49 protein-coding genes and 2 rRNA genes (1 of these 51 only partly in view) are annotated in these 55,085 nt (G+C 62.4%); 31 read left to right on the top strand and 20 right to left on the bottom strand.

The window, feature by feature from the left end; genetic code table 11:
- From HU752_RS25955 to HU752_RS25930, 6 genes are all read left to right on the top strand, one after another.
- Positions 1 to 2,700 (top strand): 23S ribosomal RNA (locus HU752_RS25955); it begins 191 nt to the left of the window's first position.
- A 148-nt stretch (positions 2,701 to 2,848) separates the two neighbouring features.
- Positions 2,849 to 2,964, top strand: a 5S ribosomal RNA gene (gene rrf, locus HU752_RS25950).
- A 534-nt stretch (positions 2,965 to 3,498) separates the two neighbouring features.
- Entirely contained in the window at positions 3,499 to 5,103 is a 1,605-nt protein-coding gene (locus tag HU752_RS25945; RefSeq protein WP_186685081.1) for a tetratricopeptide repeat-containing response regulator, read from the top strand.
- Positions 5,100 to 5,792, top strand: coding sequence for a sensor histidine kinase (locus HU752_RS25940; protein WP_186685083.1), 693 nt, complete (start codon positions 5,100 to 5,102; stop codon positions 5,790 to 5,792). Before HU752_RS25945 ends, HU752_RS25940 begins: the two co-directional genes overlap by 4 nt.
- A 201-nt stretch (positions 5,793 to 5,993) precedes the next feature.
- Entirely contained in the window at positions 5,994 to 7,235 is a 1,242-nt protein-coding gene (locus HU752_RS25935) for a glutamine synthetase family protein (RefSeq protein WP_186685266.1), read from the top strand.
- 71 nt (positions 7,236 to 7,306) lie between these two features.
- Entirely contained in the window at positions 7,307 to 8,671 is a 1,365-nt protein-coding gene (locus HU752_RS25930) for an MFS transporter (RefSeq protein ID WP_186685085.1), read from the top strand.
- Positions 8,672 to 8,743: 72 nt separating this feature from the next.
- Here HU752_RS25930 and HU752_RS25925 read toward each other — a convergent pair whose 3' ends face one another.
- The 4 genes from HU752_RS25925 to flgA form a co-directional block, all read right to left on the bottom strand.
- The gene (locus HU752_RS25925; RefSeq protein WP_186685087.1) at positions 8,744 to 9,487 is read right to left on the bottom strand and encodes a flagellar brake protein; all 744 of its coding nucleotides are present in this window, start codon (positions 9,485 to 9,487) and stop codon (positions 8,744 to 8,746) included.
- A gap of 95 nt (positions 9,488 to 9,582) precedes the next feature.
- On the bottom strand, positions 9,583 to 10,050 hold the full coding sequence (locus HU752_RS25920; RefSeq protein WP_186685088.1) for a flagella synthesis protein FlgN: 468 nt from the start codon (positions 10,048 to 10,050) through the stop codon (positions 9,583 to 9,585).
- Between the two features lie 48 nt (positions 10,051 to 10,098).
- Positions 10,099 to 10,419: a flagellar biosynthesis anti-sigma factor FlgM gene (flgM, locus tag HU752_RS25915; RefSeq protein ID WP_186685096.1), complete on the bottom strand. Its 321-nt coding sequence runs from the start codon at positions 10,417 to 10,419 to the stop codon at positions 10,099 to 10,101.
- A 169-nt stretch (positions 10,420 to 10,588) separates the two neighbouring features.
- Complete coding sequence (gene flgA / locus HU752_RS25910; protein WP_186685098.1) at positions 10,589 to 11,350, bottom strand: flagellar basal body P-ring formation chaperone FlgA; 762 nt, start codon at positions 11,348 to 11,350, stop codon at positions 10,589 to 10,591.
- Between the two features lie 80 nt (positions 11,351 to 11,430).
- Between flgA and HU752_RS25905 the strand changes: the two genes are divergently transcribed.
- The 6 genes from HU752_RS25905 to flgE all read left to right on the top strand — a co-directional run bounded on the left by HU752_RS25905 (position 11,431) and on the right by flgE (position 16,444).
- Positions 11,431 to 12,357 (top strand): chemotaxis protein CheV, encoded by a 927-nt coding sequence (locus tag HU752_RS25905; protein ID WP_017903243.1) that lies wholly within the window; start codon positions 11,431 to 11,433, stop codon positions 12,355 to 12,357.
- A 53-nt stretch (positions 12,358 to 12,410) separates the two neighbouring features.
- Positions 12,411 to 13,238 (top strand): protein-glutamate O-methyltransferase CheR, encoded by an 828-nt coding sequence (gene cheR, locus HU752_RS25900; RefSeq protein WP_186685100.1) that lies wholly within the window; start codon positions 12,411 to 12,413, stop codon positions 13,236 to 13,238.
- A 237-nt stretch (positions 13,239 to 13,475) separates the two neighbouring features.
- Positions 13,476 to 13,886 (top strand): flagellar basal body rod protein FlgB, encoded by a 411-nt coding sequence (flgB, locus tag HU752_RS25895; protein WP_186685102.1) that lies wholly within the window; start codon positions 13,476 to 13,478, stop codon positions 13,884 to 13,886.
- A 3-nt stretch (positions 13,887 to 13,889) separates the two neighbouring features.
- On the top strand, positions 13,890 to 14,333 hold the full coding sequence (flgC, locus tag HU752_RS25890; protein WP_186685104.1) for a flagellar basal body rod protein FlgC: 444 nt from the start codon (positions 13,890 to 13,892) through the stop codon (positions 14,331 to 14,333).
- Positions 14,334 to 14,348: 15 nt separating this feature from the next.
- Positions 14,349 to 15,089 carry a flagellar hook assembly protein FlgD gene (locus HU752_RS25885; protein ID WP_054057122.1) on the top strand — a complete coding sequence of 247 codons (741 nt, stop codon included), beginning with the start codon at positions 14,349 to 14,351 and terminating at the stop codon, positions 15,087 to 15,089.
- A 32-nt stretch (positions 15,090 to 15,121) separates the two neighbouring features.
- Positions 15,122 to 16,444, top strand: a complete 1,323-nt coding sequence (gene flgE, locus HU752_RS25880; RefSeq protein ID WP_186685106.1) for a flagellar hook protein FlgE — start codon at positions 15,122 to 15,124, stop codon at positions 16,442 to 16,444.
- Positions 16,445 to 16,717: 273 nt separating this feature from the next.
- Here flgE and HU752_RS25875 read toward each other — a convergent pair whose 3' ends face one another.
- Positions 16,718 to 19,624, bottom strand: a complete 2,907-nt coding sequence (locus HU752_RS25875; protein WP_186685108.1) for a ribonucleoside-diphosphate reductase subunit alpha — start codon at positions 19,622 to 19,624, stop codon at positions 16,718 to 16,720.
- Positions 19,625 to 20,354: 730 nt separating this feature from the next.
- Here HU752_RS25875 and HU752_RS25870 point away from each other — a divergent pair.
- Together HU752_RS25870 and HU752_RS25865 are read left to right on the top strand one after the other, a co-directional pair.
- On the top strand, positions 20,355 to 21,077 hold the full coding sequence (locus HU752_RS25870; RefSeq protein ID WP_186685110.1) for a response regulator: 723 nt from the start codon (positions 20,355 to 20,357) through the stop codon (positions 21,075 to 21,077).
- Positions 21,074 to 22,684 carry an ATP-binding protein gene (locus HU752_RS25865; protein ID WP_186685112.1) on the top strand — a complete coding sequence of 537 codons (1,611 nt, stop codon included), beginning with the start codon at positions 21,074 to 21,076 and terminating at the stop codon, positions 22,682 to 22,684. Before HU752_RS25870 ends, HU752_RS25865 begins: the two co-directional genes overlap by 4 nt.
- Positions 22,685 to 22,716: 32 nt before the next feature.
- On the opposite strand, the gene HU752_RS25860 is transcribed toward HU752_RS25865, so the two are convergent.
- Positions 22,717 to 23,442, bottom strand: coding sequence for a 4'-phosphopantetheinyl transferase family protein (locus HU752_RS25860; protein ID WP_186685271.1), 726 nt, complete (start codon positions 23,440 to 23,442; stop codon positions 22,717 to 22,719).
- 212 nt (positions 23,443 to 23,654) lie between these two features.
- Between HU752_RS25860 and HU752_RS25855 the strand changes: the two genes are divergently transcribed.
- Complete coding sequence (locus tag HU752_RS25855; protein ID WP_186685114.1) at positions 23,655 to 24,332, top strand: response regulator; 678 nt, start codon at positions 23,655 to 23,657, stop codon at positions 24,330 to 24,332.
- Complete coding sequence (locus tag HU752_RS25850; RefSeq protein ID WP_186685116.1) at positions 24,329 to 25,678, top strand: ATP-binding protein; 1,350 nt, start codon at positions 24,329 to 24,331, stop codon at positions 25,676 to 25,678. The genes HU752_RS25855 and HU752_RS25850 overlap by 4 nt, the downstream gene beginning before the upstream one ends.
- Here the strand turns inward: HU752_RS25850 and HU752_RS25845 are convergent.
- Positions 25,675 to 26,673, bottom strand: a complete 999-nt coding sequence (locus HU752_RS25845) for an AraC family transcriptional regulator (protein ID WP_186685118.1) — start codon at positions 26,671 to 26,673, stop codon at positions 25,675 to 25,677. The genes HU752_RS25850 and HU752_RS25845 overlap by 4 nt on opposite strands.
- A 337-nt stretch (positions 26,674 to 27,010) precedes the next feature.
- On the opposite strand from HU752_RS25845, the gene HU752_RS25840 reads away from it, so the two are divergent.
- Positions 27,011 to 28,342, top strand: a complete 1,332-nt coding sequence (locus HU752_RS25840; RefSeq protein ID WP_186685120.1) for a dicarboxylate/amino acid:cation symporter — start codon at positions 27,011 to 27,013, stop codon at positions 28,340 to 28,342.
- Positions 28,343 to 28,495: 153 nt separating this feature from the next.
- Entirely contained in the window at positions 28,496 to 29,701 is a 1,206-nt protein-coding gene (locus tag HU752_RS25835; protein ID WP_225920070.1) for a CaiB/BaiF CoA transferase family protein, read from the top strand.
- Between the two features lie 159 nt (positions 29,702 to 29,860).
- Here the strand turns inward: HU752_RS25835 and HU752_RS25830 are convergent, their stop codons facing one another.
- Together HU752_RS25830 and HU752_RS25825 are read right to left on the bottom strand one after the other, a co-directional pair.
- Positions 29,861 to 30,355, bottom strand: a complete 495-nt coding sequence (locus tag HU752_RS25830; RefSeq protein ID WP_186685122.1) for a SprT family zinc-dependent metalloprotease — start codon at positions 30,353 to 30,355, stop codon at positions 29,861 to 29,863.
- Positions 30,356 to 30,485: 130 nt separating this feature from the next.
- Positions 30,486 to 31,088: a Yip1 family protein gene (locus tag HU752_RS25825; RefSeq protein ID WP_186685124.1), complete on the bottom strand. Its 603-nt coding sequence runs from the start codon at positions 31,086 to 31,088 to the stop codon at positions 30,486 to 30,488.
- Between the two features lie 307 nt (positions 31,089 to 31,395).
- Here HU752_RS25825 and ttcA point away from each other — a divergent pair, with 307 nt between their 5' ends.
- Complete coding sequence (ttcA, locus tag HU752_RS25820) at positions 31,396 to 32,220, top strand: tRNA 2-thiocytidine(32) synthetase TtcA (RefSeq protein WP_186685126.1); 825 nt, start codon at positions 31,396 to 31,398, stop codon at positions 32,218 to 32,220.
- Between the two features lie 9 nt (positions 32,221 to 32,229).
- A complete protein-coding gene (locus HU752_RS25815) occupies positions 32,230 to 32,901 on the top strand; it encodes a DNA-3-methyladenine glycosylase I (protein WP_186685128.1) in 672 nt (223 codons plus the stop codon).
- Between the two features lie 149 nt (positions 32,902 to 33,050).
- Here the strand turns inward: HU752_RS25815 and HU752_RS25810 are convergent, their stop codons facing one another.
- Genes HU752_RS25810 through arsC form a run of 3 tightly spaced genes read right to left on the bottom strand, consistent with a single transcriptional unit; the run spans position 33,051 to position 34,424 of the window.
- The gene (locus HU752_RS25810) at positions 33,051 to 33,476 is read right to left on the bottom strand and encodes a DUF2069 domain-containing protein (RefSeq protein ID WP_186685130.1); all 426 of its coding nucleotides are present in this window, start codon (positions 33,474 to 33,476) and stop codon (positions 33,051 to 33,053) included.
- Entirely contained in the window at positions 33,469 to 34,074 is a 606-nt protein-coding gene (wrbA, locus tag HU752_RS25805; protein WP_186685132.1) for an NAD(P)H:quinone oxidoreductase, read from the bottom strand. Before wrbA ends, HU752_RS25810 begins: the two co-directional genes overlap by 8 nt.
- Complete coding sequence (arsC, locus tag HU752_RS25800) at positions 34,071 to 34,424, bottom strand: arsenate reductase (glutaredoxin) (RefSeq protein ID WP_186685134.1); 354 nt, start codon at positions 34,422 to 34,424, stop codon at positions 34,071 to 34,073. The genes wrbA and arsC overlap by 4 nt, the downstream gene beginning before the upstream one ends.
- Positions 34,425 to 34,538: 114 nt before the next feature.
- Here arsC and HU752_RS25795 point away from each other — a divergent pair, with 114 nt between their 5' ends.
- Positions 34,539 to 35,000, top strand: a complete 462-nt coding sequence (locus HU752_RS25795) for a TlpA disulfide reductase family protein (RefSeq protein WP_186685136.1) — start codon at positions 34,539 to 34,541, stop codon at positions 34,998 to 35,000.
- 67 nt (positions 35,001 to 35,067) lie between these two features.
- Here the strand turns inward: HU752_RS25795 and HU752_RS25790 are convergent, their stop codons facing one another.
- The 4 genes from HU752_RS25790 to HU752_RS25775 all read right to left on the bottom strand — a co-directional run bounded on the left by HU752_RS25790 (position 35,068) and on the right by HU752_RS25775 (position 39,847).
- Positions 35,068 to 35,472, bottom strand: coding sequence for an META domain-containing protein (locus HU752_RS25790; protein ID WP_186685275.1), 405 nt, complete (start codon positions 35,470 to 35,472; stop codon positions 35,068 to 35,070).
- Positions 35,472 to 35,906, bottom strand: a complete 435-nt coding sequence (locus HU752_RS25785; RefSeq protein WP_186685138.1) for a hypothetical protein — start codon at positions 35,904 to 35,906, stop codon at positions 35,472 to 35,474. The genes HU752_RS25790 and HU752_RS25785 overlap by 1 nt, the downstream gene beginning before the upstream one ends.
- A gap of 98 nt (positions 35,907 to 36,004) precedes the next feature.
- On the bottom strand, positions 36,005 to 36,994 hold the full coding sequence (locus HU752_RS25780; protein ID WP_186685140.1) for a 2-hydroxyacid dehydrogenase: 990 nt from the start codon (positions 36,992 to 36,994) through the stop codon (positions 36,005 to 36,007).
- A gap of 117 nt (positions 36,995 to 37,111) precedes the next feature.
- Positions 37,112 to 39,847 carry a response regulator gene (locus HU752_RS25775; RefSeq protein WP_186685142.1) on the bottom strand — a complete coding sequence of 912 codons (2,736 nt, stop codon included), beginning with the start codon at positions 39,845 to 39,847 and terminating at the stop codon, positions 37,112 to 37,114.
- Between the two features lie 227 nt (positions 39,848 to 40,074).
- Between HU752_RS25775 and HU752_RS25770 the strand changes: the two genes are divergently transcribed.
- The 7 genes from HU752_RS25770 to HU752_RS25740 all read left to right on the top strand — a co-directional run bounded on the left by HU752_RS25770 (position 40,075) and on the right by HU752_RS25740 (position 48,485).
- The gene (locus HU752_RS25770) at positions 40,075 to 40,803 is read left to right on the top strand and encodes a response regulator transcription factor (RefSeq protein ID WP_186685144.1); all 729 of its coding nucleotides are present in this window, start codon (positions 40,075 to 40,077) and stop codon (positions 40,801 to 40,803) included.
- Complete coding sequence (locus HU752_RS25765; RefSeq protein ID WP_186685146.1) at positions 40,793 to 42,205, top strand: sensor histidine kinase; 1,413 nt, start codon at positions 40,793 to 40,795, stop codon at positions 42,203 to 42,205. The genes HU752_RS25770 and HU752_RS25765 overlap by 11 nt, the downstream gene beginning before the upstream one ends.
- An 81-nt stretch (positions 42,206 to 42,286) precedes the next feature.
- Entirely contained in the window at positions 42,287 to 43,189 is a 903-nt protein-coding gene (gene cysM, locus HU752_RS25760) for a cysteine synthase CysM (protein ID WP_186685277.1), read from the top strand.
- A complete protein-coding gene (rlmD, locus tag HU752_RS25755; RefSeq protein ID WP_186685155.1) occupies positions 43,189 to 44,559 on the top strand; it encodes a 23S rRNA (uracil(1939)-C(5))-methyltransferase RlmD in 1,371 nt (456 codons plus the stop codon). The genes cysM and rlmD overlap by 1 nt, the downstream gene beginning before the upstream one ends.
- A gap of 103 nt (positions 44,560 to 44,662) precedes the next feature.
- Positions 44,663 to 46,903 (top strand): GTP diphosphokinase, encoded by a 2,241-nt coding sequence (relA, locus tag HU752_RS25750; RefSeq protein ID WP_186685157.1) that lies wholly within the window; start codon positions 44,663 to 44,665, stop codon positions 46,901 to 46,903.
- A 175-nt stretch (positions 46,904 to 47,078) separates the two neighbouring features.
- Positions 47,079 to 47,912 (top strand): nucleoside triphosphate pyrophosphohydrolase, encoded by an 834-nt coding sequence (gene mazG, locus HU752_RS25745; RefSeq protein WP_186685159.1) that lies wholly within the window; start codon positions 47,079 to 47,081, stop codon positions 47,910 to 47,912.
- Positions 47,913 to 47,939: 27 nt separating this feature from the next.
- A complete protein-coding gene (locus HU752_RS25740) occupies positions 47,940 to 48,485 on the top strand; it encodes a DUF2058 domain-containing protein (RefSeq protein WP_186685161.1) in 546 nt (181 codons plus the stop codon).
- A gap of 87 nt (positions 48,486 to 48,572) precedes the next feature.
- On the opposite strand, the gene HU752_RS25735 is transcribed toward HU752_RS25740, so the two are convergent.
- The 4 genes from HU752_RS25735 to purM all read right to left on the bottom strand — a co-directional run bounded on the left by HU752_RS25735 (position 48,573) and on the right by purM (position 51,574).
- Entirely contained in the window at positions 48,573 to 48,761 is a 189-nt protein-coding gene (locus HU752_RS25735) for a hypothetical protein (RefSeq protein ID WP_186685163.1), read from the bottom strand.
- Positions 48,762 to 49,131: 370 nt separating this feature from the next.
- Positions 49,132 to 49,845: a DUF3108 domain-containing protein gene (locus tag HU752_RS25730; protein ID WP_186685165.1), complete on the bottom strand. Its 714-nt coding sequence runs from the start codon at positions 49,843 to 49,845 to the stop codon at positions 49,132 to 49,134.
- Positions 49,846 to 49,853: 8 nt separating this feature from the next.
- Positions 49,854 to 50,516 carry a phosphoribosylglycinamide formyltransferase gene (purN, locus tag HU752_RS25725; protein ID WP_189656720.1) on the bottom strand — a complete coding sequence of 221 codons (663 nt, stop codon included), beginning with the start codon at positions 50,514 to 50,516 and terminating at the stop codon, positions 49,854 to 49,856.
- Positions 50,516 to 51,574, bottom strand: coding sequence for a phosphoribosylformylglycinamidine cyclo-ligase (gene purM, locus HU752_RS25720; protein WP_186685167.1), 1,059 nt, complete (start codon positions 51,572 to 51,574; stop codon positions 50,516 to 50,518). The genes purN and purM overlap by 1 nt, the downstream gene beginning before the upstream one ends.
- Positions 51,575 to 51,948: 374 nt before the next feature.
- Between purM and HU752_RS25715 the strand changes: the two genes are divergently transcribed.
- From HU752_RS25715 to hda, 3 genes are all read left to right on the top strand, one after another.
- Positions 51,949 to 53,004: a DUF2066 domain-containing protein gene (locus HU752_RS25715; RefSeq protein ID WP_186685169.1), complete on the top strand. Its 1,056-nt coding sequence runs from the start codon at positions 51,949 to 51,951 to the stop codon at positions 53,002 to 53,004.
- A 37-nt stretch (positions 53,005 to 53,041) separates the two neighbouring features.
- A complete protein-coding gene (locus tag HU752_RS25710) occupies positions 53,042 to 54,115 on the top strand; it encodes an AI-2E family transporter (protein WP_186685171.1) in 1,074 nt (357 codons plus the stop codon).
- A 253-nt stretch (positions 54,116 to 54,368) separates the two neighbouring features.
- Positions 54,369 to 55,073, top strand: coding sequence for a DnaA regulatory inactivator Hda (hda, locus tag HU752_RS25705; RefSeq protein WP_017902163.1), 705 nt, complete (start codon positions 54,369 to 54,371; stop codon positions 55,071 to 55,073).
- Positions 55,074 to 55,085 lie beyond the last annotated feature (12 nt).

Genomic DNA, 55,085 nt, shown 5'->3' with positions numbered 1-55,085 from the left:
CTGAAACATCTAAGTACCCTGAGGAAAAGAAATCAACCGAGATTCCCTTAGTAGTGGCGAGCGAACGGGGACCAGCCCTTAAGTGGCTTTGAGATTAGCGGAACGCTCTGGAAAGTGCGGCCATAGTGGGTGATAGCCCTGTACGCGAAAGTCTCTTAGTCATGAAATCGAGTAGGACGGGGCACGAGAAACCTTGTCTGAATATGGGGGGACCATCCTCCAAGGCTAAATACTACTGACTGACCGATAGTGAACTAGTACCGTGAGGGAAAGGCGAAAAGAACCCCGGAGAGGGGAGTGAAATAGATCCTGAAACCGTATGCGTACAAGCAGTGGGAGCAGACTTTGTTCTGTGACTGCGTACCTTTTGTATAATGGGTCAGCGACTTATATTCAGTGGCGAGCTTAACCGAATAGGGGAGGCGTAGCGAAAGCGAGTCTTAATAGGGCGCTTAGTCGCTGGGTATAGACCCGAAACCGGGCGATCTATCCATGGGCAGGTTGAAGGTTAGGTAACACTGACTGGAGGACCGAACCGACTACCGTTGAAAAGTTAGCGGATGACCTGTGGATCGGAGTGAAAGGCTAATCAAGCTCGGAGATAGCTGGTTCTCCTCGAAAGCTATTTAGGTAGCGCCTCACGTATCACTCCAGGGGGTAGAGCACTGTTTCGGCTAGGGGGTCATCCCGACTTACCAAACCGATGCAAACTCCGAATACCTGGAAGTGCCGAGCGTGGGAGACACACGGCGGGTGCTAACGTCCGTCGTGAAAAGGGAAACAACCCAGACCGTCAGCTAAGGTCCCAAAGTCATGGTTAAGTGGGAAACGATGTGGGAAGGCTTAGACAGCTAGGAGGTTGGCTTAGAAGCAGCCACCCTTTAAAGAAAGCGTAATAGCTCACTAGTCGAGTCGGCCTGCGCGGAAGATGTAACGGGGCTCAAACCATGCACCGAAGCTACGGGTATCACGTAAGTGATGCGGTAGAGGAGCGTTCTGTAAGCCTGTGAAGGTGAGTTGAGAAGCTTGCTGGAGGTATCAGAAGTGCGAATGCTGACATGAGTAACGACAATGGGTGTGAAAAACACCCACGCCGAAAGACCAAGGTTTCCTGCGCAACGTTAATCGACGCAGGGTTAGTCGGTCCCTAAGGCGAGGCTGAAAAGCGTAGTCGATGGAAAACAGGTTAATATTCCTGTACTTCTGGTTATTGCGATGGAGGGACGGAGAAGGCTAGGCCAGCTTGGCGTTGGTTGTCCAAGTTTAAGGTGGTAGGCTGAGATCTTAGGTAAATCCGGGATCTTAAGGCCGAGAGCTGATGACGAGTGTCCTTTAGGACGCGAAGTGGTTGATGCCATGCTTCCAAGAAAAGCTTCTAAGCTTCAGATAACCAGGAACCGTACCCCAAACCGACACAGGTGGTTAGGTAGAGAATACCAAGGCGCTTGAGAGAACTCGGGTGAAGGAACTAGGCAAAATGGCACCGTAACTTCGGGAGAAGGTGCGCCGGTGAGGGTGAAGGACTTGCTCCGTAAGCCCATGCCGGTCGAAGATACCAGGCCGCTGCGACTGTTTATTAAAAACACAGCACTCTGCAAACACGAAAGTGGACGTATAGGGTGTGACGCCTGCCCGGTGCCGGAAGGTTAATTGATGGGGTTAGCGAAAGCGAAGCTCTTGATCGAAGCCCCGGTAAACGGCGGCCGTAACTATAACGGTCCTAAGGTAGCGAAATTCCTTGTCGGGTAAGTTCCGACCTGCACGAATGGCGTAACGATGGCGGCGCTGTCTCCACCCGAGACTCAGTGAAATTGAAATCGCTGTGAAGATGCAGTGTATCCGCGGCTAGACGGAAAGACCCCGTGAACCTTTACTATAGCTTTGCACTGGACTTTGAATTTGCTTGTGTAGGATAGGTGGGAGGCTTTGAAGCGTGAACGCCAGTTTGCGTGGAGCCATTCTTGAAATACCACCCTGGCAACTTTGAGGTTCTAACTCAGGTCCGTTATCCGGATCGAGGACAGTGTATGGTGGGTAGTTTGACTGGGGCGGTCTCCTCCTAAAGAGTAACGGAGGAGTACGAAGGTGCGCTCAGACCGGTCGGAAATCGGTCGCAGAGTATAAAGGCAAAAGCGCGCTTGACTGCGAGACAGACACGTCGAGCAGGTACGAAAGTAGGTCTTAGTGATCCGGTGGTTCTGTATGGAAGGGCCATCGCTCAACGGATAAAAGGTACTCCGGGGATAACAGGCTGATACCGCCCAAGAGTTCATATCGACGGCGGTGTTTGGCACCTCGATGTCGGCTCATCACATCCTGGGGCTGAAGCCGGTCCCAAGGGTATGGCTGTTCGCCATTTAAAGTGGTACGCGAGCTGGGTTTAGAACGTCGTGAGACAGTTCGGTCCCTATCTGCCGTGGACGTTTGAGATTTGAGAGGGGCTGCTCCTAGTACGAGAGGACCGGAGTGGACGAACCTCTGGTGTTCCGGTTGTCACGCCAGTGGCATTGCCGGGTAGCTATGTTCGGAAAAGATAACCGCTGAAAGCATCTAAGCGGGAAACTTGCCTCAAGATGAGATCTCACTGGAACCTTGAGTTCCCTGAAGGGCCGTCGAAGACTACGACGTTGATAGGTGGGGTGTGTAAGCGCTGTGAGGCGTTGAGCTAACCCATACTAATTGCCCGTGAGGCTTGACCATATAACACCCAAGCAATTTGCGAAACGAAGCAGATTGCGGTGTATGAAGACGAAGTGAACCGAAAGTTTGCCACGCACAAAGCACCGAAGACTGTCACATACCCGATTCGCTGGAGCGTTGTCCAAACAACGAGCCGGCTACAGAATTTCTTGACGACCATAGAGCATTGGAACCACCTGATCCCATCCCGAACTCAGAAGTGAAACGATGCATCGCCGATGGTAGTGTGGGGTTTCCCCATGTGAGAGTAGGTCATCGTCAAGATTAAATTCCGAAACCCCAATTGCGAAAGCAGTTGGGGTTTTGTCTTTTCTGGCGTTCGGAAGCGGACGCACAGCGTCCTGGGATGCATTCCCACGCAGAGCGTGGGAACGATCGGGGGCCGGGAGCCTGGGGATCTTCATTGATCGTTCCCACGCTCCGCGTGGGAATGCATCCCCCGACGCTCCGCGTCACCGCCCCCCCCCCAATCGGCATAAGCACTTAATTCCGCACATCGACCCTCAGGTTTGGCCAGCTGCGGGCGATACCCTGACTAGCGATCGTTGTGGTTGGCGCACGGCCCCTGTGCCTTGCGTTGATCCTGGAGCCTCTTAATAGAAGGCACCGCCTGCACATCAGCTACCCTTGGGTTGAATATCAGGCCTGGGCGACTCAACGAGATGACAGGTTGGTGTAAAATCGGTTAGTGGCAGTTTGCCCTTAGTTATTATCTGTTCGCGAGAGCGACAGTGAAGTTGGGTCCGTGCTGATAATGGCTTTCGGGCCCTTCTTCTATTTCCCATGACAGGAATCTCGATGCTGGCGTATCACCAAAAAAGCTTTCTGATCGTCGACGATTTCTCCGATTTTCGCAGTTCAGTCAGGTCCATGCTGCGGGAGTTGGGCGTCAAGGAAGTGGACACCGCCGACACCGGAGAACAGGCCCTGCGCATGTGCGCGCAGAAGCGCTACGACTTCATCCTGCACGATTACCACCTCGGCGATGGACGCAAGAACGGCCAGCAGGTACTCGAAGACCTGATGATGGACAAGCTGATCAGCCACGAAAGCATTTTCGTCATGGTCACCGCCGAAAGCAGCCAAGCCATGGTTCTCAGTGCCCTGGAGCACGAGCCCGATGCCTATCTGACCAAGCCGTTCAACCGTGCCAGCCTGGCCCAGCGCCTGGAGAAACTGGTCCAGCGCAAGAACCTGCTCAAGCCGATCATGCAGGCGCTCGACCGCGGCAAGCCGGCCGAAGTGCTGGCGGCCTGTACCCGACTCACCCAGCAGGACACCCGTTTTGCACCACTGTGCCTGCGTTACCGCGCCGATGCGATGCGGGCCCTGGGCCAGAACGAGCCACTGGAGCGCTTTCTCAATGGCATCCTGAGTGATCGCCCGCTGCCCTGGGCATACGCCATGCTCGGGCAGCTGCTCTACAAGCGTGGCCAGATCACTCAGGCCAAGGAACTGTACGAAACTGCACTCAAGGCCTTTCCCATGATGCCGGCGCTCTACGACGGACTGGCCGACGTGCTGGTCCAGCAGGGCGAAACCCGGCGCGCCCAGAGTGTCCTGGAGGAGGCTGTACGCCTGTCGCCACTGGCGGTGCGTCGCCAGTCGTTGCTGGGTAAGCTGGCCATGGCCAACGAGGACTTCGAAGGGGCCTCCCGAGCCTATCGCCAGGCCGTCGCCCAGGGCGAGCAATCGCGCTACAAGGACCCGGAAAGCAACCTGGGCCTGGCCCATGCCCTGATCAGCAAGGGCAGCGAGCGCGGCCTGGACACGCGTACGCGCCTGGAGATCAACCAGACGCTCAGCACGGTCGCCAAGGAAAACGCCAACGATCCCGGGCTGCAGATTCGTGCCCGGTTGATGAAAGCCACCAGCCTGCTGCTCAACGATGCCGAAACCGCCGACAAGCTCACCGAGCAGGCGATGGCGCGTCTCGAAGGCATGGAAAACTTCATGAGCGCCGACGCCGCCCTGCTGGTTGCCAAGCAGTTGCAGCAACTGGGGCAGGCTGAGGCCGGCGCCTCGATGCTCAAGAACTGCGTGGAAATCTACGGTGACGATCCGACCGTGATGAAGGGTATCGCCAAGCTGACCGACGATCCGGAGATCCTTGGCAGCGGCAAGGCTGCGATCGACCTCAACGTCCAGGGGGTTCGCAGCTACAAAGGTGGCAACCTGGAGGAAGCGCAGGAGCTGTTCCGCAAGGCGCTGGCCTTGCAGCCAAAGAACATCAGTATCGCCCTCAATGCCGCGCAGGCCCTGCTGGTGACTGCGCAGAAGACTTCCGATCCGGCGATCCTCGAAGAGTGCCGGGCTTGCCTGAAGATGGTCGGCAAGATGCCCGACAGCGACCCACGTTATGAGAGGTATCAGAAATTGCGCAGCCGGGCGTTTGGCGAATGAGTGACAAGGATCAGGGGCTCGACTTCTCCACGGTGATCGCCTCGACCGTCCACGACATGAAGAACTCGCTGGCGATGCTGATACAGGCCCACGGCCAGTGGCAGAGCCAGTTGCCCGAGGCGCAACGGGACAATCCCGAGCGCGCGGTGATCGAATACGAGTTCACTCACCTCAACAGCATGCTCGTGCAACTGCTGGGCCTGTACAAGCTGGGCGTCAACCAGTTGCCGCTGCGCCCGGACTATCACGACATGGACGACTTCATCGGCGCGCAGCTGGCCTGTCGCCAGGAAGTCCTGAACAGCCGCGGTATCGTTGCCAGCTATGAGGTCGACGACTTCAGCCCGCTGGGTTTCTTCGATCGCGAGCTGGTGGGGTCGGTGGTAGGCAACATCGTCACCAATGCCATTCGTTTTGCCTGTCATGCATTGCTGATCAATGTGCGTGAGGAAAACGAGCAACTGGTCCTGAGTATCAACGATGATGGTCCCGGTTTCCCTGCGCAGATGCTCGAGCGCCAGTCGGACTACGTCCAGGGTATCAATTCGGCGACCGGCAGCACCGGCCTGGGCTTGTACTTCGCCGCCCGGATTGCCGCCCTGCATGAACGCAATGGCGTGCGCGGACGCATCGAACTGAGCAACGGTGGTCCCCTGGGGGGCGCCTTGTTCAATCTCTATCTGCCCTGAATCAGGCTTTTTCCTCGTCCCTGCTTGAAATCCCGAACAGCTGGTGCGTATTTTGTACGGGCCGCCATTCGCGGCCTCTACAACAACAAGGATTGAGTCATGACGACCGATGGCCAGAGCTCGCTCGCGCAGCGATTGACCGGCATTGATGAGATTGAATGTGTCACGCCCGACCTCAATGGCGTACCACGCGGCAAGGTGATGACCGCCGAGGGTTTCCTCGAGGGGCGGCGTCTGCAATTGGCCCGTGGCGTACTGTTGCAGTGCATCATGGGGGGTTACCCACCGGCGCGTTTCTACGGCAGCGATGACGGCGACCTCGCCCTCGTCGCCGACCCGCAGCAAATTCATCGCCTGCCGTGGAGCCAACAGCCCCGGGCGTTGGCGATCTGCGATGCCGATGAACTGGCAGGCGGCAGTTCCAGCTTGTCCACCCGTGGCCAGCTCAAGGCGGTCATGGCCCGCTATGCTGCACGCGGCCTGGCACCGGTGGTGGCGACCGAGCTGGAGTTCTTCGTCTTTGCCCCCAATACCGATCCGACCCAGCCATTCCAGCCGCCTGTCGGCCTGGACGGGCGCCGTGAGGACGGTCACTCGGCCTTCAGCGTCAGTTCCAACAACGGGCTGCGTCCGTTCTTCAATGAAGTCTACGCCTGCATGGCGGCGCTCGGCTTGCCGCGCGATACCTTCATGCACGAGATGGGTGTCAGCCAATTCGAAATCAACCTGCTGCATGGCGATCCGCTGCTGCTGGCCGACCAGACGTTCCTGTTCAAGCACCTGCTCAAGGAAGTGGCGCTCAAGCACGGCCTGACCGTGGTCTGCATGGCCAAGCCGCTGGCGAAGACGCCGGGCAGTTCGATGCACATTCACCAGAGCGTGGTGGAGATCGACGGCGGGAAGAATGCCTTCAGTGATGCTGCTGGCGAGCCGACGGCGATGTTCCGTCATTTCATCGGCGGGCAGCAGGCCTGCATGGCGGACTTCACCGCGCTGTTTGCGCCGAACGTCAATTCCTACCAGCGCCTGTGCCATCCCTACGCGTCGCCGAACAATGCCTGCTGGTCCCATGACAACCGGGCGGCGGGCTTGCGTATTCCGGCCAGCTCGCCCGTGGCGCGGCGGGTGGAGAACCGCCTGCCGGGAGCGGACGCCAACCCCTACCTGGCGATTGCCGCCAGCCTGGCTGCGGGCCTGTATGGCATCGAGCATCAGCTGGAGCCGACACCGGCCATCCAGGGTGAGTTCGAGGTACCGGACGCGCTGTCGCTGCCCTGCACGCTGCACGCGGCCCTGGAGCGCCTCAAGCGCAGCCAGTTGGCGAGGGAATTGTTCGGCAACGAGTTCATCGAAGGCTACCTCGCTTCGAAGACCATGGAACTGACCAGCTTCCTCGATGAAATCAGCCCCTGGGAGCGCCGTGTCCTGGCGGCCCAGGCTTAGACGTAGACCCCGCATTCGGGCTATCTTCCGGATAGCCCGAAACCTCATTTCAAGAGCTGCCAGGAACGTCAATGCGCCAAATCTGGAAATCCTTTAGAGCGCTGTATTTCGCCTCGCTGATGATGCTGATCGGCTCGGGCCTTCTGAGCACTTACCTGGCCCTGCGCCTGGCCGCCGATCACGTCGACGGCCTGTGGGTGGGCGCCCTGATGGCGGCCAACTACTTCGGTCTGGTACTGGGCGGCAAGATCGGTCACCGGCTGATCGCCCGGGTCGGGCATATTCGTGCCTATGCGACGTGTGCCGGGATCGTCGGGGCGGCGGTGCTGGGCCATGGCCTGGTCAACTGGCTGCCGGCCTGGCTGTTCCTGCGGATGATCGTCGGCCTTGGCATGATGTGCCAGTACATGGTCATCGAGAGCTGGCTCAACGAGCAGGCCGAAGCCAAGCAGCGTGGCGTGGTCTTCAGTGGCTACATGATCGCGTCCTACCTTGGCCTGGTGCTCGGGCAACTGATCCTGGTCATGCACCCGGCCCTCGGGCCCGAGCTGCTGATGCTGGTCGCGCTGTGCTTCGCCCTGTGTCTGGTGCCGGTGGCCATGACCCGGCGGATTCACCCAGCACCCCTGCACCCGGCGCCGCTGGAGCCGCTGTTCTTCATGAAGCGCGTGCCGCAGTCGCTGACCACGGTACTGGGGGCCGGGATCATCGTCGGCTCGTTCTATGGTCTGGCGCCGCTGTACGCGTCCCAGCAGGGGCTTACCACCGAGCTGGTCGGTCTGTTCATGGGGTGCTGCATCTTTGCCGGTTTCCTGGTGCAGTGGCCCCTGGGCTGGCTTTCCGATCGTTATGACCGGGCGGTGCTGATTCGCAGCGTTGCCCTGTTGCTGATGTTGGCCTCCCTGCCTTTGGCGATTTTCACGGCCGCACCGCTGGAAGTGCTGTTCGCCTCCGGGTTCGTGGTGTCGCTGCTGCAGTTCTGCCTGTATCCGCTGGCAGTGGCGTTCTCCAATGACCATATCGAGGGCGATCGCCGTGTCTCGCTGACGGCCATGCTGCTGATGACCTATGGCATTGGCGCGAGCATCGGGCCGCTGGTGGCGGGTGTGCTGATGAAGCTCTTCGGCAGCCATATGCTCTATGCGTTCTTCAGCTTCTTCGCACTGATCCTGGTGTTGCGCATCCGGCCTAAGGCCGTGACCAACCTGCATCAGGTCGAGGATGCGCCCTTGCAGCACGTGGTCATGCCGGAGGCGATGTCGCCCCTTGGTGCGGCGCTCGATCCACGGGTCGACGAGCAGGTGGTCCTGGACCAGATGTGCACCAACTCCGTCTCGCCGGCAGCAGAAGCCGAGGTGAAGCCTGGGGAAGCGGCAGAGGTCGTGGCCGATATCGATGAGTCGGACCCTGAGCCGGCGCATAAGTCGAGCAACTGAGCCGGTAGATAAAAAAAACGGGCCACCTGATGAGGGTGGCCCGTTTTTCATGGGCGCGGAATGGCGCCGAACTCAGTAGTCGTCGTCCTTGTCGAAACGCCGTGCTTCACGTTGCAACTGGTAGACGAAGCGCTCGACCTGGCGCTGTACCAGGCCGCTCATGTTGTGGAAGCGTACGCCTGCGAAGGTGGTGTTGATCCTTTCTTCGAAGTGCAGGTGGCGCAGCTCGACAGGGGCGGTCATCGGGCCGAAGGGCAGGGCGGCGATGAAGCGCTCGTAGACCTGGCCCAATTGCAGGCGGTCGGAAATATCGCCCTCGAAGCGCAGCTTGCAGCCGCTGGCGGAAATGTCCAGCAGCTTGCCGTTGACCGGTGCCTTGAGCTTGTCGCCACCGAGTTCGATGTTCACCAGGGCGGTGAGTTTCAGGGCTGCACGGAAAGCATTGCGACGCTGGTGGTAGACCACTTCCTCGGGCATTGCCCCGCGGTAGCAACCGTTGGTCTCGTCAACGGTCATCGGCTGTGGCTGTTCCCAGGTGATGCGGACGCCTTCGTGGAAGCCTTCTACGCGAAACGGTTCGCCCGCAGCCAGGAAGCGTTCGCCGTCGCGCGGCATCATTTCGTCCAGGGCCAGCGTGCCGGCGTCGCGATCGACATCGATCACAAAACTCTGGAAGCGCTGGCTGCGTTCGTGGAACGTGATGATCAACGGGTCATGGCTATCCTGCAGCATCCGCAGGTTGGCGGAAATTTCCAGAGGTGTGGTTAGCACCTTAGGTGGCTGCGGAGCATCGTCCGCGCTTGGGGCATTGGACACGGTTCATCAATCTCCAGACAAAATACGACTACACGCAAAGCCAGCATTTTGCCAGCATGATACGCGCCTTGGATAGAGCGCGCAGCAGTTCGGGGTCAAGCCTGACTCAGCGGGCGCGGCTTCGCAACCCTCGCCGTCGAGCCGCGGGCATCATAAAGTGCGGGAGGCTCGCCGCCGGTCAGGATCTTCAACTGATTTGCGGTCGTTGCTTGCTGAACCTGGATGTTGCGCCCATTGAGTTCGTTGGCTGCCTGGCAATCAGCCAGGAGGCGGGTGAGTTCCTCGCTCTGGCTCAGCAGTTCACCGCCCACGCTCGACTGTGCGGCCAGTTGTTCCAGGCCGGAGTGGTTGGTAGGCAGGTTGAGGCTGGCGAGAATCTGGCTGCGTTTGCGGCCATGCTGTTCCAGCAGAATGATCAACGCTTGTTTACGCGCCAGAATATTTTCCAGCTCGACCATGTCGCGACCATGGAGCGCCAGTGATTCGGCGCGCAGCAGCTCAAGCAGATCTTGAGCTGGAGCAAAATCATCGGTGATCAGTTGCAGTAGATTGGTGTCGTGCATGGCTGGCCTTGGGTTTTAAGCGTCCAAAAGCCTCGCGCCGGCAGGGGCCTAGCGCTGGGCTTCGAAGTTGAGCAGTTTGCTGGCGACGCGGTTGCTGTCGACCTGGTAGCTGCCATCAGCGATTGCCTGCTTCAACTCGGCCACGCGGGCGCTGTTGACTACAGGCTGCTGCTGCAGCTTGTCAGTGATCTTTTGCAACTGCTGAGCCTCATTGCTGAGGTGTACCGATTCCCCGCTCTGGCCGACCGATTCGGTCTGGCTGTTCACCGCCGCGGACTTGCCGGTGCTATCGGCTTCCTTGTTGGCGCTGGTGCGCGTGCTGCCTGTCAATGACGGGGCGTTATTCAAACGACTGAAATCGATGACCATGATAAAAAACCTCTGGGTATTTGGACGCTTGCCTTGTTTTCGGCCATACCCGGAAAAACTTTAGCCTCATCTGAAAATGAGTCTGCATCTCGGCTGTAGCCCTGTCTGGGCCACAGTTTAGGAAAAGTGGCGGCTTGGCGCCAGTGATCTACGAGGCGGTTTCATCTCTCTATAGCGCCACCTCTACCTGGCCGGGCGCGGTGACGCGAGCCTTGATGACCCGCTGTGAATTGAGGTTCTTGATGCGGATCTGTTCGTTAAGGCCGCCATTGGACAGGGCCTCGCCCGGCATCTTCACCACCAGGCCGCCGCTCGTCGCACTGATGACCACCTGATCGCCCTTGCGCACCACCTCCGCCTGTTCCAGGTGGACCAGGGTGACGACCTGGTCCATGACCATTGGTCGGACAAGTTTCTGTCCGATGGCCTGGTCCGGGGACGTCAGGAAGCCCTGGTTGATCAGGCTGATGTCCCTCTCACGCAACGCGACGTCACCCGGCTCGATGATCCCGGCGCGCTTGAGCGGACGAGTGGTCACCACCACGTCGCGGAACAGTTTGACCTGGGCCGGCACGAACACGGTCCAGGGCGAACTGCCTTCGCAGCGGATCTTCACGGTGACCCGGCCAATCGGGGTCGCCGGGCTTTCCAGGCTGGCTGTCAATTCCTTGTCGCAAGCGGCCATGCGCAGGCGCGGATCGAGCTGGTTGACCTGGATCTCGTAGCGTCCTTCGGTTTGACTGGTAGCCAGATAGTCTTCTACCGTGAATTCAAGAAAGCCTTGGGTCACGCCGATAAGCTGGTCAGGCAGGGTCGCCGATTCCGCAAGGGCAGGGTTGCCGGGGTTCAGGCAGCATAAAACCGACACCACCGCGAGCAATCTGCGGTACTGTGATGTCAGGCGTCGAAAAAATGTCGTTTGTGCTTTCATAACGGTATAAAAAGCAAGGCCCGTGCCGTTTGTTCCTGAATGGACGTCGGATCGTGAAGCTTTGAGCAGAGAGGGCAGTCATGGCTGGTGTGATGGATTCGGTGAACCAGCGTACGCAACTGGTTGGGCAGAATCGCCTGGAGCTGCTGTTGTTCCGTCTCGACGGGCAGCAGCTCTACGGGATCAACGTATTCAAGGTTCGCGAGGTGCTGCAATGCCCCAAGCTGACCTTGATGCCCAAGTCCAACCCGGTGGTGTGCGGTGTGGCGAACATTCGTGGGGCAACCATTCCGATCCTTGATCTGGCGATGGCCACGGGTGCCGGTGCACTCAAGGATCAGAGTAATCCGTTCGTGATCATTACGGAGTACAACACCAAGACCCAGGGTTTCCTGGTGAAGTCGGTGGAGCGCATCGTCAACATGAACTGGGAAGAGATCCACCCGCCACCCAAGGGGACCGGGCGCGACCACTACCTGACGGCGGTGACGCGGATCGACAACCAGTTGGTGGAAATCATTGACGTGGAGAAGATCCTCGCCGAGGTTTCGCCCATGTCCGAGTCGGTTTCCCTCGGCGTGGTGGATGTCGAGACGCAAACCAAGGCAGTGTCCTTGCGGGTGCTCACGGTCGACGATTCGTCGGTGGCGCGCAAGCAGGTCACGCGTTGCCTGCAGACGGTCGGCGTCGAGGTGGTGGCGTTGAATGACGGCCGGCAGGCGCTGGATTACCTGCGCAAGCTGGTCGACGAGGGCAAGAAGCCGGAGGAGGAATTCCTGATGATGATCTCCGACATTGAAATGCCCGAGATGGACGGCTATACCCTCACTGCTGAGATTCGCAGCGATCCGCGCATGCAAAAGCTGCACATCACTCTGCATACTTCCCTGTCAGGGGTGTTCAACCAGGCGATGGTGAAGAAGGTCGGTGCCGATGACTTCCTTGCCAAGTTCCGACCTGATGACCTGGCGGCCCGGGTGGTTGACCGGATCAAGGCTGCAGGATAACAGCCGGGGACCCAAGGTCCCTGGCGGTACAGACGATTTAAGAGGCGGCATCATTGTCTACGGGTAATTTGGATTTCGAACAGTTCCGGGTCTTCCTGGAAAAGGCCTGTGGCATTCTGCTCGGTGAAAACAAGCAATATCTGGTTTCCAGCCGTCTCAACAAGCTGATGGAGCAGAATGGCATCAAATCCCTGGGCGAGCTGGTCCAGAAGATTCAGGCCCAGCCACGCAGCGGGTTGCGTGAGCAGGTGGTGGATGCCATGACGACCAACGAAACCCTGTGGTTTCGTGACACCTATCCGTTTGAGGTGCTCAAGAGCAAGGTATTGCCGGAAGCGATCAAGGCCAGTCCCGGGCAGCGCCTGCGGATCTGGTCGGCCGCTTGTTCGTCGGGGCAGGAGCCTTACTCGATCTCGATGTCGATCGACGAGTTCGAGCGGACCAACATCGGCCAGTTGAAGGCCGGTGCGCAAATTGTCGCCACCGACCTCTCGGGGCAGATGCTGACCAACTGCAAGACCGGCGAGTATGACAGCCTGGCGATTGGTCGCGGCCTGTCGCCCGACCGCCTGCAACGTTATTTCGACACCAAGGGGCCGGGCCGCTGGGCGGTCAAGGCGCCGATCCGCAGTCGGGTCGAGTTCCGTTCGTTCAACCTGCTGGACAGCTATGCCAGCCTGGGCAAGTTCGACATCGTGTTTTGCCGCAACGTGCTGATCTACTTCTCCGCCGAGGTGAAGAAGGACATCCTCCTGCGTATCCATGGCAGCCTCAAGCCGGGTGGCTACCTGTTCCTGGGGGCATCCGAAGCCCTCAACGGCCTGCCGGATCACTACCAGATGGTGCAGTGCAGCCCGGGAATCATCTACAAGGCCAAATAGCCAACGATTCGACACCCCAGCGGGAGCCCAGAAGGCTCCCGCTTTTTTTTGCCGCCGCTGTTGCCGCTTTGCTGGCGCGCAGCGGAAATGGCTTGCCGCTTTTCTGGCATTGCCGGCGGCAGCCGCCCGGCAAGGCCTTGATTTACGGGGCTTGGAAAAAGTGGCATGGGGCTTGCTATAGCTCTGGCAACGAAAAGCCTGTTCCGCCGATCAGGCCAACTCTCGAAGGTTTCCGACATGAGCATCAGTTTCGACAAAGCGCTCGGTATCCATGAACAGGCCCTGAGCTTCCGTGCCCAGCGTGCCGAAGTCCTGGCCAACAACATCGCCAACGCCGATACCCCGAACTACAAGGCGCGGGACATGGACTTCTCCTCCGTGCTCGCCGAGCAGAGCGAAAAAGCCAAGAATAACGGCACCTTCGCCCTGAACACGACCAACAGCCGCCACATCGAAGCCCAGGGCATGAGCAGCGGCGACGCGGCGTTGCAGTACCGCACACCGATGCAGCCGTCGATCGACCAGAACACCGTGGATGCGCAGATCGAACAATCGAACTATGCGCAGAACGCGGTCGACTTCCAGGCCAGCTTCACCCTGCTCAACAGTAAATTCAAAGGGCTGGTATCGGCCCTGCGTGGAGAGTAAGCCATGTCCCTCGCCAGCGTTTTCAACATTGCCGGTAGCGGCATGAGTGCCCAGACCACTCGCCTGAACACCGTCGCCAGTAACATCGCCAACGCCGAGACCGTCTCGTCGAGCATCGACAAGACCTATCGCGCCCGTCATCCGGTGTTCGCCACCATGTTCCAGAACGGCCAGGCTGGCGGCAGCGACTCGCTGTTCCAGGACCAGAACGCGGCCGGCCAGGGCGTGCAGGTACTGGGTGTGGTGGAAGACCAGAGCAATCTGGAAGCTCGCTACGAGCCGAACCATCCGGCGGCTGACGCCAAGGGTTATGTCTACTACCCGAACGTCAACGTGGTCGAGGAAATGGCCGACATGATCTCCGCCAGCCGTTCGTTCCAGACCAACGCGGAAATGATGAACACCGCCAAGACCATGATGCAGAAGGTCCTGACCCTCGGTCAGTGATAAGGGGCGACAGACATGAGCGTTACCGACTCCACCAGCACCTCTTCGACTCTGAACGACATTCTTGCGGCGTCCAACGCCAAGCTGACGAACAAGACCAGTACCGACTCGCTGGGTAATGCCATCAGCAGCGCATCCGGGGGCCAGACCCTGGGCAAGGACGCGTTCCTGAAGCTGCTGGTGACCCAACTGAAAAACCAGAACCCGCTGGACCCGCAGGACAACAGCGCCTTCGTTGCGCAGTTGGCCCAGTTCAGCAGCCTGGAAGGCATCACTACGCTCAACAGCAGTGTCAACAACATTGCCAGCGCGTTCCAGTCGTCCCAGGCGCTGCAGGCCTCGTCGCTGGTCGGTCGTTCGGTCATCGTGCCGACCGGCAAGGCGGTGGTCGATACCAGCAAGAGCTTTACCGGCACCGCGGTCGTTACCGGTGCCACCGACAAAACCACGCTCAAGATCAGCGACTCCACCGGGAAAGTGGTCCGTACCATCGACCTGGGGGCCCAGACCGCGGCCGGTAACGTGCCCTTCGTCTGGGATGGCAAGGATGACTCCGGGACCCTGCTGTCCAGTGGCACCTACAGCTTCAGTGCGACCGCCAACCTCAAGGGCTCTGCGGACTCGACGGCGCTGGTCACCAACCTGCCGGCCACCGTCAGCAGCGTGAGCCTGTCGCAGAACGGCGGTGAAATGATGCTCAACCTGGCGGGCGTGGGCAGTATCGCTCTGTCCAAAGTCCAGACCATTGGCCTGTAAGAGCCGACCAACGCGAAACAAAGGAGAGAAGCATGTCTTTTAATATCGGTTTGAGCGGTCTCAACGCGGCCCAGAAACAGCTCGACGTCACCGGCAACAACATCGCCAACGTCAACACCACCGGCTTCAAATCGTCCCGTGCGGAGTTCGAGGACGTCTATTCGGCGACCAAGCTCGGCGTATCGTCCAAGACCATCGGTAACGGTGTGCGCCTGGCCAACGTTTCGCAGAACTTCGGCAACGGTGGCATGAACGTCACTGGCAACGCGCTCGACATGGGCATCCAGGGTAACGGCTTCTTCACCCTGAGCGACAACGGTTCGTTGATGTACACCCGTGCCGGTACCTTCAAGACCGACAAGGACGGCTACATCACCAACTCCGATGGTACCGCGCGCCTGCAGGGCTTTGCCGCCGACTCCAATGGCAACATCATTCCGGGCGTGCTGACCGATCTGCGTATCGACGTATCGAACCTGCCGCCGCAGACCACCACCACCATTGGTGCGACGATCAACCTGGATTCGAAGTCGGCTGTGATCAATCAGACCACAACCCCGTTTGACCCAACGAACACCGCCAGCTATACCACGCCATTCAGCTCCGACATCTACGACACCCAGGGCAACAAGCACTCGCTCGATCAGTACATGGTCAAGACCGGTGCCAACACCTGGAACGTCTATACGTTGATTGATGGACGCAATCCGAATGGCACCGCGCCAACCTCGCCTCCCACTGGCCTGGCGACTGACCCGACTCCAGTGCAGATGGTGTTTGATAGCTCTGGGAAGCTGCAGAGCATTGGTGGTGTCACCGGCGCCACGACCATTCCGGTCAAGAACTGGGTCCCTGGGACGGTGACCAATGGTGTTTGGGCTGCGAACGGTGCGGGCTCCAACGACCCGACCGGTAAAGGCATCACCACTGACTGGTCGAAAACCACCCAGTTCAACGCTGATACCTCCCGTGCCGCGATCATTGGCGACGGCTACGCCACTGGCCAGATCACCGATATCAGCATCGACGGCACCGGTATCATCTTCGCCAATTTCAGCAACAACCAGCACAAGCCAATCGGCCAGGTCGCGGTAGCGAGCTTCACCAACGAGCAGGGCCTGCAACCTGCCGGTGGCACCAACTGGAAGCAGACTTTCGCCTCGGGCCAGCCAGCCTATGACGGTGGTGAAGTCGGCACCAACGGTTCGATCGTTTCCGGCTCCCTGGAAGGCTCCAACGTCGACCTGACCAGCGAGCTGGTGGACCTGATCAAGGGCCAGAGCTACTACCAGGCCAACGCCAAGACCATCTCCACCCAGAGCACCATCATGCAGACCATCATCCAGATGACCTGATGATCGCCTGAGCTTCACCAGAAAAGCCCCTTGATTGGGGCTTTTTTGTGCCTCCAAGCCAACTGCCAGGGATATTGCGCCCGCGTGTGGGAGCCGGCTTGCTGGCGATAGCGATTGATCTGCGGGCTTCGCCGCAGGCTGGGACGCTGCTATCGCCAGCAAGCCGACTGCCACCGTTCCATGGTTTTCTCCGGGCAAAAGAAAACCCCCGCCAGGTCCAGGACCTGGCGGGGGTTTCTCAGGCTTGCGCCGCTAGGCGCTCACCCGCTCAGCTTACTGGCAAGCTTCGCAATCCGGCTCGTCGATGGCGCAAGCCTTCGGTACCGGAGCCGGGCCGGCTGGTGCGGCTGCGGCAGGAGCGGCCAGGACCGAATCGTCGCCGTGGTTGCCGCCGCTGGAAACAGCGTTCAGCTTGCCGGTGTTGATGGTCGACTTCTCGGTGCTGGTCGCGGCCAGGGCACGGAGGTAGTAGGTGGTCTTCAGGCCACGGTACCAGGCCATGCGGTAGGTCACGTCCAGCTTCTTGCCCGAAGCGCCGGCGATGTACAGGTTCAGCGACTGAGCCTGGTCGATCCACTTCTGACGGCGGCTGGCGGCGTCGACGATCCACTTGGTTTCCACTTCGAACGCGGTCGCATAGAGCTCCTTGAGCTCCTGCGGGATACGCTCGATCTGCTGCACCGAACCGTCGTAGTACTTCAGGTCGTTGATCATGACCGAGTCCCACAGGCCGCGAGCCTTCAGGTCGCGAACCAGGTAGGGGTTGATCACGGTGAATTCGCCCGACAGGTTCGATTTCACGTACAGGTTCTGGTAGGTCGGTTCGATCGACTGCGATACGCCGGTGATGTTGGCGATGGTCGCGGTCGGTGCGATGGCCATGATGTTCGAGTTACGAATACCTTTCTGCACGCGGGCACGTACTGGCGCCCAGTCCAGGGTTTCGTTCAGGTCGACATCGATGTACTTCTGGCCACGGGCCTCGATCAGGATCTGTTGCGAATCCAGCGGCAGGATGCCCTTGGACCACAGCGAGCCCTGGAAGGTCTCGTAGGCGCCACGCTCGTCGGCCAGGTCGCAGGAAGCCTGGATCGCGTAGTAGCTGACCGCTTCCATCGACTTGTCGGCGAACTGCACGGCCGCATCGGAACCGTAAGGAATGTGCTGCAGGTACAGCGCGTCCTGGAAGCCCATGATGCCGAGGCCGACCGGACGGTGCTTGAAGTTGGAGTTCTTCGCTTGTGGCACCGAGTAGTAGTTGATGTCGATGACGTTATCGAGCATGCGTACGGCGGTGTTCACGGTGCGCTGCAGCTTGGCGGTGTCCAACTGGCCGTTGACGATATGGTTCGGCAGGTTGATCGAGCCCAGGTTGCAGACGGCGATTTCGTCCTTGTTGGTGTTCAGGGTGATCTCGGTGCACAGGTTCGAGCTGTGCACCACGCCCACGTGCTGCTGCGGGCTGCGCAGGTTGCACGGGTCCTTGAAGGTCAGCCATGGGTGGCCGGTCTCGAACAGCATCGAGAGCATCTTGCGCCACAGGTCCTTGGCCTGGACCACCTTGAACAGCTTGATCTTGTTGTACTCGGTCAGGGCTTCGTAGTACTCGTAGCGCTCTTCGAAGGCCTTGCCGGTCAGGTCGTGCAGGTCCGGCACTTCCGATGGCGAGAACAGGGTCCACTTGCCGTCATCGAAGACACGCTTCATGAACAGGTCGGGGATCCAGTTGGCGGTGTTCATGTCGTGGGTACGACGACGATCGTCACCGGTGTTCTTGCGCAGCTCGATGAACTCTTCGATGTCCATGTGCCAGGTTTCCAGGTAGGCACAGACCGCGCCCTTGCGCTTGCCGCCCTGGTTGACCGCCACGGCGGTGTCGTTGACCACTTTCAGGAACGGTACGACGCCCTGGGACTTGCCGTTGGTGCCCTTGATGTACGAACCCAGCGCACGGACCGGAGTCCAGTCGTTACCCAGGCCACCGGCGAATTTCGACAGCATGGCGTTGTCGTGGATGGCGCCGTAGATGCCCGACAGGTCGTCCGGCACGGTGGTCAGGTAGCAGCTCGACAGCTGTGGACGCAGGGTACCGGCGTTGAACAGGGTCGGCGTCGAAGCCATGTAGTCGAAGGACGACAGCAGGTTGTAGAACTCGATGGCGCGGTCTTCACGCTGCTTCTCTTCGATCGCCAGGCCCATGGCCACGCGCATGAAGAAGATCTGCGGCAGTTCGAAGCGGATACCGTCCTTGTGGATGAAGTAACGGTCGTACAGGGTTTGCAGGCCCAGGTAGGTGAACTGCTGGTCGCGCTCGTGGTTGATCGCCTTGCCCAGCTTCTCCAGGTCGAACTCGGCCAGTACCGGGTTCAGCAGTTCGAACTCGATGCCCTTGGCGACGTAGGCCGGCAGCGCCTTGGCGTACAGGTCGGCCATCTCGTGGTGGGTGGCGCTTTCGGCCACGTCGAGGAAGCCCAGGGCTTCGGCGCGCAGGGTGTCCATCAGCAGGCGGGCGGTCACGAACGAGTAGTTCGGCTCGCGCTCTACCAGGGTACGGGCGGTCATCACCAGGGCGGTGTTGACGTCTTTGAGCGCCACGCCGTCGTAGAGGTTCTTCAGGGTTTCGCGCTGGATCAGGTCGCCGTCGACTTCTTCCAGGCTTTCACAGGCTTCGCTGACGATGGTGCTCAGGCGGCCCATGTCCAGGGGCGCGAGGCTGCCATCGGCACGGGTGATGCGGATCGATGGGTGGGCGTTGACCGGCTCGTCGGCTGGCGCGCGGGTGGCACGCTCCTTGGCGCGCGAGTCACGGTAGATCACGTAGTCGCGAGCGACTTTCTGCTCGCCGGCACGCATCAGGGCCAGTTCGACCTGGTCCTGGATTTCCTCGATGTGGATGGTGCCGCCCGAAGGCATGCGACGCTTGAAGGTGGCGGTGACCTGTTCGGTCAGGCGCGCAACGGTGTCGTGAATACGCGACGAGGCAGCGGCAGTGCCGCCTTCAACTGCAAGGAACGCTTTGGTGATGGCGACGGTGATCTTGTCATCGGTGTAAGGAACGACAGTGCCGTTACGCTTGATCACGCGCAGTTGGCCCGGCGCGGTGGCGGACAGATCCAGATTCGAATCGGAAGCCTGCGGCACAGTGCCCTGCGGGTTCTCGCGAGTTGTGTCGGTTTGCATGGGTGTCTCCACGTTCTCTATGTTTGTTTGGGCACCATGAAGGTGCCCACCGTTCCGTCCTGAAGCACTACAACCGACGGATGTCGTCGGGCATAACCACTTCGGGACAGTAGGAAAGGGGCTGTTGGCTCCGCTTCCTTGCCGAAGTTTCGCGGGCGGCGGGTCAGCGACCCGCTGCCGAATTCCTGGTGGGTGACAGTCCGCTACTGCAACACCCGTACCGTTTTCCCTCGCAACTGGGAAAAGGTTGCCATCCGCAGGCGCGGTTTGGTCTTCGAAAAAACTGTTTAGTTCAACCCCTCGGGAGCAAGAAAAAAGCTTGAGTTTTTCGTCCGAAATGTGTTTGGGGTTTGAGGTGGAAAACCCTAGATGTAGGGGTTTTTTTCCACGGGGGTACAAGATAATGCGTTTTTGGGGGGGATTGCAACGTACTACCTGTGGATAAGACTGTGCGTAATTTGTGCATGAAAGGCTGAAGTCGCGCGTAGGCCGCAGCAGCACTGGATCGAACCGTTTGTCACTGTTTTTTACCGCCTCTGACGACCCGGGACGGATTTTTGCGGGCGCGAACCCTATCACAGAAAAAGCCTGTTACCGAGTGCCAATCCTGGCCTGTGTGCTATTGCCGCGCCATTGCTACAATCGGCCGGTCACACGCTTTCATCATCCGCCCGAATCATTACAAAAAGACGAGCGGAGCCTTTCCAACCGATATGCGTAGGGGTAGACCGTGGAGCAAGAGGCCTGGCAGGTATTGATAGTCGAGGATGACGAGCGTCTGGCCGAATTGACGCGCGAGTACCTCGAGGCCAATGGCATGCGGGTCTCCATCGAGGGCAACGGTGCCCTGGCGGCCGAGCGGATCGTGCGCGAGCAGCCGGACCTGGTGATCCTCGACCTGATGTTGCCCGGCGAGGATGGCCTGAGCATCTGCCGTCGGATTCGCGACACGTATGACGGGGTGATCCTGATGCTCACGGCGCGTACCGACGACCTCGACCAGATCCAGGGCCTGGACCTGGGGGCCGACGACTATGTCTGCAAGCCCGTGCGACCGCGCCTGTTGCTGGCGCGGATCCAGGCCTTGTTGCGGCGCAGCGAGCCGTCCGAAAGCGCGGCGCCGCCGGTGCGTCGCCTGCAGTTCGGTCCGCTGGTGGTCGATGAGGCCCTGCGCGAGGCTTGGCTGAACCAGGCCGGTATCGAGCTGACCAGCGCCGAATTCGACCTGCTCTGGCTGCTGGTGGCCAATGCCGGGCGGATCCTGTCCCGCGAAGAAATCTTCACCGCCCTGAGGGGGATCGGCTACGACGGCCAGGACCGCTCCATCGATGTTCGTATTTCCCGTATCCGCCCGAAAATCGGCGACGACCCCGAGCACCCGCGGTTGATCAAGACCATCCGCAGCAAGGGCTATCTGTTCGTGCCGGAAGCGGCGGTAGAACGGGTCCTGTGAACTCGATCTTCCTGCGCATCTATGGCGGCATGTGTGCCGCCCTGGTGCTGGTGGCGCTGCTTGGCGTGCTGGCGTTGCACCTGCTCAACGAGGTGCGGGGCGAGCAGTATCGCGAGCGACTGGCCCACGGCACCTTTTCGCTGATGGCCGACAACCTGCAGCCGATGGCCGACATCGAGCGCCGTCGGGCCCTGGTGGTGTGGGAGCGCCTGCTGGGTATCCCGCTGTCCATGCAGTCGATCAGTGCCGCCGGTCTCGATCTCGGGCAGCGGACCCGGGTTTTGCGTGGCCAGGCCCTGGTGGTGCAGAGCGGGCCTTATGCCGCGCGGGTCTATCGATTGATCAGTGAGCAGGAACAGTTGTTGCTGGCGGGGGATGTCCAGCAGATCAGCGAGCAACTGGCACGGGCCACCATCTACCTGCTGGCCGATGAGCTGGTGCGCTATCCGCTGGCCGAGCAGCCGGCCCGCCTGGCAGCCTTGAAGAAGGACAAGGGCTTCGGTTTCGACATGCGCCTGGTGGCACTCGACCAGGCGGACATGGATGAGGACCAGCGCCGGCGCATCACCGAGGGTGACACGGTCATGGCCCTGGGCAAGGGCGGTGACTCGATCCGGGTCTTTGCCGGAGTGGCCGGCACGCCCTGGGTCCTGGAAATCGGCCCGCTGTACCAGATGAACCCGTACCCGCCACAGTGGCTGGTGTTGATCGCGGTACTGGGGCTGAGCCTGATCGGCCTGATCGTCTATCTGCTGGTACGCCAGCTGGAGCGACGCCTGCGTGGCCTGGCGTCGGCTGCCACGCGGATTGCCCAGGGCAGCCTGGAAACCCGCGTGCCGGCCGGTGGGGCGGATTCCATCGGCCGGCTGGCCGGTGCCTTCAACGACATGGCCGAGCACCTGCAGCGTTCGTTGATGATCCAGCGCGAGCTGGTACGGGCGGTGTCCCATGAGTTGCGTACGCCGGTGGCACGCTTGCGCTTCGGGCTGGAGATGGTGGGGGATGCGACCACCGAGCAGGCCCGCGTCAAATATATGGAAGGAATGGACAACGACATCCAGGACCTCGATCGCCTGGTGGATGAAATGCTCACCTATGCGCGGCTGGAGCAGGGTTCGCCGGCGCTGAACTTCCAGCGCATCGATCTCGATGCCCTGGTCAACCAGGTGATCGGCGAGCTGGCGCCGCTGCGCGCCGATGTCCGCGTCGCGCGCGGGATCTGCCTGTCGGCCGCCGATTGCGACGACGCCTGGGTCGAGGCCGAGCCGCGCTATCTGCACCGGGCCTTGCAGAATCTGGTCAGCAACGCCATGCGCCATGCGCAGTCACAGGTCAGCATCAGCTATCAGGTCGGCCAGTTGCGTTGCCGGATCGATGTCGAGGATGACGGCCCCGGAGTGCCGGAGAGCGCCTGGGAGAGGATCTTCACGCCGTTCATGCGCCTGGACAACAGCCGGACCCGGGCGTCGGGCGGGCATGGTCTGGGATTGTCGATCGTGCGGCGGATCATCCACTGGCACGACGGCCGGGCGCTGATCGGCAAGAGCAAGAACCTCGGGGGCGCCTGTTTCAGCCTGAGCTGGCCGCGGCATCAGGAGAAGGCCTGAGGCCCTTTCGCGATCCGGAGAACACTCCAGGCTCAGGCGGCAATGCTGACCAGGCTCAGCAGGTGCTCCCCCTGCACGACATACTGGGCATCCAGTTCGACGCCATGGCGCCATTCACTGGACAGGTCGGTCAGCAGGCGCATCCGGACACGGCCCTGCATGTCCCACTCCAGCACCTCGGCATGCTCGAAATAGAAGCGCTGCAAGACCAGTGGATAGAGCGCCTTGAACAGACTTTCCTTGGCCGAGAAGGTCAGGGTCACCGCCAGGGCAGTCTGTTCGGCGAGCCCGACGGCCAGGCGTTGCAGTTCAGCCGGGGTGAGGATTTCACCGGCCAGGCGTTCGGCCCGCTCGTGCGGTAGCAGGCTTTCCAGGTCCATGCCCAGCCCGCGCCAGTGCTGTCGGTTGGCAACGATGGCGGCGGCCCGTCCGGTACCATGGGTGATCGAGCCACAGGCATGGGCCGGCCAGATCGGCGCGCGATCCTCGCCGATGGCGGGTACGCAGTCGGTGCCGTCCAGTTTCAACAGCGCGGCACGGGCGCAGAGCCGACCGGCGAGGAATTCCGCCTGGCGTTTGGCAACCGAGCGTTGGATACTCGCCGGCGCCTGGATCCGGCTGCGCTGGAAGTCGTCCGGTGCCAGGCGGTTCGGATCGAAGTGAGTGCCCAGCCATACGCTATGGGGCAAGGCCACCGGCAAGGGCCAATGGTCGTCGAGTGGTGTGCAGCAGGCGGGGAGGGCGTCAGGCAGATTCATGCCGGACATTTTGCCGGCTCGAGCCGGAGCTGGGTAGTGGCGATCGCGATCCGGCCTGTGTTCAGGGGGAGTTCAGGGCCACTTGGGTACTCTGTAACGGTGATGATGCGCCGGGTCTGCACGTGCTGGTTGGTCGTATCTTTTACGAAACACTTTGGCAGAACTGAGTTACCGTTAGTGGTGATGCGATGCCCGTATCGTTGGAGAGCGTTATGAAGTTGCTGGTGGTAGAAGATGAGGCGCTGTTGCGCCATCACTTGCAAACCCGGCTGACCGACAGTGGCCATGTGGTCGAGGCGGTGGGCAATGCCGAGGAGGCGTTGTACCAGACCGAACAGTTCAACCATGACCTGGCGGTGATCGACCTGGGCCTGCCCGGCATGGGCGGCCTGGACCTGATTCGCCAACTGCGCAGCCGTGGCAAGGTGTTCCCGATCCTGATCCTGACCGCCCGTGGCAACTGGCAGGACAAGGTCGAGGGACTGGCCGCCGGTGCCGATGACTACGTGGTCAAGCCTTTCCAGTTCGAGGAACTGGAGGCGCGGATGAATGCGCTGCTGCGCCGTTCCAGTGGCTTCACCCAGTCGACGATCACCGCCGGGCCGCTGTTGCTCGACCTCAATCGCAAGCAGGCCTCGCTCGAGGAGCAGCCGCTGGCCCTGACCGCCTACGAGTACCGGATTCTCGAGTACCTGATGCGCCACCATCAGCAGGTGGTCGCCAAGGACCGCCTGATGGAACAGTTGTACCCCGATGACGACGAGCGCGACCCGAATGTGATCGAGGTGCTGGTCGGCCGCCTGCGGCGCAAGCTGGAAGGCCCGGTCGGCTTCAAGCCGATCGATACCGTGCGTGGCCTGGGCTACATGTTCAACGAGCGTTGCCGATGATTCGTTCGCTGCGGGTGCGGCTGATGCTGGCCGCCACGACCCTGGCGATTCTGTTCATGCTGGCGCTGCTGCCGGCGATGCAAGGGGCCTTCAGCCTGGCCTTGCAGGACTCCATCGAGCAACGGCTGGCCTCGGATGTCACCACGCTGATTTCCGCCGCGCGAGTAGACAATAAGAAACAGCTGCAGATGCCCAACCTGCTTCCCGACGAGCAGTTCAACCTGCCGGATAGCCGTCTGCTCGGCTACATCTACGACCGCGACGGCCGTCTGGTGTGGCGCTCGCGGGCGACCCAGGAAGAGAACATCAACTACAAGCCGCGATATGACGGCCGCGGCAACGAATTCGCGAAGATCCGCGAGGACAACGGCAACGAGTTCTTCGTCTATGACGTCGAGGTCAAGCTGCTGGGTGGCAAGAGCGCTGCCTACAGCTTCGTCGCCTTGCAGCCGATGCGCGAGTACAAGATGACCCTCGCCGGTTTGCGCGAGAAGCTTTACCTGGGCTTCGGCGCGGCCCTGTCGGTGCTGCTCGGCCTGCTTTGGCTCGGCCTGACCTGGGGCCTGCGGGCATTGCGGCGGCTCAGCCAGGAGCTGGACCAGATCGAAAGCGGCGAGTTGCAGAGCCTCAGCGAGGAACATCCGCGCGAGTTGCTGCGCCTGACCGGCTCGCTCAACCGCCTGCTGCGCAGTGAGCGTGAGCAGCGCAGTCGCTACCGTGACTCCCTGGATGACCTGGCCCACAGCCTGAAAACGCCGCTGGCGGTCCTGCAGGGCGTCAGTGAAGGCATGGCGCAGCGGCCGCAGGACCGTGACCAGGCGTGGATTCTGCAAGGCCAGATCGAACGCATGAACCAGCAGATCAGCTATCAGTTGCAGCGTGCCAGCCTGCGCAAGAGCGGCCTGGTACGGCACCAGGTCGAATTGCGGCCAGTGCTCGACAGCCTGTGCAGCACCCTGGACAAGGTCTATCGCGACAAGCGGGTCCGGGTGGCCATCGATGTGCCGGAATTCAGTCACGTGCCGATCGAACAGGGGGCCCTGCTGGAACTGCTCGGCAACCTGCTGGAAAACGCCTACCGGCTGTGCCTGAGCCAGGTGCGCATCAGCCTGCGTCGCGGTTTGCAGGGGATCGAGGTGTATGTCGAGGATGACGGCCCCGGCGTGCCGCCGGACCAGCGGGCGCGGATTCTGCAGCGGGGTGAGCGGCTGGATCGCCAGCATCCGGGACAGGGCATTGGCCTCGCGGTGGTCAAGGACATCATCGAAAGCTACGACGCCGAGCTGACCCTGGGCGATTCGCCACTGGGCGGCGCGTCGTTCCGTATCCACTTCCCGGCACTTTAGCGCTCCTGGGCGCGATAGGCGCCCGGAGTCAATCCGGTCCACTTCTTGAACGCGCGGTGAAACGCCGAGGGTTCGGAGAATCCCAGCTGCTCGGCGATCTGTTGCAACGACAGGTCGTTGCGGCCCAGATGGTAGATGGCGATATCCCGCCGCAGCTGATCCTTGAGCTCCTGAAAGCTGGTGCCTTCCTCGCGCAGATGCCGACGCAGGGTCTGGGCGCTGGTGTGCAAGTGCTGGGCGACGGCCTCCAGGTCCGGCCAGTTGCTGGCGTCACGGCTGAGCAAGCGACGCAACTGGCTGCTGAGGCTGTCGCCGTCGTCCGGGCGGGCCAGCAGGTCGGCGGGTGCCCGCCGCAGGAACTGCTTGAGGGTCCGTTCGTCCTGTAGCAGCGGCATGCCCAGGTAGCGGCTGCTGAACAGCAGGCTGCTGGTGGGCGTCGAGAACTCCAGCGGGCAGGGGAACAGCAGGTCGTATTCGCTGGCATGCTCGGGGCGTGGATAGTGGAAGGTGGCCTGTTCCAGGCGGATGCGCTGGCCGACCAGCCAACTGCCCAGGCGATGCCAGATCACCAGCAGGCATTCGCACAGGAAGTGTTCCGGGTCCCAGAGGTTCGATGCATCCAGGCTCAGGCGCACCTTGTCGCCCTCGTGCGTCAGGCTCAACAGGGGACCCTCGGGAAACAGGCGATAGAACAGCAGCCCGCGATTGAGGGCCTTTTCCAGGTTGCTGCAGTGGATCAGGGCGTGGCACATCATGGCGAAGGTGCCGCGATGGCTGCGGCTGTGGCCGAACCCCAGGTATTCGTCATCCAGTTCCAGCCACAGGCCCTGCAACAGTTGGGTGAACTGCTCCGGTGCCAGGCGTGCCTTGGGTTCGCTCAGCAACTCCGGGGCGATGCCCAGCCGTTGCAGCAGGCCCGCGTAGGCATGACCCTGGCGGCGGGCGCCATCCAGGGCGGCATTGGCGAAGTGGCTGGCGATGCTGCGTTCACGCATGGGGCGGTCGGTCCCTGTCCATTGAATGGCGGATCTTAGGCAGGGATTTCGAGGTGGGACAAGGCGGATATCCGCCAAAATCCATGGCTGCCGACAGTGGAAGGGCGGAAATCCGCCATCTATGCTGTAGGTACTGGATGACAGAACGAGACCGAAAGCCTGATGGCTAAAGGCTTTGACGGAATTTTCCGAAAGTGGCACGCGCTTTGCGATAGGGGAACAGTCTGCCCTCGCAGTTCGACAAACAACAAATCCCTCCGGTGCAGGAGGGTTCGTGCTTCAGGTCATGTCCCCGTCGGATGGATGACAGGTGTGTGATCTCTTGAGGAACTTTGCAATGACGACTCGTCAGCCACTGTACAAATCGCTGTATTTCCAGGTCATCGTAGCGATCGCTATCGGTATCCTGCTCGGCCATTTCTACCCACAGACCGGCGTGGCCCTCAAGCCACTGGGTGACGGCTTTATCAAGCTGATCAAAATGGTCATCGCCCCCATCATCTTCTGCACCGTGGTCAGCGGCATCGCTGGCATGCAAAGCATGAAATCGGTCGGCAAGACCGGTGGCTATGCGCTGCTGTACTTCGAAATCGTCTCCACCATCGCCCTGCTGATCGGCCTGATCGTGGTCAACGTCATCCAGCCGGGCAACGGCATGCACATCGACGTGGCTACCCTGGACGCCAAGAAAGTCGCGGCCTACGTGACTGCCGGTGCGGACCAGAGCGTGGTCGGCTTCATTCTGAACGTGATCCCGAACACCATCGTCGGTGCCTTCGCCAACGGCGACATCCTGCAAGTGCTGATGTTCTCGGTGATCTTCGGTTTCGCCCTGCACCGCCTGGGTGACTACGGCAAGCCACTGCTGGACCTGATCGATCGCTTCGCCCACGCGATGTTCAACATAATCAACATGATCATGAAGCTGGCGCCACTGGGCGCGCTGGGTGCCATGGCCTTCACCATCGGCGCCTACGGCGTGGGCTCGCTGGTTCAACTCGGCCAGCTGATGATCTGCTTCTACATCACCTGCGTGCTGTTCGTGGTGGTGGTACTGGGCGCCATCTGCCGTGCCCACGGTTTCAGCGTACTGAAGCTGGTTCGCTACATCCGTGAAGAGCTGCTGATCGTGCTGGGTACTTCCTCCTCGGAATCCGCCCTGCCGCGCATGCTGGTGAAGATGGAGCGCCTGGGTGCGAAGAAATCGGTCGTGGGCCTGGTGATTCCAACCGGCTACTCGTTCAACCTCGACGGTACCTCGATCTACCTGACCATGGCGGCCGTGTTCATCGCCCAGGCGACCGACACCCACATGGACATCACCCACCAGATCACCCTGCTGCTGGTACTGCTGCTGTCCTCCAAGGGCGCTGCGGGCGTGACCGGTAGTGGTTTCATCGTTCTGGCCGCCACCCTGTCCGCCGTCGGCCACCTGCCGGTTGCCGGCCTGGCGCTGATCCTGGGTATCGACCGCTTCATGTCCGAAGCCCGCGCCCTGACCAACCTGGTCGGTAACGCGGTAGCGACCGTGGTCGTGGCCAAGTGGGTCAAGGAGCTGGACGAAGACAAGCTGCACGCGGAACTGGCTTCCGGTGGTCGTGGCATCGAGGACGAGCGTCCTCAAGACGACCTGGGCGTGGCCGAAGGCCAGGCGCCAAGCGTCAAGTAAGTCTCTCTGCTGACTGAAAAAACCCATCTTCGGATGGGTTTTTTTATGCCGCGCGATGAGCGATTGGGTCATTGGCGCCGAGCGTTGCGGTAATTGCCGTCCGGTCTTGGGCTACCTACTCTGTGAGGCATCGTGCTGATCAGGAAGGTGGCTATGCGACAAAGCATGCAAGAGCCTGGGCAAGGCCCGCTGGCATCGCTGAAGGTCCTCGATTTCTCGACACTGCTGCCGGGGCCGTTCGCCTCGTTGCTGCTGGCGGACATGGGCGCCGAAGTCCTGCGCATCGAGTCGCCCAATCGTCCGGATCTGTTACGTGTGCTGCCGCCCCATGACCAGGGCGTTTCCGCCAGCCACGCCTATCTCAACCGCAACAAGCGAAGCCTGGCCCTGGACCTGAAGCGGGCCGAGGCCGTGGCGATCGTGCAGCGCCTGGTGCTCGAGTACGACATCCTGCTGGAGCAGTTCCGTCCCGGGGTGATGGACCGCCTGGGCCTTGGTTATGAAACCCTCAAGCGCATCAACCCGCGGCTGATCTACGTGGCGATCACCGGCTACGGCCAGACCGGACCCTATCGCGATCGGGCCGGACATGACATCAACTATCTGGCGCTCTCGGGCTTGGCCAGCTACACCGGGCGGGCGCAAACCGGTCCGGTGCCGTTGTCGATGCAGGTGGCGGATGTGGCGGGTGGTTCATTGCACGGGGTGGTCGGTCTGTTGGCGGCGGTGATCGCCCGGCAACAGACGGGGCAGGGGCAGTACGTCGATGTCAGCATGACCGATTGTGCGTTCAGCCTGAACGCCATGGCCGGCGCCGGCTTCCTCGCCTGTGGCGTGGAGCCGGGGCGCGAGTCGCAGGTGCTCAATGGCGGCAGTTTCTATGACTATTACCGCAGCCGTGACGGGCGCTGGTTTTCCGTGGGCAGCCTGGAACCGAATTTCATGGGGGCCCTGTGTGACGCCCTGGCGCGTCCGGAGCTGGCCCGCCTGGGGTTGTCGCCCGACCCGGCCCAGCAGCAGTGGCTCAAGCAGCAATTGCAGTTGGAGTTCGAGAAGCAGGACTACACGACGCTGTGCGGGTTGTTTGCCGGCATCGATGCCTGCGTCGAACCGGTGCTGGATCTGGCCGAGGCGGTCGAGCACCCGCAGTTGAAGGCGCGGAGTGTGGTGGTTCAGGTGCCACGTGAGGGCGGCGCCAGCCAGGCGCAGATGGCATGCCCGTTGAAGTTCTCCCTGGGGCTGCCGGAGCCGAGGCACGTCGGATCCGGGCTGGGGGAACACGGCGAGCAGGTGTTGCGTGAGCTGGGGTACAGCGACGAACAGATCGCGGGGCTGCGCAGAGAGGGGGCCTTAGGTTGAGTCTTTCAGGGGTTGTAGCGGCCCTTTCGCGGGCAAGCCGGATCGCCGTACCGCCTGCTCCTGCAAGATTGTGCCGTAGGGCAAGTGTGAGAACGACCAAGGACTGTAGGAGCGAGGCTTGCCCGCGAAGATGGACCCAAGGCCACCATCAGAGGCGGATCATTCGACCCGGACCTCGCCACTGAACACCAGCGTCTGCCGGCAGCGCCGGCACAGGTAACGCCGCCCCTGGCTGACCAGCCGATGGCGCTGGGCCGAGAACGGGAAATCGCTGTCGGCACATGGGCAGCGATAGATGTAGCGTGTCACGCTGCGCCGCTGCACCTCGTAGGTGTGGCAGCGGTTGGGCGGCAGTTCGTAGACGCCGCGCATGATCAGTTGCCATTCCTCGCCATGGGGCTGGATCCGGTCGCCGAACAGTTGATGGGCAATCAGGTGGGCGACTTCATGGGGTACGGTCTGGCGCAGGAAGTCCTCGCTGTTCTCGCGGTACAGTTGTGGATTGAAGCGCAGCAGGTTCTCGTGCAGGTGAGCGACACCGGCTTTCTGGCCACGCAGCTTGAGGCTGATGGTCGGGCGTTTGAAAGGTCGTTTGAAAAAGGATTCGGCTTGCAGGAAACAGTCTTCGACGCGGGTATTGAGTTGCTCGGGCATGCTGTACATTTCTCCAGAGACGTCGAGTATGCCGCAAAGCTCGTCGATTCCGAATCCGCCAGGCGCCGAATGGTCGTGTCGACATGAAAAGGCCGCCTTGCGGCGGCCCGTGTCGGCAGTTTCTGGTTATCTAGTTGGTATACACGGGGCCGACTCCCAGGCCCCAGACGACCACGGTGAAGGCCATGATCGCCACCAGCACGACCAGCCCGACGGCCAGTACCGAGCTGGAGAACAGGAAACCTTCGTCCGAAGGTATGTTCATGAAGGTCGGCAGGCCGACGTAGAGCAGGTAGACCGTGTAGCAGATCGCCGCAGTGCCGACGACCATGCCCAGCCACATGTGTGGATAGAGCGCCGCCAGGCCGCCGATGAACAGCGGGGTGGCGGTGTAGGTGGCGAAGGCCACGCAACGCTGCAGGCTGGGGTTGGCGTCGTAGGTGCGGGCCATCCAGTGGATGAACGCGCCCATCACCGCCACCCCGCCGAGCATGGCCAGGTAGGACATGACGGTCATCCAGATCGCGCTGTCCTGGGTCAGCATGACCGGTGCCCGGTTGCCGATGACCCAGCCGACCCGGGTGGTGCCGATAAAGGCGGAAACCGCGGGGATCGCGGCGAGAATCAGGGTGTGCGTGAGGTACATGTGGCCGATGCTTTCCTCGGCGTCGCCACGGATTTCCCGCCATTCCTGATCAGGGTGGGTGAACAGTCCCACTACGTGATGGATCATGTCAGTCACTCCTTTCGTTATTACCATCGCCCCCCAGATTGGAGCGCCCGGACAGACGGCCAGAGTAATAGGAGGTCTGGATATGTCTGCGACCTTATGTCGCAGTATAGGAAGGACTGGAGCCCGCAAGGCAGGGGTTTTAGCTCAAATTGCACTGTCGGGCGGGGCTGTAATAGCGTTGTAGCATTTGCTGGATGCCCCAGGAGCCCCATGGGCACGCCTGCGTCCGTCCGCTCCACTCCCACCGCAGCGGGTTTGTGCGTAAAATGGCCGCCTTTTTCGACACACCGCGCGGATTTCAAGGGCTATGGGCACTCTTTCGGTCAATCAGAACAAACTGCAGAAACGCCTTCGCCGGCAGGCGGGTGAGGCAGTCGCCGATTTCAACATGATCGAGGACGGCGACAAGGTGATGGTCTGCCTGTCGGGTGGCAAGGACAGCTACACCATGCTCGACGTTCTGATGCACCTGCAGAAAGTGGCGCCGATCAAGTTCGACATCGTCGCCGTGAACATGGACCAGAAGCAGCCCGGCTTCCCCGAGCACGTGCTGCCCGCGTACCTGAAAGAGCTGGGCGTGGAGTACCACATCGTCGAGAAGGACACCTACTCGGTGGTCAAGGAACTGGTACCGGAAGGCAAGACCACCTGCTCCCTGTGCTCGCGCCTGCGCCGTGGCACGCTGTACACTTTCGCCGACGAGATCGGGGCGACCAAGATGGCCCTGGGGCACCACCGCGACGATATCGTCGAGACCTTCTTCCTCAACATGTTCTACAACGGTTCGCTCAAGGCCATGCCGCCCAAGCTGCGGGCCGACGACGGGCGCAACGTGGTGATCCGGCCGTTGGCTTACTGCAGCGAGAAGGACATCCAGGCCTACTCGGACTTCAAGCAGTTCCCGATCATTCCGTGCAACCTCTGCGGCTCCCAGGAAAACCTGCAGCGCCAGGTGGTCAAGGAAATGCTGCAGGAGTGGGAGCGCAAGAATCCGGGCCGTACCGAGAACATCTTCCGTGGCCTGCAGAACGTCAGCCCGTCGCAGCTGGCCGACCGCAACCTGTTCGACTTCGCCAGCCTGCGCATCGACGAGACGGCCGCCTCGCGCTTCGTCAATGTCGTGAACCTGTAAGGGCAGCGCATGCGCGACTACAAGTGGCTGCACGAGTACTGCCTGAACCGTTTCGGTTCGGCAGCGGCACTGGAAGCGCACCTGCCGGTGCCGCGTACCCCGGCGCAACTGCGCGCGTTCGGCGATGACCGCTACCTGTCGATGATCGCCCTGCGCGTTTTCCGCGCCGGGCTCAAGCACAGCCTGGTGGATGCCAAGTGGCCGGCCTTCGAGCAGGTGTTCTTCGGCTTCGACCCGGAGAAGGTGGTGCTGATGGGCGCCGAGCATCTGGAACGGCTGATGCTGGACACGCGGATCATCCGTCACCTGGGCAAGCTCAAGAGCGTGCCGCGCAATGCGCAACTGGTGCTGGACGTGGCGAAGGAGAAGGGCAGCTTCGGCAACCTGATCGCCGACTGGCCGGTCACCGAGATCACCGGTCTGTGGAAGTACCTGGCCAAGCACGGGCATCAGCTCGGTGGCCTGTCGGCGCCCCGCCTGCTGCGGATGGTCGGCAAGGACACCTTCGTGCCGAGCGATGATGTGGTGGCGGCGCTCAACGCCCAGGACATCATCGACAAGGTCCCGAGCAGCCTGCGCGACCTGGCGATCGTCCAGGACGCCTTCAACCAGTGGCATGCCGAGAGCGGACGGCCGATGTGCCAGCTGTCGATGATGCTGGCGTTCACCGTCAACCACTGATCAGGTTTTCTGGGGGACTGATCGTTCCCACGCTCCGCGTGGGAACGCAGCCCGTGACGCTTTGCGTCACAAAAACGGACGCTGAGCGTCCAGGGAGACGTGCCCACGCGGAGCGTGGGCACGATCGGGGCTGCCTCCACAGAAGGGGATCAGGCGATTTGCGGTTGGCCTTCCCCGGCCAGGCGCCGATTCAGCTGGTGGCGCCAGCGCACATACAGCATCGCACTGCAGAACACCGCCAGGCTCGCTCCCATTTCCAGCACGCCGAACAGTTGCCGGTTCGGATCGAAGGCCGCCAGCGCACCCTTGAGAAAGTACAGGTTCACCACATAGCAGGTGAACGAGTGCCCGCGGGCGCTGCCGGTCAGCATCCCCGGCACCAGTGGCAGCAGGGGGACCAGCTCGATCAGCAGGATCACCCAGGGGCGGGCGCCGTGCAGGTCGGCAAAGACCAGGTAGTACACGCACAGCAGGCCGACCAGGCCGAAGAAGCAGGCCAGGGCCAGCCAGCGGCCGAACCTGACGCGCGGTTCCAGCCATTGCTGGCTGGGCAGTACCTTGGGCTTCCTAGCCACGGCCTTTCTCCAGTTGCAGTGCGGTGGTCGCCAGGCGCTTGCCGAGGGCGCGGCACAGGGCGATTTCATGTTCATCCAGCGGTCGCTTGCCGTCGCTGCCGGTGTGGTGGCTGGCACCGTAGGGCGTGCCGCCGCCGCGGGTATCGAGCAGGGCCGATTCGCTGTAGGGCAGGCCGGTGACCAGCATGCCGTGGTGCAGCAACGGCAGCAGCATCGACAGCAGGGTGCTTTCCTGGCCACCGTGCAGGCTGGAGGTCGAGGTGAACACCGCGCCCGGCTTGCCCACCAGGGCGCCGGTCAGCCACAGGTTGCTGGTGCCATCGATGAAGTACTTCAGCGGTGCCGCCATGTTGCCAAAGCGGGTCGGGCTGCCCAGAGCCAGGGCCGAACAGTGCTTCAGGTCGTCGAGGCTGGCATACAGCGCACCCTCCTCGGGGATCGCCGGTGCCACGGCCTCGCATTCGCTGGAAACCGCCGGAACGGTACGCAGGCGTGCCTCCAGGCCGGCCTGCTCGACGCCGCGGGCAATCTGTCGGGCCATTTCGCGGGTGGAACCGTTGCGGCTGTAGAACAACACCAGGACGTACGGTTCGCTCACGGCAGGATCTCCAGTACCTTCTCCGGCGGGCGGCCGATGATCGCCTTGTCGCCCGCCACCAGGATCGGCCGCTCCATGAGTTTCGGATGGGCGGCGATGGCGGCGATCAGTTGCTCTTCGCCGAGCTGGCTGTCGGCCAGGTTCAGGCTCTGGTACTCGTCTTCGCCAGTGCGCAGCAGCTGCCGGGCACTGATACCGAGTTTGCCGAGCAGGTCACGCAGCTGGGCCGCGTCGAGTGGCGTTTCCAGGTAGCGCACCACGGTCGGGGCCAGGCCGCGGGTTTCGAGCAGTTCCAGCGCACCACGGGATTTCGAGCAGCGCGGATTGTGATAAAGCGTCAGATCGGTCATGTGCGGGTCGCATCTTGCGTAAGGTGGCGGGTATTCTACCTGCCTGGCGAGCGCTCCTGAACCGTACGAGGTAAATGGTCGCAGTCGATGACTCATTCGAGGGGGATTGCACACATGGCAAGGCGATTGGCAGCCGTACTGGCGATGATGGGCGCGCTGCTGCTCAGCGGTTGCGGTAATGATTACGGGGTGGACCAGCACGGTCAGAAAGTCGCGGCCGAGCGCCTGGACAAGCATTGGAAGGTCGTCAACTACTGGGCCGAGTGGTGTGGCCCGTGCCGCACCGAAATTCCCGAGCTCAACGCCCTGTCCGAACAGCTCAAGGAGCAATCGGTGGGGGTATTCGGGGTCAACTTCGACGGTTTGCAGGGCGATGACCTGAATAAGGCCGCCGAGGCGCTGGGGATCCGGTTCACGGTGCTGGCGCAGGACCCGGCGGATCTGTTCGAGCTGCCACGCAGCGAGGCGTTGCCGGTGACCTACATCATCGACGACAAGGGCAAGGTGCGCGAGCAACTGATGGGTGAGCAGACCGCGGCGGGTGTGCTGGCGAAACTCAAGGCCCTCAAGGGCTGAGGGACCGCATCGGAAAACGGGGCGCCTTGGTGGAAGACGCCCCGCCCGGGGTTGAACGGCGCAGCGCTCAGCCTTCTTCCGACCACAGGCGCAGCGGCTGGCCCTGGGCTGGCCAGAAGCGTACCTGCTCGACTGGGGAGATATCCCAGCGCTGGACGTTTTCCAGCGCCTGCAGGAAGCGTTTTTCCTGTTCCATCAGGGCTGGTGCGCAGAGCTTGCGGGTGCTGCCGACCTTGCCGAAGCTCAGGCTGTCGCCATCGAGGGTGTACGGCGCGAACCAGTGGTTGCAGCCGCCGTTGCCATAGGCCCGGCCATCTTCTCCGAGGGTGACGGTCAGGTGGCTGTTGTCGATCAGCGGACGTTCGCCGATCCACTCCAGCACGTAGCTGTGATCCTGCTGCAGTTGCACACGGTCGCCGGCACAGCCCAACAGGCTGGTGGCCAGCATCCCCAGAATCACCGCTTGTTTCATCATATTGCCTCCTGGCATTTCGGGCAGAGGTGCTTCTCGCCCTGGGTGGTCCAGCCCAGCTCGGCGATGCGAGCCGTGGCTGCGGGTTTCTGGGCCGGGGTGCCGAGCTTGGCATCCACGGCGAACTCGAAGTCCAGCTGCTTGGCGCAGCGGTCGCAGTTGACCTGCCACTGGTGAATCGCCAGCTCGCCGAACACCGGGCCGCGAGCCATGGCGGTCCATTGGCCCGGTGGGTTGATCAGGTGCCGTACGGTTTCTACGGTCAGGCGCATGGACAGGTCGCGGCTGCCCTTGAGGGTGACCAGCAGCACGTCGTCGATACGGATCGAGCCACCGTTGCCGGTGACCTGGTAGCGACCCGGCACCAGGGCACGGCATTCGGTCAGGGTGTGTTGCGGGTTCATCAGGCTGTAGCGGAAATCGTGTTCGACCATGGGTCCTCCAAATATGGTCGATATGCTAGCACGCAGAGGCCCGACCGATGGCAGTCGCTTGCGACCTTCGATCCGGTTGGCCGGGCCTGTTCGCCGGATCAGCCCTCCACCAGGTTACGTGGCCGGCCGGCCTGCCACGCAGCGATGTTGTCCAGCGTCGTCGCGGCGATCGCCGCCAGGGCCTCCTGGGTCAGGAAGGCCTGGTGCGCGGTGACGATCACATTGGGAAAGGTCAGCAGCCGCGCCAGTACATCGTCCTGCAGCGGCAGGTCGGAACGGTCCTCGAAGAACAGCTGCGCTTCTTCCTCGTAGACGTCCAGGCCGAGATAGCCGAGCTGGCCTCCCTTCAGCGCGTCGATCAGCGCCGGGGTGTCCACCAGGCCACCGCGGCCGGTGTTGATCAGCATGGCGCCCGGTTGCAGGTGGGCGAGGGTGTCGCGATTGATCAGGTAGCGGGTGTCGGCAGTCAGTGGACAGTGCAGGCTGATGATCCGCGACTGCGCCAGCAACTCCGGCAACGCCAGGTAGCGGGCGCCGAGCGCCAGCGCTTCCGGGTTCGGGTAGGGATCGTAGGCCAGCAGTTGGCAGCCGAAACCGGCCATGATCCGCGCGAAGGTCGCGCCGATCTGCCCGGTGCCGACCACGCCGACGGTCTTGCCGGCGAGGTCGAAGCCGGTCAGCCCGTGCAGGCTGAAGTCGCCTTCGCGCGTGCGGTTGTAGGCCCGGTGCAGGCGCCGGTTGAGTGCCAAGATCAGTGCGACCGCATGTTCGGCCACGGCGTGCGGCGAGTAGGCGGGCACGCGCACCACGCTCAGGCCCAGGCGCTGGGCGGCGTTCAGGTCGACGTGGTTGTAGCCGGCCGAGCGCAGGGCGATCAGCCGGGTGCCGCCGGCGGCCAACTGCTCCAGCACCGGGGCGCTCAGGTCGTCATTGATGAAGGCACAGACCACTTCATGCCGTTCGGCCAGGGGCGCGGTATCCAGGCTCAGGCGCGCGGCCTGGAAGTGCAGTTCGAGGCCGGCGGGCAGGGGGCTGCCCAGGAAACTGTCGCGGTCGTAGGCCTGGCTGCTGAAGAGTATTGCACGCATGATGATTTTCCTTTCGAGACTGACCGGCAGCCTGGGATCTGTACGAGATGCATCTACAGGGCGAAAACACTTCGTACAGATCCTAGCGCCGGTCTCCTGGGCGTGTATTGCCGTGGATCAGGCGCTGACCCGGGCCTCGATGGCCAGGCGGGCGATCGCCATGTCCAGTTCGTCGAGCGCCTGGTGGGCGTTGGCGTCGTCCTGCTTGAGCAGGGTCTCGCTGCGCTGGCAGGCCGCCCGCAGCTGCGGTACGCCGCAGTAGCGGGTGGCACCGTGCAGGCGGTGCACGCGTTCGATCAGGCCGCTGTTGTCATGCGCCTCGCGGGCCGAACGGATCGCCTCGCGGTCGGCATCCAGCGAGGCGAGCAGCATCGCCAGCATGTCGGCGGCGAGGTCGGCCTTGCCGGCGGCCAGGCGCAGGCCTTCTTCCGGGTCGAGCACCAGCAGTTCGCCGGCAGGATTGCCGGCATCGCCACCACGCTCCTGGCTCTGGTTGCGCAGGGCCAGGCCAGTCCATTTCAGGACGACCTGGGCCAGTTGGCGTTCACTGATCGGCTTGGTCAGATAGTCGTCCATGCCGCTTTGCAGCAGCGCGCGCTTTTCGTTGGCCATGGCGTGGGCGGTCAGGGCGACGATGGGCAGCGCTGGGCTTTGCCGTTCGTTTTCCCATTGGCGAATCGCCTCGGTCGCCTGGCGGCCATCCATGCCGGGCATCTGCACGTCCATCAGCACCAGGTCGAAGCTGGCCTGCTGGACGGCGTCGATTGCCGCGTAGCCGCTGTCCACCGCCAGGACCTCGGCGCCCATGTCTTCGAGCAGGGTCTGGACCAGCAGCAGGTTGGCCGGATTGTCGTCCACGCACAGCACGCGTGGCGCCCGGCTGCCCAGCGGCTCACTGGGTTCCAGGCGGGCCGGGCGTGGGGCGATCAGGTCCGACAGCGCCCGGCGCAGCTTGCGGGTGCAGGCCGGCTTGGCCTGAAGCTGGTTGTGCGGGTTGGGCACCGACAGATGGAACAGCGTCTGCTCGGTGGTCGGGCACAACACCAATACCCGGCAGCCGAGATGTTCGAGGTCCCAGATATGCTGGTTCAGCCGTTCCGGCGGCATGTCCTGGGCGGTGACGCCGACCACGGCCAGGTCGATCGCCTGTTCGGTCTGGTAGGCCCCGGTGACGCCATTGGCCAGGCCCGGCAGGCTGTTGAACGGAATCACCTCCAGGCCGCAGTCTTCCAACTGGTGCTGCAGGGCCTGGCGTGCCAGTTCGTGGTGTTCCAGCACGGCGACGCGTCGACCGAGCAGTGGTGCGGCGGGCAGGTCTTCGATATCGTCGCGGGTCTTGGGCAGGCTCAGGCTGATCCAGAACTCGGAACCTTCGCCAGGCGTGCTTTCGACACCGATCTCGCCACCCATCTGCTCGATCAGGCGCTTGGAGATCACCAGACCGAGGCCGGTACCGCCGGGTTGCCGGGACAGCGAGTTGTCGGCCTGGCTGAAGGCCTGGAACAGCGCCCGCACATCCTGGCTCGACAGCCCGATGCCGGTGTCCTGCACGCTGTCCTCGTGCTCCTCCTCGAGCATGGCCCGGGCGACGATGGTGCCCTCGCGGGTGAACTTGATCGCGTTGCTCACCAGGTTGGTGAGGATCTGCTTGAGCCGCAACGGGTCGCCGATCAGCGACAGCGGGGTATCGCGATAGACCAGGCTGACCAGCTCCAGCTGCTTGGCATGGGCGGCCGGGGCGAGGATGGTCAGGGTGTCCTGCAGCAGGTCGCGCAGGTTGAACGGAATGCTGTCGAGCACCAGCTTGCCGGCCTCGATCTTCGAGAAGTCGAGGATCTCGTTGATGATTCCCAGCAGGCTGTCGGCGGATTTCTCGATGGTGCTCAGGTAGTCCAGCTGGCGTGGGGTCAGCTCGCTTTTCTGCAGCAGGTGGGTGAAACCGAGGATGCCGTTGAGCGGGGTGCGGATCTCGTGGCTCATGTTGGCGAGGAACTCGGATTTGATCCGGCTGGCCTCCAGGGCCTCCTTGCGTGCCAGGTCCAACTCGATGTTCTGGATCTCGATGGTTTCCAGGTTCTGGCGGACGTCCTCGGTGGCCTGGTCGATGCTGTGCTGCAACTCTTCCTGGGCGTTCTGCAGGGTCTCGGCCATGCGGTTGATGCCCGAAGCCAACTGGTCCAGTTCCTGGCTGCCGAGCGGTGGCAGGCGGGTTTCCAGGTTGCCGTCCTTGAGCTGCGCCACGGCCTGCTTGATCATGCTGATCGGTGCGTTGATGGTGCGGCTCATGCGCAGCGCCAGCAGGGCGGTGCCGAGCAGGCCGGTGGCGATCAGCAGCAGGCTGGCGAACAGGCTGCGGTAGCCACGCAGCAGCATGCCGTTGTGCGAGAGTTCCAGTTCGACCCAGCCCAGCAGCCGGTCGGCTTCGTCGGCGACCGGCTCACCGGCCATGCTGCGATGCCGGCCGAACACCGGTAGCAGATAGCGGGTGGCGTCGTTGCCGCTACGTTGCAGCATGTGGCTGCTGTTGCCGGTGGGCGGCTGGTTGAGCATGCTCGGGCCGGCATGGGCCAATTGCTCGCGGTTGGCGCCGAGGAACGACACCGCGCGCACGTCGGTCTGCTCCAGGGCCTGGGCGGCGACCCGCTCCAACTGTTCGCTGTCGTTGCGGCTCAGGGCCGGAGCCACCAGCGGGGCCAACTGCTCGGCGATCATCTCGCCACGCTGCAGCAACTGGCTTTGCAGTTCCGACTGCTGCAACCAGGTGAAATAGCCGCCCAGCACCAGGGCCATCAGCGTGGTCGGCAGCAGGGTCAGCAGGAGGACACGGCCTTTGATGCCCAGGTTTTTAAGCACGCAATACTCTCCATCGGATACGGCGTTTGGCCGACACGGCGATCTTCTATTTTTGGCGTGCGCTTCCTGCGCTCGCTCCACCTGCGCAGTTTAGCCATATGAGGAGGGGGAAATCTCGCAAACTTCACCGAGCCACCCGTGGGCAGGGCAGACGATCGTCGAGGGTGGCTTGTCGCGCCTGCAGCAATCTTGAATAATCAGTGATTGAGAATTGTTTGCAGAAACCCATGACTTCCGTATCTGTTGGCCACCCCAATATCCTGGCGATCGAAGATGACACTGTGTTGGGCGCCTACGTGCACGAACAACTCGGTCGTTGCGGGTTCGAGGTGACCTGGTGCCGTAATGGCCAGGAAGGCCTGGACCTGGCGCGCAACCAGGTCTTCGACGTGGTGCTGATGGACATCCTGCTGCCGGGCATGGATGGCCTCGAGGTGCTCACCCACCTGCGACGCAGTCATTCGTTGCCGGTGATCCTGATGTCGGCCCTGGGCGCCGAAGCGGACCGCATCAGCGGCTTTCGCCTGGGGGCCGATGACTACCTGCCCAAGCCGTTCAGCATGGCGGAGTTGCGCGTGCGGATCGAGGCGATTCTGCGCCGGGTCGCCCTGGAGCGGCGGCCGATGTCGGTGCTGGCGACGCCGCCGCGCGATGGCGGGCGTGTCCTGCGTTTCGATGATGAACTGTGCGATGTGCATTTCGGCGAGCAGTGGGCAGGCCTCACCCGTAGCGAGTACCGGTTGCTGGAAACCTTGCATCGCCATGGCGACGAGGTGCTGAGCAAGGCCTTCCTTTATCAGCACGTGCTGCAGCGCGGCTACGCCACCCATGACCGCAGCCTGGACATGCACGTCAGCCAGATCCGTCGCAAGCTCAAGGCGGTCGGCTACACCGAGCGCGAGGTGCGTACGGTCTGGGGCAAGGGCTACGTGCTGAGTGCCGGCGATGAGGTGTGACCTGCCCGGGCGGCATTCACTGTTCTGGAAGCTGGCGCTGTTGCTGGTCGCGTTCTGCCTGCTGATGGTCTGGCTGAGCTGGTCCTGGGGACGCTACATGGAGCAGCAGAACGCCTACCTGTCCGACGAGGCACGGGTGACGCTCAAGGGGTACGCCTTCGCTGCCGAGCAGGCCTGGGAGGCCGACGGCCAGGCGGGCGTCGATCGCTGGCTGCAGGAGCTGCGCGAGCATGAGCCGACCTGGAGCGCGGTCATCGGTGGCGACCTGCAGTCGCTGTCCTCGCAACCGCTGCTGTGGAGTGAAAGCCAGCGCCTGACCTTCCTGCGTGGGCTCGACTGGCCGGTGAGTCGTCACGTGGTCGGGCTGCCCTGGCTGAAGCTTCCCTTCCCGCAGAACCCGCAAGCCGGCAGCCTGGTGATGGAGTTGCCGCAGCGCTTCATGCCCGGCCGCTACCAGTGGTTCTGGCGCCTGGTCACCAATGGCCTGATTCCGGGACTGTTCACGCTGTTGCTGTGCGTCGGCCTGTATCGCCTGCTGATCCTGCCGTTGAACCACCTGCGGGCCCAGGCCAATGCCTGGCGTGCCGATCAGTTGGGCACCCGGCTGTCCTCGCGCATCACCAGCCGCCAGGATGAGCTGGGTGAACTGGGCCGGGCGTTCGACCAGATGTCCGAGCGCCTGCAGACCACCGTGGGGTTGCAGCAGCAACTGTTGCGCGACCTGTCCCATGAGATGCGCACGCCCTTGAGTCGCCTGCGGGTCTGCTGCGATGGCGAAGAAAGCCTGGATGAACTGCGCAAGCGCCTGGCCCGTGAAGTCGACGGCATGCAGCGGCTGGTCGAGGACACCCTGCAACTGGCCTGGCTGGACACCGAGCGGGCGCCGTTGCACCAGGAAGACATCCAGCTCCAGGCACTCTGGGAAATGCTCGTCGAGGACGCCTGTTATGAAAGTGGTTGGTCGTCGAGTCGCCTGCAGTGCACCTTGTCAGCTTCCTGTTGGGTACGCGGACACCTCAACAGCCTGGCCCAGGCCCTGGAGAACATCCTGCGCAATGCGATCCGCCATTCACCTGCCGACGGCATCATTCGCCTCGACGGGCGCCGCGAGGGGCCGTACTGGATCGTGTGGCTGGAGGACCAGGGCGGTGGCGTGGCGGAGCAGGACCTGGAGCGGATCTTCGCGCCGTTCACCCGCCTCGATGGTTCTCGTCCGGGGGATGGTGGTTTTGGCCTGGGGTTGAGTATCGCGCGCAACGCGGTGCAGCGTCAGGGTGGTTCGGTCTGGGCACAGAATGCCGCCCGTGGCCTGCGCCTGAATCTGCGGCTGCCGGCCGCCGCGCCGGCGGAGGTGGGCAGCGCACTCGGCATCCTCGAGACCGCTTATAGCCAGAAGCCATAAGCATCGCACTTTGCGTGATATGGAGCGCAGGCGTTTGCCGGTATGATAGGCGCCCCCCGCAGTCTGGATTGCGAATACGCCATGACCCTGCAGTATCCAACTATCGCCGATTGCATCGGCAACACGCCCCTGGTTCGTCTGCAACGCTTGCCGGGCGCTACCAGCAATACCCTGCTGCTCAAGCTGGAAGGGAACAATCCGGCGGGCTCCGTGAAGGACCGCCCGGCGCTGTCGATGATCACCCGCGCCGAGTTGCGCGGGCAGATCCAGCCCGGTGACACCCTGATCGAGGCAACCTCGGGCAACACCGGGATCGCGCTGGCCATGGCCGCGGCGATCAAGGGTTACCGGATGATCCTGATCATGCCCGACAACTCCACGGCCGAGCGCAAGGCGGCGATGACCGCCTATGGCGCCGAGCTGATCCTGGTCAGCCGCGAGGAAGGCATGGAAGGTGCCCGCGACCTCGCCGAGCGGATGCAGGCCGAAGGCCGCGGCAAGGTGCTCGACCAGTTCGCCAATGGTGACAACCCCGAGGCGCACTACACCGGCACCGGCCCGGAGATCTGGCGGCAGACCCAGGGCACCATCACCCACTTCGTCAGTTCGATGGGCACCACCGGCACCATCATGGGCGTTTCGCGCTACCTGAAGGAGCAGAATCCAGGCGTGCAGGTCGTCGGCCTGCAGCCGATGGAAGGTGCATCGATTCCGGGCATCCGCCGTTGGCCGCACGAGTATCTGCCACGCATTTTCCAATCCGAGCGGGTCGACCGCATCGTCGACATGGGCCAGGAGGAAGCGGAAGACGTGATGCGTCGCCTGGCCCGTGAAGAAGGCGTATTCTGTGGGGTGTCCTCGGGCGGGGCGGTGGCAGCCATGCTGCGCCTGTCGCGCGAGGTCGAGAACGCGGTGATGGTCGCGATCATCTGTGACCGCGGCGACCGCTACCTGTCGACCGGCATCTACGATTCTCCCAACTGATGGCCAGACAGCAGAAAGGCCTGCGCTTCCAGCCCAGTGGCGGTAGCCGGGCCCCGCAAGTGCCTGCGGGCAAGAAACAGCGGCTGACGATCGAGCGGCTGGCCAATGACGGCCGCGGCATCGCCTTCCTCGAGGGGCGCACCTGGTTCGTCGCCGGCGCACTGGCCGGCGAGGAAGTCGAGGCGCGTGTCCTGGGGGCCCATGGCAAGGTGGTCGAGGCGCGCACCGAACGCCTGCTGCTCGCCAGCGACCAGCGTCGCCCGGCTCCCTGCGCCCATGCCGGCCATTGTGGGGGGTGCAGTGTCCAGCACATGCCGCACACGGACCAGCTCGCTCTCAAGCAGCGCATGCTCGCCGAGCAGTTGTCGCGGGTGGCGGGTGTCGAGCCGCAGGAGTGGGCGGCGCCGCTGACCGGTCCCGAGTTCGGCTATCGCCGGCGAGCCCGGGTGGCGGTGCGCTGGGATGCCAAGGCCAGGCGACTGGAGGTCGGCTTTCGTGCGGCCTCCAGCCAGGACATCGTCGCCATCGACGATTGCCCGGTGCTGGTCACGGCCCTGCAGCCGATCATGAACGGCCTGCCGGCGATGCTCCGGCGCCTGGGCAAACCCCAGTCACTGGGGCATGTCGAACTGTTCAGCGGCTCGGCCGTGGCCCTGTTGCTGCGCCACATGGCGCCACTGTCGGGCGATGACCTGCAGATCCTGCGCGCATTCTGCGAGCAGCATGGCGCTCAGCTCTGGCTGCACGGTGAGGACGGTCCGCAACCGCTGGACGCGACACAGTCGCTGGGCTACCACCTGGAGCAGTGGAACCTGGAGCTGGCCTACCGGCCGGGGGATTTCGTCCAGGTCAATGCCGGGGTCAACGAGGCGATGGTGGCCCAGGCCCTGGACTGGCTCAAGCCGGCGCCAGAGGAGCGGGTGCTGGACCTGTTCTGCGGCCTGGGCAACTTCGCCCTGCCTCTGGCTCGCCAGGTGCGCGAGGTGGTGGCCGTGGAAGGCGTGCAGACCATGGTCGATCGGGCTGCCGCGAATGCCGTGGCGAACAATCTGCATAACGCGAGCTTTTTTCAGGCCGATTTATCCCAGCCCCTGAATGATGCCGGTTGGGCCAAAGCGGGCTTTTCTGCGGTACTCTTGGACCCACCGCGTGACGGCGCTTTCGATATAGTCGGCAAGCTTGCCGGATTGGGCGCCAGGCGCCTGGTGTACGTGTCGTGCAACCCCGCGACACTGGCGCGCGACACGGTCGAATTGATCAAGCAGGGCTACCGGTTAAAACGTGCCGGGATCCTCGATATGTTTCCGCAGACAGCGCATGTCGAGGCCATGGCGTTATTTGAAGCGAGCCAGGATGCTCGTCTAGTCTGACTGGCCGCCCCCGCGTTCCGCCCAGCCTTGCCGGGGCGCAGGGGGCAATCAACGGCCAGCGATTCTGACGCATTGAATCTGCGTCGTAGGGAAGGTAAGCAAGATGGTACAGGTGAGAGCACACCAGCCGATCAACACCGACGGCAGTATCAATCTCGAGGCATGGCTCGACCACACGGTGAGCGTCGATCCGGCGCTGGACCGTGAAGCATTGAAGGAAGCCTGCGAGTACGCACGGCTTGCCGAACAACAGACCCTGCCGACCCAGGATGCCTGGGCCGAAGGGGGCAGTTTCAGCACCGGGCTCGAGATCGCCGATATCCTCGCCGACCTCAAGCTCGACCAGGACTCCCTGGTCGCCGCAGTACTGTACCGTGGCGTGCGCCAGGGGCAGATCCAGTTGCCGGCGGTCAGCCAGAAATTCGGCCCGGTGGTGGCCAAGCTGATCGACGGCGTGCAGCGCATGGCGGCCATCAGTGCCAGCCTCAGCCCGCGCCAGTCGCAGGTCATGGGCACCCAGGTGCAGGTGGAGAACCTGCGCAAGATGCTCGTGGCGATGGTCGACGACGTACGCGTTGCACTGATCAAGCTGGCCGAGCGCACCTGCGCCATCCGGGCGGTGAAGAACGCCGACGAGGAGAAGCGCAACCGCGTAGCCCGCGAGGTGTTCGACATCTACGCGCCGCTGGCCCATCGCCTGGGTATCGGGCATATCAAGTGGGAGCTGGAGGACCTGTCCTTCCGCTACCTGGAGCCCGACCAGTACAAGCAGATCGCCAAGCTGCTGCACGAGCGGCGGCTGGATCGCGAGCGCTTCATCAGCGAAGTGATGTGCCAGCTGGAAAACGAACTGCTGGCGACCGGCGTCAAGGCCGACATCAGCGGCCGGGCCAAGCACATCTATTCGATCTGGCGCAAAATGCAGCGCAAGGGCCTGGAGTTCAGCCAGATCTACGATGTGCGCGCCGTGCGCGTGCTGGTTCCGGAAATGCGCGACTGCTACACCGCGCTGGGGATCGTCCACACCCTGTGGCGACATATCCCGAAGGAATTCGACGACTACATCGCCAACCCCAAGGAAAACGGCTATCGCTCGCTACACACGGCGGTGATCGGTCCGGAAGGCAAGGTGCTGGAAGTGCAGATCCGCACCCACGCCATGCACGAGGAAGCCGAGCTCGGGGTCTGTGCGCACTGGAAGTACAAGGGCACCGACGTCAAGTCCGGGTCCAACCACTATGAAGAGAAGATCTCCTGGTTGCGCCAGGTGCTGGAATGGCACGAGGAACTGGGGGATATCGGTGGCCTGGCGGATCAGCTGCGGGTCGACATCGAGCCGGACCGTGTCTACGTGTTCACCCCGGACGGGCACGCGATCGACCTGCCCAAGGGCGCCACGCCGCTGGACTTCGCCTACCGGGTGCATACCGAGATTGGCCACAACTGTCGGGGCGCGAAGATCAACGGGCGCATCGTTCCGCTGAACTACAGCCTGCAGACCGGCGAGCAGGTGGAAATCATCACCAGCAAGCACGGTACGCCAAGCCGTGACTGGCTGAACTCGAACCTGGGCTACGTGACCACCTCGCGGGCGCGGGCGAAGATCGTGCACTGGTTCAAGCTGCAGGCACGCGACCAGAACGTCGCGGCCGGCAAGACCCTGCTCGAGCGTGAACTGACGCGCCTGGACCTGCCGCAGGTGGACTTCGACAAGCTGGCCGACAAGGCCAACATGAAGACCGCCGAGGATATGTTCGCCGCCCTCGGTGCGGGTGACCTGCGCCTGGCGCAACTGGTCAATACCGCGCAGCAACTGGTCGAGCCGGAGCGCGGCAACGAGCAGTTGGAACTGATCCCGCGCAAGTCCGCCGGCTACAAGCCGGGCAAGCGGGGCGATATCCAGATCCAGGGTGTCGGCAACCTGATGACCCAGATGGCCGGCTGCTGCCAGCCGCTGCCGGGCGACGCGATCGTCGGCTACATCACCCAGGGCCGCGGGGTGAGCATTCACCGCCAGGACTGCGCCTCGGTGCTGCAACTGAGCGGACGCGAGCCGGAGCGGATCATTCAGGTCAGCTGGGGGCCGGTGCCGGTGTCGACCTATCCGGTGGATATCATGATTCGCGCCTACGACCGTTCCGGTCTGCTGCGTGACGTGTCCCAGGTGCTGCTCAACGAGCGGATCAACGTGCTGGCGGTCAACACCCGCTCGAACAAGGAGGACAACACCGCGTTGATGTCCCTGACCATCGAGATTCCCGGGCTGGATGCGTTGGGACGTTTGCTGGGGCGGATTTCCCAGCTACCCAACATCATCGAAACCCGCCGCAACCGCACGACTTGAGCCTCTGTGCTCGGCCGAGGATCGTTCCCACGCTCGGCGTGGGAACGCATCCCGGCGATGCTCCGCGTCACAGGAGCGGACGCCGGGCGTCCTGTGCGGCATGCCCACGTGGAGCGTGGCAACGATCGGAAAGCTTCGCGGGCAAGCCCGCTCCTACAAAACCCGAGAACGACTGATGTACAGCCTCCAAGACCTGCTGCACCTGATGGCCCGACTGCGCGACCCGCAATACGGTTGCCCCTGGGACATCAAGCAAAGCTACGCCACCATCGTGCCCCATACCCTCGAGGAAGCCTACGAGGTGGCCGACGCCATCGAGCGTGCGGACTTCGAGCACCTGCAGGGTGAGTTGGGCGACCTGCTGTTCCAGGTGGTCTACTACAGCCAGCTGGCGCGTGAAGAAGGGCGTTTCGAATTCGACGGCGTGGTCGATGGCATCACCCGCAAGCTGATCCGTCGCCACCCCCATGTCTTTCCCACGGGCGATCTCTATGCCCCGGTGGACCTGCCGCGTCTGAGCGAAGAGCAGGTCAAGCAGCGCTGGGAGGAAATCAAGGCCGAGGAGCGCGCCGAGAACCACCGCGCGCCCGAACAGCTGTCGCTGCTCGATGATGTACCGGCCGCCTTGCCGGCCCTGTCCCGCGCGGCAAAGTTGCAGAAGCGCGCGGCCCAGGTCGGTTTCGACTGGCCGGCGGCGTTGCCGGTGGTGGACAAGATTCGCGAAGAACTCGACGAAGTGCTCGAAGCCATGGCGGATAACGATTCGGCGGCCATGGCCGACGAGATCGGCGACCTGCTGTTCAGCGTGGTCAACCTGGCTCGCCACCTCAAGGTCGACCCGGAAAATGCCCTGCGTGGCGCCAATGGCAAATTCGACCGACGTTTCCGATTTGTCGAACAGGCATTGCGCGATACCCACCGTCCCATGGAAGATTGCACCCTCGAAGAATTGGACGCCTTGTGGGGCGAAGCCAAGCGTCAGGAACAGAATGCACCCAGCTGCGGCTGAGTCATTGACCCCAAGTGAGTAAGCATCATGAGCCTTTCCCTTCGCGACCAGTTGCTCAAGGCAGGTCTGGTCAATCAAAAGCAGGCCAAGCAGGTCAGCAAGGACAAACAGAAACACCAGCGCCTGGTCCACAAGGGCCAGGCCGAGGTTGACGATACCCAGGCGCGCCTGGCCCAGGAGGCGCAGGCCGAGAAGGTCAAGCGTGACCAGGAGCTGAACCGCCAGCAGCAGGAAAAAGCCGAGGCCAAGGCCCGTGCGGCCCAGGTCAAGCAACTGATCGAAACCTCGCGCCTGCCCAAGCTGACGACCGAGGACTACTACAACTTCGTTGATGACAAGAAGGTCAAGCGCCTGTCGGTCAACAACCTCATGCGCAACAAGCTCAGTAACGGTTCGCTGGCGATCGTCCACCACGGTGGCGGTTACGAGGTGATCCCGCGCGAAGCGGCGCTGAAGATCCAGGAGCGTGCCCCCGAGCGCATCGTCCAGCTCAATGCCCTGAGCGAGACCCAGGTGCCGGACGAGGACGATCCGTACGCGGCCTATCAGATCCCTGACGATCTGATGTGGTAAACACGACAAACCCCGCTCGAAAGGCGGGGTTTGTTTTTGGCGGCAGCGCCGGCTGCGTGGGCCGGTGGCGCCGTCGGGGCTACGGCTTCAGGAGTGTTGTGCCTGGCGCTTCATTTCGAGGTTTTCCAGCTCGCTCTTGTATTGTTGAGCGTCGGCCTCGTTGTGAAACATGCCTACCAGCAGGTCCTGTTGGTGTACATCCCAGATTCGAATACCGGCTGCCAGGCCTTCATGAGACATGTGTGCATCATCGCGTTCGGTCACTTTTACAGTCATCTGCAAGCTCCTGTTTCTGTTGAGCTGCGGCAATGCGTCGCAGGACTTTTTTATAAAATTTATTAGCTTGCTATGTAAATCGTTTCGAATGCGAATACACCTTTGTCAATTCTGCAATAATCGCTGAGGCCCCGGTTTTATTGGGTTTCCTGCTCCGGGTTGGGAGTTTCATGACAAAAGTTTCATCTTGTCGGCGCCCCGCTGGCGCCTTCCTGTAGGAGTCGGCTTGCTGGCGATTGCCGCACCGGTCTCGCGGGTATGTGCACTGATGCAATCGCCATCAAGCCGCCCCAGGGGAGCGGAACCATTTTCCGGAGGCAGAAAAAAGCCCCGCTTTCGCGAGGCTTCGGGTGGAGCAGGGGAGTGCGGCTCAGTTGCCCTTGACGGTCTTGCCGTCGACGGTACCGTCCTGGAGCATGATGTTGTACTCCTTGCCGTCGGTCTCCACCTGGCGCAGGGCAACCAGGATGTAGCCCCAGTCCTTGGCAAACCACATCTGGGTGATGCGCTTGCTTTGCGTTGGATCACGCACGCGCTCGACCTTGATCGCATCGATGCTGCCGGCCTTGGTCTGGACCTTTTCCGGGCCGATCACGCGGAAGTCGTAGGTGTCGGTATCGGTACCTTCGGCTACCCGGTAGCTCATGCTCTTCTTGCCGGCGGCGACGTCGCGCTGCAGGGCCAGTTGGTAGGTGGACTTGTCCAGCATGCCGCTTTCCAGTGGCAGGTTGACCGAGTCCTTGCCTTCGAAGCCGGTGACCTTGTTGCTCGCCCAGTCGAAGTCCAGGTTGATCTTCTTGGCCTTGCCCAGGCCACCACGCTCGAAGGTGTAGGTCTGTGGCAGCAGCTTGTCCTTCTCGAGGCGAATGGTGCTCTCCTCGGTCAGGCTGGCAATCATCATGGAGGCCTTGAAGTTCAGGGTCCAGGTGCCGTTGTCGTTTTTCTTCAGGCTACGTTCGGCCGAACCGCTCATGGGCAGCTGTTTCCAGTCTGCGGTGTAGCTGGCGGAGAACGGCTGAAGGTCCGCCGCCTGCACCACGGGCAGGGCGAGCAGGGTAAGAGCGAAGAGCAGGGCGCGACGCATAAAATCTCCTAGGTTCGAATCGAATGGCCGCTGGCCGCCAGTAACTGGCCGTCCAGCAAGGCACCCTGCTCGCCAAGGCTCAAGCGTCCTTCGGCGAACCAGCGTACCGCCAGTGGGTAAATCCTGTGTTCCTGGGTATGCACCCGTTGCGCCAGACTCTGCGCCGAATCACCAGACTCTACCGTAACCACAGCCTGTACGACCAGAGGCCCGCCATCGAGTTCCTCGGTGACGAAATGCACGCTGCAGCCGTGTTCGCTGTCGCCGGCATCCAGGGCGCGCTGGTGCGTGTGCAGGCCCTTGTACTTGGGCAATAGCGAAGGGTGGATGTTGAGCAGGCGCCCCTGGTAGTGGCGGACGAAATCGGTGCTGAGAATGCGCATGAAGCCGGCCAGGACCACCAGTTGCGGATTGAAGGCGTCGATCAGTTCGATCAGGGCGGCATCGAAGGCTTCGCGGCCTTCGAAGGCCTTGTGATCCAGGGAGCGGGTTTCGATACCCGCGTCCCTGGCGCGTTGCAGGCCGTAGGCGTCGGCACGGTTGGAGATTACCGCGGCGATGTGGGCCGGGTTGCCCCCGGTCCGGACGTCATCGATCAGGGCCTGCAAGTTGCTGCCGGAGCCCGACAGCAACACCACGACGCTGCAGGTCGGGCTTATCGGCTCGGACATCAGTGAGCCTTGAGATTCTTCAGCTCGACCTGTGCGGCGCCTTCGGCAGCCACGGCGATCTGGCCGATGACCCATGGCTGTTCGCCGGCTTCGCTCAGGACCTTCAGGGCGCTTTCAACATGTTCCTGGGCAACGCAGATCACCATGCCGACGCCGCAGTTCAGTACGCGGTGCATTTCGGTTTCGTTGACGTTGCCTTTTTCCTGCAGCCAGTCGAAGACCGCCGGACGCTGCCAGCTGGCGACGTCGATGACGGCCTGGGCACCGGCTGGCAGGACGCGCGGGATGTTGTCCAGCAGGCCGCCACCCGTGATGTGGGCCATGGCCTTGACCGCGCCGGTTTCCTTGATCAGCTTGAGCAGCGGCTTGACGTAGATGCGGGTTGGCGCCATCAGCAGGTCGGTCAGTGGCTTGCCGTCGAGCTGGGTGTTCTCGATGTCGGCACCGGAGACTTCGATGATCTTGCGGATCAGCGAGTAGCCGTTGGAGTGCGGGCCGGAGGATGGCAGGGCGATCAGGGCGTCACCGGTGGCGACTTTCGAGCCGTCGATGATTTCCGATTTTTCCACCACGCCGACGCAGAAGCCGGCCAGGTCGTAGTCTTCGCCTTCGTACATGCCTGGCATTTCAGCGGTTTCACCGCCGACCAGGGAGCAGCCGGACAGTTCGCAGCCAGCGCCGATGCCGGTGACCACCTGGGCGGCGGTGTCGACATTGAGCTTGCCGGTGGCGTAGTAGTCGAGGAAGAACAGTGGCTCGGCGCCGCAGACCACCAGGTCGTTCACGCACATGGCCACCAGGTCGATGCCGATGCTGTCGTGCTTGTTCAGGTTCAGTGCCAGGCGCAACTTGGTGCCGACGCCATCGGTACCGGAGACCAGAACCGGCTGCTTGTAACCGGCCGGGATCTCGCAGAGGGCGCCGAAACCGCCCAGGCCGCCCATGACTTCCGGACGCGCAGTACGCTTGGCCACGCCTTTGATGCGTTCGACCAATGCTTCACCGGCGTCGATGTCTACACCGGCGTCCTTGTAGCTCAGGGAGGGTTGCTTGCTCATGATCCAGGCCTATAGGGGGGATTCTTGGGGTATCGACCGGGAAAGACGGAACCACCGCAAAGACGAACGCAAGTCGTGCTTTTCAGTTGTCCGGCATTGCCGGTCTGCGAAGGCGCGCGATTTTATCAGGCTTGAGCAGCAGCGGCCATCCTCGGGCCGACGGGCAGGGCGATATCCGCGAAAAAATCCGTGGTTGGCGGCGCTGGCTGCATCGGGCGCGGCTGTATAAGGTATAGCTTCTTCAGCCGCTATCTTTATGACAGCGGAAAAACTTTCGTGATGGTATGAATGATGGCACTGCGCTGTGGTCACACGCCTGTCCCTTTGTATTCATGCGGTCGTTCAAGCCGTTTTCTGCCTGTCGGGAATTTTCCATGCGTTTGTTCAAGTTACTGAGTGCCGGTTGCCTGTCCTTGTTGAGCCTGGCGATCCATGCCCAAACCCTCAACAATCTGTACCAGGTGCGCGAGCCGGTCAGCAGCCAGTCCCCCGATGAGCGCAACCAGGCCACCCAGCGTGCGCTGGAGACCCTGGTGCTGCGCCTGACCGGCGACCCCAAGGCTGCGCAGAGTGCCGGCCTGGCCGAGGTGCGCAAGGATCCGCAGCAGATCATCAGCCAGTATGGCTACGATGCCGGGCCGCCCGAGAGCCTGCAGGTGGATTTCGACCCGGTGAGCACCGATCGCGCCCTGCGTGGTGCTGGGCTGTCATTGTGGGGCAGCAACCGGCCGGCGATTCTCGGCTGGTGGCTGAGCGATTCCACCGAGGGCTCGAGCCTGGTGGGTGACGGCCAGTCGGCGGCCGAGCCGTTGCGCCGGGCGGCGCAGCATCGCGGCCTGCCACTGCGCCTGCCGATGGCCGATTTGGAAGAACAGCTCGTCGCTACCGCGAAGAACCTCGAAGGCTCCGACGCCTCGCCCCTGCAGGCCGCGTCCGAGCGTTACGCTGCCGATGCCCTGCTGGCGGTGCATGCCCGCCAGAACGGTGCGCAATGGGAAGCCAAGTGGCGCCTGTGGCTGGGCGACCAGAAGGAGCAGGGCACGGTGCAGGGCGCGGACACCGCGGCGCTGGCCGATGCGGTGCTGCTCGCGGTGAGCGAGCGCCTGGCGCCACGTTTCGTGGTCAAGCCCGGCTTGGCCACGGAGCAGTTGCTGGAAGTGCAGGGCATGACCCTGGAGCATTACGCGGCCCTGGAACGTCTGCTCGAGCCGTTCGGTGGGCGGCCGGTGAGTGTGGAAGGTGATCGCATCGTCTACCAGGTCAGCGGCAGCGCCGAGCAGTTGCGGGCGCAGCTGGGGCTGGCGAAGTTGCAGGAGGTCCCGCCGGGCCAAGCTCCCGCACCGGCCGCACCGTCGAGCAGCGATCCCGCGGCGACCAGTACGGCTCCGGCTGCGCCGGTAGCCACGCCACAGCTGCGTTTCCGTTGGTAATTCATTTCTCTTCTATATATAAGGCTGGAAATCGTCCATGACTGACATTCGCCGATGGATTTGGCTTGGCGCGGCGGTTGTGCTGTGTTTGCTGCTGTACCTGCTGCACCCGATCCTTTCGCCGTTCCTGGTAGGGATACTGTTGGCCTACCTGTTCGACCCGGTGGTCGACCGGCTGGAGAAATTCGGCCTGTCGCGAACCTGGGGCGTGGTGACGGTATTTGCCCTGTTCACCCTGATCCTGATGACCTTGCTGCTGGTGCTGGTACCGATGCTCGCCAAGCAGTTGGTGCGCCTCTACGAGTTGGCACCGCAGGTGCTCGACTGGCTGCAGCATACGGCGATGCCCTGGGCGCAGCACAAGTTCGGCCTGGCGGATGGCTTTTGGAAGTTCGACAAGGTCAAGGCGGCCATCAGCGAGCACATGGGCCAGACCACCGACATCGTTGGTGTGGTGCTGGCCCAGGCCACGGCATCCGGTCTGGCGCTGATGGGCTGGCTGGCCAACCTGGTGCTGATCCCGGTGGTGAGCTTCTATCTGCTGCGTGACTGGGACTTGATGATGGCCAAGATCCGCAGCCTGTTGCCTCGCCAGCAGGAGGAACGCATCGTCGCGCTGGCGGGTGAGTGCCATGACGTGCTTGGGGCTTTCGTGCGTGGACAATTGCTGGTGATGCTCGCGCTCGGCGGGATCTATGCCGGTGGCCTGATGCTGGTCGGGCTGGAACTCGGGCTGTTGATTGGCCTGTTGGCGGGGCTCGCGGCCATCGTGCCCTACATGGGTTTCGTGATCGGGATTGGCGCGGCGATCACCGCCGGGCTGTTCCAGTTTGGCGGCGAGCTGTACCCGATGATCGGTATCGTGGCGGTGTTCATGGTTGGCCAGGCCCTGGAAGGGATGGTCCTGACGCCGTTGCTGGTCGGGGACCGCATCGGCCTGCATCCGGTCGCGGTGATCTTCGCGATCCTAGCCGGTGGCGAGCTGTTCGGCTTCACTGGCGTGTTGCTGGCGCTGCCGGTGGCAGCGGTGATCATGGTGCTGGTGCGACATGTCCATGACCTGTACAAGGATTCGGACCTGTACGGCGGCCAGGAAGATCCCGATCTGTGATGCCTTCCCCATAATCGGGGCGGGTGTTTTTTTAAGAGGCTGCCCGTAGGGGCGGCCTCGAGCCGGCGAGTGCCATCATTCGCCGGCTGGCACCCTCCGTTGTCGTGCAAGTTTTGACGATTCTTTCCGTTGGATCACGCAAACCTTTGATTTTGCTTGTGGTCTGCTGCATTGTGCGCCCGGCGTCACGGGTATAAACTTTGCAGACTTTACACAGAGGCCACTAACGGTTCCCGGGAACTGTTCAGTCAGCATGAAACCGATTCAGCTGCCCCTAGGTGTGCGTCTACGGGATGACGCTACCTTCATCAACTACTACCCAGGCGCCAATGCCGCTGCACTCGGCTATGTCGAGCGCCTCTGCGAAGCCGACGCCGGGTGGACCGAAAGCCTGATCTATCTGTGGGGCAAGCACGGCGTGGGACGTACCCACCTGTTGCAGGCGGCGTGCCTGCGTTTCGAGCAGATGGGCGAGCCGGCGGTCTACCTGCCGCTGGCCGAGTTGATGGACCGTGGGGTCGAGCTGCTGGACAACCTCGAGCAGTACGAACTGGTCTGCCTGGACGACCTGCAAGTGGTCGCCGGTCGGGCAGACTGGGAAGAGGCGCTGTTTCACCTGTTCAACCGTCTGCGCGACAGCGGTCGGCGCCTGCTGATCGCCGCATCCACCTCGCCCCGTGAGTTGCCGGTGAAACTGGCGGACCTCAAGTCGCGACTGACCCTGGCGCTGATCTTCCAGATGCGTCCGCTTTCCGATGAGGACAAACTGCGTGCTTTGCAACTGCGTGCTTCAAGGCGTGGGTTGCACCTGACCGACGAAGTAGGGCATTTCATCCTGACTCGTGGTACTCGCAGCATGAGTGCGCTGTTCGAATTGCTCGAGCGCCTCGATCAAGCCTCCCTGCAGGCCCAGCGCAAGCTGACGATCCCCTTCCTGAAGGAAACCCTGGGCTGGTAAAACACCGGCAAG

The organism is Pseudomonas vanderleydeniana (genome assembly GCF_014268755.2).
GTDB classification, from domain to species: Bacteria; Pseudomonadota; Gammaproteobacteria; order Pseudomonadales; family Pseudomonadaceae; genus Aquipseudomonas; species Aquipseudomonas vanderleydeniana.
Note: the sequence above shows the minus strand (reverse complement) of the source record. Positions and strands in the feature narration are given on the sequence as shown.

Bases quoted from the DNA above. Each gene is read 5' to 3' on its own strand.
- flgA (WP_186685098.1), bottom strand. From the start codon at position 11,350: ATGAAAGCACAAACGACATTTTTTCGACGCCTGACATCACAGTACCGC.
- HU752_RS25735 (WP_186685163.1), bottom strand. From the start codon at position 48,761: ATGACTGTAAAAGTGACCGAACGCGATGATGCACACATGTCTCATGAA.
- cysM (WP_186685277.1), top strand. From the start codon at position 42,287: ATGACCCTGCAGTATCCAACTATCGCCGATTGCATCGGCAACACGCCC.
- HU752_RS25905 (WP_017903243.1), top strand. From the start codon at position 11,431: ATGGCTGGTGTGATGGATTCGGTGAACCAGCGTACGCAACTGGTTGGG.
- HU752_RS25825 (WP_186685124.1), bottom strand. From the start codon at position 31,088: ATGATCCATCACGTAGTGGGACTGTTCACCCACCCTGATCAGGAATGG.
- HU752_RS25710 (WP_186685171.1), top strand. From the start codon at position 53,042: ATGACTGACATTCGCCGATGGATTTGGCTTGGCGCGGCGGTTGTGCTG.
- HU752_RS25855 (WP_186685114.1), top strand. From the start codon at position 23,655: ATGAAGTTGCTGGTGGTAGAAGATGAGGCGCTGTTGCGCCATCACTTG.
- HU752_RS25840 (WP_186685120.1), top strand. From the start codon at position 27,011: ATGACGACTCGTCAGCCACTGTACAAATCGCTGTATTTCCAGGTCATC.
- HU752_RS25930 (WP_186685085.1), top strand. From the start codon at position 7,307: ATGCGCCAAATCTGGAAATCCTTTAGAGCGCTGTATTTCGCCTCGCTG.
- purN (WP_189656720.1), bottom strand. From the start codon at position 50,516: ATGTCCGAGCCGATAAGCCCGACCTGCAGCGTCGTGGTGTTGCTGTCG.
- HU752_RS25845 (WP_186685118.1), bottom strand. From the start codon at position 26,673: ATGCGTGAACGCAGCATCGCCAGCCACTTCGCCAATGCCGCCCTGGAT.
- flgB (WP_186685102.1), top strand. From the start codon at position 13,476: ATGAGCATCAGTTTCGACAAAGCGCTCGGTATCCATGAACAGGCCCTG.
- HU752_RS25790 (WP_186685275.1), bottom strand. From the start codon at position 35,472: ATGAAACAAGCGGTGATTCTGGGGATGCTGGCCACCAGCCTGTTGGGC.
- HU752_RS25785 (WP_186685138.1), bottom strand. From the start codon at position 35,906: ATGGTCGAACACGATTTCCGCTACAGCCTGATGAACCCGCAACACACC.
- arsC (WP_186685134.1), bottom strand. From the start codon at position 34,424: ATGACCGATCTGACGCTTTATCACAATCCGCGCTGCTCGAAATCCCGT.
- HU752_RS25850 (WP_186685116.1), top strand. From the start codon at position 24,329: ATGATTCGTTCGCTGCGGGTGCGGCTGATGCTGGCCGCCACGACCCTG.
- HU752_RS25770 (WP_186685144.1), top strand. From the start codon at position 40,075: ATGACTTCCGTATCTGTTGGCCACCCCAATATCCTGGCGATCGAAGAT.
- hda (WP_017902163.1), top strand. From the start codon at position 54,369: ATGAAACCGATTCAGCTGCCCCTAGGTGTGCGTCTACGGGATGACGCT.
- mazG (WP_186685159.1), top strand. From the start codon at position 47,079: ATGTACAGCCTCCAAGACCTGCTGCACCTGATGGCCCGACTGCGCGAC.
- HU752_RS25830 (WP_186685122.1), bottom strand. From the start codon at position 30,355: ATGCCCGAGCAACTCAATACCCGCGTCGAAGACTGTTTCCTGCAAGCC.
- HU752_RS25885 (WP_054057122.1), top strand. From the start codon at position 14,349: ATGAGCGTTACCGACTCCACCAGCACCTCTTCGACTCTGAACGACATT.
- flgE (WP_186685106.1), top strand. From the start codon at position 15,122: ATGTCTTTTAATATCGGTTTGAGCGGTCTCAACGCGGCCCAGAAACAG.
- HU752_RS25730 (WP_186685165.1), bottom strand. From the start codon at position 49,845: ATGCGTCGCGCCCTGCTCTTCGCTCTTACCCTGCTCGCCCTGCCCGTG.
- HU752_RS25765 (WP_186685146.1), top strand. From the start codon at position 40,793: ATGAGGTGTGACCTGCCCGGGCGGCATTCACTGTTCTGGAAGCTGGCG.
- rlmD (WP_186685155.1), top strand. From the start codon at position 43,189: ATGGCCAGACAGCAGAAAGGCCTGCGCTTCCAGCCCAGTGGCGGTAGC.
- HU752_RS25795 (WP_186685136.1), top strand. From the start codon at position 34,539: ATGGCAAGGCGATTGGCAGCCGTACTGGCGATGATGGGCGCGCTGCTG.
- relA (WP_186685157.1), top strand. From the start codon at position 44,663: ATGGTACAGGTGAGAGCACACCAGCCGATCAACACCGACGGCAGTATC.
- HU752_RS25740 (WP_186685161.1), top strand. From the start codon at position 47,940: ATGAGCCTTTCCCTTCGCGACCAGTTGCTCAAGGCAGGTCTGGTCAAT.
- HU752_RS25715 (WP_186685169.1), top strand. From the start codon at position 51,949: ATGCGTTTGTTCAAGTTACTGAGTGCCGGTTGCCTGTCCTTGTTGAGC.
- HU752_RS25815 (WP_186685128.1), top strand. From the start codon at position 32,230: ATGCGCGACTACAAGTGGCTGCACGAGTACTGCCTGAACCGTTTCGGT.
- HU752_RS25920 (WP_186685088.1), bottom strand. From the start codon at position 10,050: ATGCACGACACCAATCTACTGCAACTGATCACCGATGATTTTGCTCCA.
- HU752_RS25875 (WP_186685108.1), bottom strand. From the start codon at position 19,624: ATGCAAACCGACACAACTCGCGAGAACCCGCAGGGCACTGTGCCGCAG.
- HU752_RS25945 (WP_186685081.1), top strand. From the start codon at position 3,499: ATGCTGGCGTATCACCAAAAAAGCTTTCTGATCGTCGACGATTTCTCC.
- flgC (WP_186685104.1), top strand. From the start codon at position 13,890: ATGTCCCTCGCCAGCGTTTTCAACATTGCCGGTAGCGGCATGAGTGCC.
- HU752_RS25940 (WP_186685083.1), top strand. From the start codon at position 5,100: ATGAGTGACAAGGATCAGGGGCTCGACTTCTCCACGGTGATCGCCTCG.
- flgM (WP_186685096.1), bottom strand. From the start codon at position 10,419: ATGGTCATCGATTTCAGTCGTTTGAATAACGCCCCGTCATTGACAGGC.
- HU752_RS25860 (WP_186685271.1), bottom strand. From the start codon at position 23,442: ATGAATCTGCCTGACGCCCTCCCCGCCTGCTGCACACCACTCGACGAC.
- HU752_RS25935 (WP_186685266.1), top strand. From the start codon at position 5,994: ATGACCGCCGAGGGTTTCCTCGAGGGGCGGCGTCTGCAATTGGCCCGT.
- HU752_RS25835 (WP_225920070.1), top strand. From the start codon at position 28,496: ATGCGACAAAGCATGCAAGAGCCTGGGCAAGGCCCGCTGGCATCGCTG.
- purM (WP_186685167.1), bottom strand. From the start codon at position 51,574: ATGAGCAAGCAACCCTCCCTGAGCTACAAGGACGCCGGTGTAGACATC.
- ttcA (WP_186685126.1), top strand. From the start codon at position 31,396: ATGGGCACTCTTTCGGTCAATCAGAACAAACTGCAGAAACGCCTTCGC.
- HU752_RS25780 (WP_186685140.1), bottom strand. From the start codon at position 36,994: ATGCGTGCAATACTCTTCAGCAGCCAGGCCTACGACCGCGACAGTTTC.